Origin of the sequence: Chryseolinea sp. T2 (genome assembly GCF_037203685.1) — a bacterium.
Taxonomy (GTDB): Bacteria; Bacteroidota; Bacteroidia; order Cytophagales; family Cyclobacteriaceae; genus Chryseolinea.
The window spans coordinates 1-57,671 of record NZ_JBBCAU010000004.1; the positions used below are offsets into that span (position 1 = coordinate 1).

The window sequence follows — 57,671 nt, forward strand, 5'->3', positions numbered from 1 at the left end:
TCCTTAGACATCATTTGCCGAAGTGGCAACAAAAAAGGGCTTCAGACAATCAGCTGGCTTGAATTACCTACAACGCTGACATATGCGCCGTTGCAGTTTGCCTTCAATCTAACAAAAAACTGCGATGGCGCATATGTGGTGTTGTGCGCTGGCCCGTCTGCGCCATCAATTTCTCGTTAGTCGTCCGTTATATAACTCCAAAATTATATTTGAGTACACCAATTAAAATTGGAAATAAAATTGAAAGAATCAACAGGGTAACAATCAGCCAGCCTCTTACCTTTCGTTTATCCAATTCCTCATTCCCCCATCGTTCTTCAAGTTTCTCAAAGTCTAAGTTCCGTTCATACCTCATCCAATTAATTCCTAGTAGTATAACAATAACAGGAATCACAAAATACTTTTGAGGACTTTGGAAGTTAATGAATAATCTTATAGCAGCTAGTCCACTTAGTAGAATGAAAAACTGAATCACTGATAGGACACCTGATGCATAGATTTGGGGTGTTCCGTCTCTCTTTTGATAAAACTTAAATACTCTGAAAAAAATGTAATCAAAAAGGTCCGTCATGAATTGGTAAAAGTCAGTCAGTATCTTGTCTTATGGGTATCTACTTTTTCGAGGGCTTGCGCACAACGTTTATGTATAAGCCGTGGCGCTGAGCAAATATCAAAATGTCCTCCTTATCAGCGCCATGGATTATACATTTTGTTGGCAGCTGTGCACTTTTCTACCCTCGGTTAAATTCATTCTGTATTTCTTTCTCCGTTTCGTCCTCAATCTTCACTAATAGGTTTACAGTGTCCTGGGAAATAAAAAGTAGTGTCTTACTTAATTTTGTAATCTCAATCGTCAAAGGTTCTGTCACTTTAATTAAAGCGGGTATCTCGCCCCATAGGTCTAACTTTAATTTTAAAGGTGATTGCGTTTTTAAAACAAAGCCGTCTATTGTTTTTTCAATTTTATAGTCCTCCGTTTTAATGGTCGTTTTCCTTCCAATTCTCAAGTCAATGTATTTGAAAATGTTTTTCCATGAAACTGCTAAAAATGGGAGTGATAGTCCGCCTATGATGAATAAGCTTCGTCTCAGAAATCCGTTCGCTGTCTTTCCGAAGAAATAAAATATTAAAGGAATTATTAAAACGACTACTATTAATGCGATGCTAAAGAGAAGTCCAAGTATCAAGGTTATTTTGATGTCGTCCTTAATTCTCTTCTTGTCAGTCTCCGTCAGTTCTATTTCTGTCATGTGTAACTTGTCCAAAGTGCATTGCTGCCAACAACCAAATATACGTATTACGTATATAATCCTTTTATGAGAATTGGATGTCAACCTGCAAGCTTGCCAATCCGCTCTTATCGTGGCCATTGCCCATAGTCTCCGCATGCGAGTAAACCTGCGAATTCTCCTCACCAACGACTGCCTGCACCCGACGCCCGTTCACCGCTCCAGCGGCTGCGTTGTGAAAGAGTGCTGCGGCCCGTGTGCAGCAATGCATGATTTGGAATTCCCTCATAGTTCGAGCAGGTTAAATTTCGTTGTCGGGATGGAAGTGCATCCCTATTTGCCTTGTAGCCAACAACTGCGCCTCTAAAACTCTAAAACTCATCTGTAGCCAACCCATTTCTTACATCGCAGTCCCGCAATGGTAGAGTGGTACCAAATTCAACAATGGACAGTATTTTGAAACGTGGTTATCCGGATACATCCGGATATTCCCGGGTATTTCCGGATACTTACGCTTCAAGGATAAATTCCTCCCGCGAAATACTATTCTCAATTCCGCGATCTACTGTACTCTTGGCTGCATTGAAAGCTTCTCGAATGCAGAACTGATTTATGATAGTGCTGCGACACCTATTAACCTAACTCCTTCACCGGCTCTCTAAGTATCGTCTTCAACTTCTCCGGCTTCACCTTTCGAAAATCCGAAAGATAGATCTCATGATAAAGCCCTGCCTGCCCCAGGCGCTTCTCAGCGGTAAATGCTTCGATCTTCTTAAGCGACTCCGGCTCCGTTGAAAAAGGTCCCACATGAAGCATCTGAACACAGGTTCCCTCGTGCATTTCAAAGTATTCGATCTCTTTAGCAAGCGCCACCTTCTTCTTTTCAACAACCGTTCGGATTGCCTTTTCGACGTCCTGCTTTGTTACGAACTCAGGCATCCTTATAAGAAGTCTGTATTCCCATTCCTCACGGGGCACATCAACCGAAGAATTGCTTATCGACTTTCCCCGGAACTTATTTGTATCAAACCACCAAAGGCCCTCCAGCTTCGATACGACGAAGTCCTTTCCCTGTTCCTTGAATGCAAACTTAATGGCATAGGCAGTGGGGTACAGTGCTTCAATTCTTTCAGTGAAAGGCTTCTCAGACGGATCACCTTTCCCACAAATCGAAATAAACCGCGCCTTCTCAATGGTCACCATTTCCGGGGACGTCTTCGCATGGTAGTACGTCTTGTATTTTTTCGTCAGATCGAGTTTTTCCATAACATAGATTTTTACCCTAAGCAATGACGAACAACTGACAGCAGTATGTCAGCAGCCCGGATGATTTAGAAAAACGGCGAACTTCGCGGGCGCGCATGCCGTATAATGACTGGCGTCCAGTAGTTTGCCTTCTGTGATATATCACAATTTAATTACCTTAGCAGGAACTCCCTGAGCCCAGATGAGATTTGTCCTGCCAGTATTCCTCGCTGCGTGTGTGATATCTTGCAGCCACCGATCCGACAACATGGATGCTTCCGTGGTAGCTTCGGCCTCTCCGGAGGATACAACACTTCTTATCGTAGAGCCTGATACCCGAACGTTTACTCTCCAGAGTCCGCCACCAAGGCTACGTCGTCCGTTTCAGCGGAAGAAACTATCGGTGCTTTCCATGCATTCGATCAATTCCTTCTTTCTCGTCGATGGAGAGGAGCAGGGACTCGAATACGAGTTGGTGCAACTGTATGCCAAAGATCGCGGCCTCGAAATTGAAATTAATACGGTTGAGAATTATCGCGAAATGTACGACAGCATTGCCGGCGGCAACTTCGACCTGGTAATGGGTACGCTGTTTATCAATGCCGCAATGGATTCAGTCGTTCACTTTACAAAGCCACTGTATTATGCTGACGTGGTGATGGTATCGACCGACGAGGTTAAAGACAAAAACGGTCGCGAACCCATTCGGGTCATTCATCATTCGCCGGTGCACTTCTGGATGCGCGAGCAGGACACCATCATCAGCAAATTACGCGATTCTATTGAGCACCTGGGTACCGACTTAAGTAAAGAGCTCGCGCTGGAACGCGTTGCCAGAAACAAGCTCTCCCGCCTGGTAGTCGATCGAAACGAATTCCTCATCATGCACGCCTTTTTTCCCCAGCTTCAGGAACATGCCGTTATAAAGCGTCAGCAACCAATAGGCTTTGCGTTCAATAAATATTCAATGTCGTTGCAGAGTAATTTCAACGACTGGTACGATAAAAACCACAAGTCTAAAGACTATCAATACATCGTAAAGAAGTACCAGGATCACTCGGTGTTCATGAAAGAGAAGTTGCGTTTTGAGCTGCCCTCTATCCGGCAGGGCGTGATCTCTCACTACGATTCCATGATCAAGCGCCACGCAAAGACGCATGATTTTGACTGGAAGCTGATCGCCGCGATAATCCACCAGGAGTCACGGTTCCGGCCAACTATCGTTTCTCCGGTTGGCGCTTACGGCCTGATGCAGCTCATGCCCTCCGTTGCAAAAACGTATCACATTAACTTCACGCGGTTGTCGTCACCAACACTAAACATTGCAACAGGAACGAAGTATTTCCGGTGGATCTATAATCATTTCGATAAACCCGAATACTCCAGCGACGACAAGATAAAATTCAGTCTCGCCGCATACAATGCCGGTATCGGTCATGTCATGGATGCTAAGGCGCTGGCTACAAAATATCAGCTCAATCCCTATGTGTGGGACGGCAACGTTGAGGACATGTTACTGAAAAAAGGCATCAAACAATTCTACGACGACCCGGTTGTGAAGTTTGGCCATTGCCGGGGCTTCGAAACGCAGGTGTACGTAAGAAATATAATGCAGTACTACGAACACTACAGAAACTTCCTGCCGGTCGAGGGCCTTTGAATACAGCTTCAGGAACGAATTGGTCCTTGTCCATCTCCGATCAAACTGCCTCGGGCTACACTGCTTCAGGTTACTCTACTTCTGCTCAACTTACTTCTGGTCCAACCACGCTGACCTTCGCTTAGCCACTCCGTTGTCAGCCGTTTTTCCATCGTCTTCAAAGAGAAGAGTCCGCTTCGAAGGATCACGTTCCGTAGTCAACGCGGCTGTCCTGCGCACGCCCTGTCTCATGAACTCTACGTTTGCCTTTGTGTTCGGGACCATCTGCGATACTGCTGCAAGAAGTGCTTTCGGATCGTTATACTTCTGACCATTCACGGACATGATCTGATCCCCCTGCTCAAGTCCTGCCTTGTACGCAGGACTTCCGATAGTGGTATAGTTGCTGATGACGATCAGGCTGTCCCTCAACTCCATCGAAGCGCCAAGCCATGACGTATTTCCCACGGACGCATACGACACGCCCACCGATGCGAGAAGCTTTTCGTAATCGGGCATTTGACTTTGAAAGATATGTTTGTCAAAGAAGCTGTCGGCGAATGCAGGGGAGGCGTAGTCGGCGAGAGCTGCCCTGAGATCACGAACATTATAAGGAAGTTCAGGCTTTCCGTGACGACCCCAGACAAATTTCATAAACCCGTCAAGTGAAAGGTCACCCTTCTCATTCCGCAGTTGCAGGTCGAGAGCGAGGCCCAGCACTTCACCATACACATAGTAAGAGATAAATGTGTTCGACCTGTAGTTCGGATCAATGGAAGTGGCCGCGTCAGCAAACGGTGCCTGGTAGCTCATCTCGATTGGATTAAAGTACGCACGCGCCGGACTATTCGAAACGTAGTTTATTGTGCGGGCTAATCCTTCTACATATTCTTTTCTGCTTAGCAGCCCAGACCTGCATAAGATGAGCGAAGTGTAATAATTGGTAAATCCTTCCGCAAACCAGAGCTCGCCCGACATGTTGGCCTCTTCAAAATCGAATGGCTCCAATGCCGCGGGCCTGATGCGCTCCACATTCCAGCAGTGAAAGAACTCATGCGACACGGTGCTCAATGCACCGGTCAACGGCCTGGCGTTTAACGGTCCCGTTACAAAAGTCGAATTCCGATGCTCCATTCCATCTCCGCTCGATCGTGGTGAATAGCAGGCAAGAAAAGTATACGTGCCGTAATCGTAGTTGGGCAGCTCACCAAAAACGGCCTTTTCCTGCGCAACAATTTTCTTCACGCCATCTACATATTGAGCTATCGCTTCGGGTGTTGCATCGTGATGCAGCGCTACACGAATGCTATAAGTTTTCCCGCTCGATTCCACATCGAACGCGTGCAGTTTAAAATTGCTGATCTCCGCCGGGCTGTCCATCAGGTACTGAAGATTCGGTGCAAAGAAGGTGAAGTCGTCGATTGGTTTGAGCTGAGTTGCAACCTTCCAGTTTGATCCCGCAGGTACCTGGTAGTGTACCCTTGCCGGCCGGTAATCAAGGCCACGGGCAAATACGAATGTTGCAGGCATATTGAGGTGCGCATGCGATTCGTCCACCTGCATGTAGGTGCCATCACCGCGATCACCAAAGATGGTGTAAGTAAATACCACGGTACCATCGTGACCCGACACATTCCACTGATAGGGATCCGGGCGCGTCACGACGAGTTGTTTCCCCTTGCCGTCGAAGGCTTTTACATTGAATACATTCTTGGCAAACTCATGGATCGCGTAGCGCCCTGGCGAGGAGCGGCTCATGCGGACTTCCAGCACTTCCAGCGGAAGATTCGGAAAGGTCACCTTCACCTGGGCCTGATGGTGAACCGCGTTTTCAAATGATATTTCGTAGAGGGTGGGCGCCTGCGCTGCAGCGGTCAGTGCACCGATGAGCAGGAGAGTAGTGGCAAGTAATAAACGCATAGCCCCGAAAGATATAAAGCGAATGACGAAAAACAACCGCTTTAACCTCGTTCAGCAACTCTTCCTTCGCTACAACTTCAGGTCACTCAATAAGAATATCATATTTGGCCAGAAGCCCCGGAAGCCCATCGGTGGAGAACCGTGCCTTCTTCATCTTGTTCACCTCCGGATCAATCCTATAGTTGATGGCGTCGCGGAAGTCGGCCTTTTCGAGGTTCGCCCGGTCTATCATCGCATCAGCAAAATTGCATCTGGCGAACGATGAACCGGAAAGATCGCACGCTGTGAAGTCGACGGACTTCAATCCACAGTCGCGGAAAACTGTCTTCTTAATGTTGAGCCTGTAAAATGAACTGTGATCAAGCGTGCAATTATCGAACGTGAACGACAGGTTAAAGGTCTTGCAAAGATCGAAGCGCACGCCCAGCATCTTGCATCCTTTAAAGGACGCCTGCTGAAACGAGGTGTCGTTCGTCTTGATGAGGCTCAGATTGCACGTGATGAAGCGGCAATCAATAAACCTGAAATGCATCAGGTCGCAATCGGAAAAATCACAATCGGAGAAAGTGCAGTTTTCATATTCTCCTCTGGCGAGCGGATGTTCCCTGAATGATGTTTTGCTGAAATCTTTGTCTGTAATACTTTCCATGTCACTTGCCTGAAGATGTCAGGCCCTGTACGTCAAACTTTTTTTCTCCTGAATGAGCCTTACCATACCGGTCGACGGCTTTGATCTCTATTGTATGCGCTCCAACGGACAAACCAGAGGGAAAGGTTCCGCGCCATAAATGTGTACAGTCGACGGCATTGCTCGGCCTTCTTGGGGCAAGCAGGTTATCGGCCAGGTCCCACCGGAACAACGTCGCTACGAACGCCGGGTCTGCGTCTTTCACATAAGTCATCTTCTTCCACTCACCGTTATCTATCCTGTAGGTAACCTCATCGGTTGGAGTGCCCATAAAGAAGTTTGTGTAGATCCCTGCAGAGGTATTCCTGTATGATGGGATCGCCTTAGGGGCAAAGATTTCCATCTGATAGTTGTCGGGCTTGCCCGCAACTTTATAGCGGATAGAGTACTGGTTGCCGGCAAACTCTATAAACGCATAGCCTTTGGGAGTGCCGTCACGCATCGTTGAGGCGGGAACTCCCTGCTGATTGAATTCTCCCGAATACCAGTCGCCCGATGTAGTGCCTGCGTTGTATTCGTGCAGTGGCTTAGCTCCCTGCCAGCCATCATCTTTCGTATAGAAGTCGTTTCGCTGAAGGTGAGTGTGCGCCGACAAGATCAAAGCATTTGAAAAATCCTTTAGCAAATCGAATACTTTCTGACGGTCTTCGGTGCGGTACGAGTCTTCATATTGTTGCAAAGGAATGTGAAATGAAAGGATCACAAGTTTGTTCTTGTCGACCTGCTTTAAGTCATTCTCGAGGTATTTCAGCTGCGACTTTGTAAACCCTCCCTGGTAACCTTTGCCGTCACGGGGATCGGGATAAAGTACGTCATCGAGAATAACATAATGTACCTGTCCATAGTTGAATGAATAGTTAGCAGGTCCAAAGTGGGCCTCAAAACTTTCGTCAGCCAGCGAGTCCACAAGCGCCTCGTAGTTGATGTCATGATTGCCCATCACATTGTACCACGGCACGCCTATCCGCTTCATCGCCTCAAGATAAGGCAGGTGCAGGTCGAGGTTATCACCCACAATGTCGCCAAGACTGATCCCGAGACTTATGCCTTTGATATTCTCAACCTCAGAAATAACCGCTTTCTCAAAATAGTTAAGTTCTGTCGTATCGTAAGGCTGAGGGTCCCCGAAGATGAGAGCCGTATAGTTGTCAGGTTCAGTCACAGCGTGAAGCGCGAAGTCGACTTGCCTGGGCAGTTTCCCTGTCGCCGGCACTCCTGAATACTTAAAACTCGTCGGCGACCCGGCTGGTTTATGAATGTAATAGAACGCCGGCAGCTTTCTGTCGTTCATAGCCACCTGATATCCTGAGGGTTTGCTGACGAAAATGATGTTGTCATTCCCAACAGTAAGCGAGTATGCGCCATTCCCATCCGTTGCCACCACGTCAATGCCATTGGACACTGCAACGCCGGCGAGACCTTTCTCTTTCCGGTCCTTCTTTCCGTTCCCGTTAGTGTCGTCAAAAACAAAACCAGCGATTTTCGTCTGGGCCCAGGTAACGGTTGTTGCCAGCAGCAGCACCGCACATAGAAGTCGTTTCATGTAGATTCAGTTTAATGCTTTCAATAAAGGAAAACATTGTTAACGAATCATGAAGCTAATGAAAACAACCGATAAACCCATTCATAGACATCCGCGTCCGGAAGGTTTACAGGGAAAGATTGTCGCCAGATTATCGTCCGACAGATAGTAAAAAAGTGAATGATTACCTTCCTGAGCTTGTCGCGATCAGTAGAATAATAACAAAAAGCAACGTTGACATAACGATGACTTGTCGAAGCAAGAAACGTTTTTTTTGGGTCATATAATGGGAGGTTTCCTTAGGGGATATGTAAAATGAGTTACTTTCTCAGCCATGCCACCAATGGCCCTGTAAAACTCCAGGGCATGCGTGTCTATGTCATCTGCCTGAACAAAAACCTCTTCAGCCCCGAGCTCCCGGCCGTGTTGAATCACTGCCTGCACCAGGCGCCGGCCGAATCCAAGTCTCTGAAAACGTGGAAGGACCGCCAGGTCGAAAATATACACGTAAGGTGAGGCGGAGTAGTAAGGGGATAGAACGTAGCAGGTAACGCCACCGATTAAAACGTCCGAAACAGTGGCAGCATAGGAGAAGAATGATTCCTTTTGAAGAACAGTAATAAGATGTTCCTCCGGAGGCGGTTGAAATCCGGTCATGCCGAATACTTCAGCGAAGACCGTCAGCAATCGACTGAACGACTGTGTATCGGTCGGATCAATTTTAAAAATTTCGACTTTCATTCGGCGCTGCATGCTTAGACACACAAAGCCGTCATTTAGTTGGAGTGGCAATCAGAATGAATGCCACTAAACAACAGATGGCCGGATCTTCCGCCCGAGACTAATTTTCGTCGCGCATCACCGACTTAATTTTCTGTACGATCTCAGGGGTAATGTCCTTGACCCCATGCACAGTTTTAGCATGCTCTGCCGCCATGGCAAGCGCTTCAGTTTCTGTAGCCGCCTTGATCACGCCGTTACAGTCAAATCCGACATCCCGGCAACGTATTACTTTTGACATAGTGTTGAAATTTTGATTATGAATATCTAGTACACAAACATCCGATCACTTTCTATTGCCAGTTTTAGCAAATAGGAGGGAGGAGCAAACTCGGCGGGCTTGCCCGTGAGCTCGGTTTCCTGAATCCCGCGCGCTTTGCTTGACATACCGGATAGATAAAACTTACCTCCACCCTTAACGATAGCGTCGTAGTGATCACGGATCTTTCCAGTGCCCACGCCGGTAACGTTATCCATATTGGCATCGCGTATCAATGGCACTGCATCCCCCGCAAGGAAAATGCTCACCTGGTGGCCTTCCTCTATAGCAGTGCGTGCAACCAGCAATGCGAGAGCTGCTACCGTAGGGTTCTCAGCACCTTGCGTCAGATGGATTAGTATCTTCATTTTGTTGGGGTTTGGCGATTGAGCATGTGCAGACAACACGCAGATTAATAGTCCGCACGTGAATAAAAGTCGTGCCTTCATAATGGTGTTTGATGTCACACAATTATAAAAACAATGCAACCCAACAATGTGTATCAAAAGTTACATAAGGATGTTTTTTTCTGTCGGATAGACGCGACACAAATCATAGTCATTACTCCTTAAGTAGAGCCAGCTAACGCAAGGTGATGGATCCCCGGCTCAGCTTTACTATGTTTGTTTTCTCCATGTCCTTCAGGATCCTCGAGACAACAACGCGGGTTGTTCCAAGCTCATTGGCAAGCGTTTGATGCGACAATGGAATGGTGCGCGTTTGTTGAGACGTCGAGTAGTTTTTCAGATATTCCTGAAGGCGAGCGTTGATGGGCTTGAATACGACGTTGCCAAATGATTTCAACAGTTCGTCATACCTCAGCTTGTACGTCGAGAGGATGAAACGATTCCACGATGGATATTTTAACTGCCATTCCGATATGAGTCGCGAAGGTAAGATCAATAACTGAGTCGGCTCGACCGCGATTCCGTTTGCTGCGCTGTGGTAGTCAAAATAAGCCGACGACAAAGACATCATGCAGGTCTGACCAGGCTGAACATAATAGAGTAATACCTCGCGATCATCATCGTTGTTGCGGTAGACCCGGATCAATCCGTTGATGACCAACGGTAGAAAGTCCAGGTATTGGCCCTCTCGAATGAGCATGTCACCAGCGCCGGCAGATATTAATGTTCCGGCATTCAGCAGCTCATCCCGTAAGGATGGCTCCGTAAACTCCTGAAGAGTCGTAAAGATTTCAGAGGTGGGTTTTTGCATAACGGTAATATTTGTGCTATTGACCAGGTTTACAAAGAAGGAGCACGGTGCCGGCAGGGTCCATCACCCAATGCATTTCCTTGGGAATTTTCTCAAGTTCGTCTACAGTAGCCACCCCGTGTGTGCGCAGATAGTCGGCCGCCAACGGTACATCTGCTGTTCTCAGCTCCAGCCACGTTTCCGCGTGGGTATAATTGTCTACACAATCGAGCCAAACAACGTTGGTTCCGAACTTAACACGATGTGTCCTTGACACCGTTGCACTATCGATAGGCTGCTCTTCAACGTCGAGCTTTAATACATCGCGATAGAATTTTACGGTATCGGCGTACTTACTGCGAGGGATCTTAATGGCAATGTTCGGGCCTCCGGTAAATGAAATATTCGTCGGCATAATTCTGAATGATTGATACTGGGATCCGACTAATATAGCGAAACTTCCGGAGCAGCCGAACCGACACTTTGCCAGCGGCCCTGCATTTCATTCGGAAGCCTGTACATTCACCGCTACACACATCACATGAATTTAAAATTGTCGGTCATGTGTAGGGCCGCCGAGGAAAGAAAATGCGGGATCGGGAGGTCTGGGAGTTTTAGAGTTTTCGGGAGGTGCGTTGATTTGAAGGCTTTGCGCGTTTGCTATGGCTTGTTTTGGATGGCTTGCACTTCGTAGTCTGTTTAATTCCGAGACAGCGCGGAGCGCCGCAGGCAGGGGAGACTGCGGCTTTGCTTTCCCACATTATAAGTTCGGTTGATGTTGTCGTAGTCAAATGTGTGGGGCGCCACGCGAAAAAATGCAGGGTCGGGAGGTCTGGGAGTTTTAGAGTTTTCGGGAGGCACTTTGATTTGAACGTTCGGTACGTTTGCTATGGGTTAGTTTGGATTCGTTGGTGCTTCGTAGTCTGTTTAATTCCGAGGCAGCGCGGAGCGCCGCAGGCAGGGGAGACTGCGGCTTTGCTTTCCCACATTTTAAGTTCGGTTGATGTTGGAGTAGTCAAATGTGTGGGGCGCCACGCGAATAAAATGCAGGTTCAGGAGGTATGGGAGTTTTAGAGTTTTTGGGAGGCACTTTGATTTGAACGTTAGGCACACACATCAAACGGATTTAAAATGTGGGAAAGCAAAGCCGCAGTCTCCCCTGCCTGCGGCGCTCCGCGCTGCCTCGGAATTAAACTGACTACGAAGCACCAACGAATCCAAACTAACCATATTAACCGTACCGAATGTTCAAATCAAAGTGCCTCCCGAAAACTCTAAAACTCCCCAAACTCCCGACCCTGCATTTTATTCGCGTGGCGACCCTACCCATTCGACTACTACTACCCCGCTGCACTTTCAATTCACCCACAGACCTTCTATGAAATCATCCAATTCACTAACTTTCATTCCGAATGGGCACAACATTCAACGAAGCACATGGAACGAGTAAAGTGGTTTGAAAGGAAGTTTGATTTTTCAGCGGACCAGAACACCCTGCCAACATTAATCGAAAGGTTGGAGGGAACACCCATACGCCTCGCAGAGAAAATAAGAAAAATCGATCCGTCCCGTTACAAAGTAAAGCCCGACGGCAAATGGTCTATCCTCGAACACGTTGGACATTTATCAGACCTCGAGCCGTTGTGGCAGGGACGCCTGGAAGATATCCTTGCCGGAGCACCCGAGATGCGTCCAACAGACCTGACAAACCAGCAAACCAACGAAGCTAATCACAACGAAGAATCTCCACGTGATCTTCTCGATAACTTTGGAATGCTGAGAGAGTTAACCATCAATCAACTGAAGTCACTGAAGGGTGATGATGTCTTCCGTTCTTCGCTCCATCCCCGTCTCAAAACGCCCATGCGCGTGATTGATTTGTTTCTGTTTGTAGCCGAACACGACGATCATCACCTGGCAAGCATCACCGAATTGTCCGTCGGCTGATGACGTTTTCAATTCTTAACTTCGTCAGCTGAAAATGTATAAGTGATCTTCCAGTTTATCTCCTTGCCAGGATCGGCAACGACACGGGTATACGGCTCCGGACAAAGCGTGCGTGCCGATGACCAGTACACAAACTTTACGATCGGCTGATCGCCCACGATCCTCACAGACATCTTCGTCTTTTCATTCGATACGACAAGGTCGTAGTCATTTGCGCCAGATCCAAAACCGGTAAGAGGTGCAACGGCAAATTGTTCACCCTTGTTTATCACTTCGCGATAGCGAATGACCTTTCCGTCCAGTATGCCGGCCGTTGGCTTGCCTTTTGGTTCTCCTGATGGAGTAAAAGGAAACGTAACGGTGAAATCTGGTCCTATCGGTTGTTCGTCAAACACAAAGAAGTTATGATTGAATACACTTGTTTCAATCCTGTTTGTACCCGTGTTTCGCAAGCGATATTCAATCACCATCTCTGGCTTTCCCTCTGAAAGTGTTATGGTTTTGACATATCGATAGCTGCACAGTGGATCTTTCAGCACATGCTCATACTGAATTGAGCTCTTGCCCTTCTTTTTCGTTTGCCATTTCCCACCGTTCAACAGCTTGTACGGCTTCACAAATGCATACGGCTCATCAGCGATTTTCTCAACAGTGCCTACGCCAATCTTCACAAAGGCCTCACCCGGCTTTGCAAGGTCATATCCAATCGGGTCGTAGGCGTCCACAGGTCCCATGATCGCATCGTGCAACGTGGGCTCATAGCGGTCAAACCATTTCCCAAAGTAATGATGTCCTTTATAAGTAAGATCACTGATCACACCGGACCAGTCGAAACGCACGCCGCGATAATAGCCGTCTTTTGCATCGGGAAGTTTTAAGTCAGCCGTAATGATTCCGTTGCTTATTTGTGATTCAGGTGCGTCGACTGTTGCCGCTCCGGTCATGACAAACACCAGCATTAATGATATTGATGTAATAACAGATTGATGCTTATTGATCACCTGTCTGATAACAGACCTAATGTTTTGATGAGCCTTGTGATACGTTGCATCAATTGTATTCTTTCTGATCATTCTGCCTGATGGGTAATGGTGTAAACTCAGGATAATATAAAATTTTCCTGCAGAATCCTCGCGACTTACTACACGACCGGTTCCGCTGCTGTGATGTTTTGGTTGGTTTACTCTGTATTCGTTTGATTGGGAAGATATAACGCGGGTAGTCTATGTAAAAAAAAGTGAAGGCATTACAGGAAAAAAAGGCCGGCACGATCATCATAACATTGCTGCATAATCTTGCTGCATTCTCAAACTATGAAGACACTGTCAATGCTTTTGGTCGCGTGCTCATTACACGCCTATGGTCAATCCGATCCCTGCCAGAAAATAGGATTTGCCAACATGCAAATGATTGCCCAACAATTGCCCGAAACCAGGCAAATGGAAAAAGAGCTCAGTTCATTCGGCGGACAATTACAAAGTCAATTGAATGAGAAGTATTCATCTTATCAGAAACGTGCCGTTGATTTTGAAAGCCTGCCGCACAACACCGATGACGCCGAACTAAAGGCCAGACGTGACGAGTTATTGCGCCTGCAGCAGGAGATAGAAAAGTTCTCGTCAGATGCCGAGAATAAATTTCTGCAAAAGCAGGAAGAATTAATGCGCCCCATACTGTTAAAGATTGACCTGTCCATCAATGAGGTTGCGGCCGAAAATGACTACAGCATCATCATCAATACCGAACTGCCGGCGGGACAACGGCTCCTGCTGTTTGGTAACAAAACTTATGATATCTCCGATCTGGTATTAAAAAAGTTGGGCGTAACCGTCAATTTGCAGCAGCGATAAATTACGAAAACTTCGATATTTCCCGACCCCTGCATTTCATTCGCGGCGGCCCTACACGCTTTACTACAACAACATCAAATGAAATTAAAATGTGGGAAAGCAAAGCCGCAGTCTCCCATGCCTGCGGCGCCCCGCGCCGCCTCGGAATTAAACAGCCTACGAAGTACTAACCAATCCAAACTAACTATATTAAACGCCCCTGTACGTTCAAATCAACGTGCCTCCCGAAACCTCTAAAACTCCCAAACCTCCCGACCCTGCATTTTATTCGAAGCGACCCTACACCTTTACTACAACAACATCAAACGAATTTAAAATGTGGGAAAGCAAAGCCGCAGTCTCCCCTGTCTCGGAATTAAACAGACTACGAAGAACCAACTAATCCAAACTTACCATATTAAACGCACCGAACCTTCAAATCAACGTGCCTCCCGAAACCTCTAAAACTCCCAAACCTCCCGACCCTGCATTTTATTCGAAGCGACCCTACACCTTTACTACAACACACATCAACCGAACTTAAGATGTGGGAAAGCAAAGCCGCAGTCTCCCGTTCCTCGGAATTAAACAGACTACGAAGCACTAACCATTCAAATCAAACCATACCAAAAGCACAGAGCTTTCAAATCAACGCACCTCCCGAAACCTCTAAAACTCCCAAACCTCCCGACCCTGCATTTTATTCGCGGCAGCCCTACACCTTCGGATCAAAGCATCCACAGCCCTACACCTTCGGATCAAAACGTCCACAGCTACACCTTCAACTTAACCATACATCGCCAAAAAACTCCTTCCCAACATTGCTTATTTCCCATTCGCTTCCGTCCTTCCCACCCGCATGCAGACTTTTCTCCAGGAAATTGCCACCGACATCGTACGCCAATACAAACAGCTCGACAAGCTCACTATCGTCTTCCCCAACCGTCGCGCGGTGATTTACTTCCGAAAGCACCTCGCCGCGCATTTCAGCAAGCCGACTTTCGCGCCAAAGATGATCACGATCGAGGATTTCTTCTCCGAGTACTCTCCATGGAAAGTGCCCGACAAGTTATTACTCATCCAACGCCTCTACGACGCCTACCACGAGGCCGTTGATCATTCCGGTCGTGAACGCGAGGCATTTGACAAGTTTTATTTCTGGGGCGATATGCTGCTGCGCGACTTCGAAGAGATCGATAAGTATCTCATTCCGGCGGAGCAACTGTTCACGAATCTCAGTGTGCAGAAGGAGCTCGATGCTACTTTCGATTTCCTCACTGACGAGCAGCGCGAATTCCTTCAAAGTTTCTGGAAGGGATTTGAGAATAATGTTAGCGCGAATAAGCAGAAGTTCCTTTCAGTATGGAATGGCCTTCTTGATCTGTACACGTTATTCCACGAGCGTTTGTCTGCTGAAGGACTTGCTTACGAGGGGATGCTTCAAAGGTCGGTGGTTGAAAACCTGGCTGCACTTACGTCGTCTGAAGATCGCCAGATCGTATTTGCCGGTTTCAACGCGCTGACTAAAGCGGAAGAAGCACTGATGACCACCTTTGTGGAGCAATATAATGCGGTCGTGTATTGGGACATGGATGCTTACTATGTCAACAACAATGTGCAGGAAGCAGGAAGATTTTTCAGAGAGTATCAGAAGCACGACATCCTTGGAAAGACCTTCACTCAGCATGTTCCTTCTAATCTGCTTTCAAAGAAGCTTAAGCAGGTCGCCGACAATAATACCACCGATGAGCTGCATCCCGATTCATCCATAAAGATTTTCGGTGCACCGGACCCTGTTAGCCAGGCAAAGCTCATGTCGCAAATACTCCGCGATCAACTCACGCTGGGTCTTAATCCGGAAGAGACGCTTATCGTACTCCCTGATGAAAAACTTTTGCTGCCCGTATTACATGGACTGTCATCTGCTGTAGAGAAGCTCAACGTGACTATGGGTTTTCCGCTGTCGGCCACACCCATGTTTGCCCTTGCAGAACTGCTGATAGAGTTACAGATCTCACGTCGCCATGATCATTTCAATCACCGCCAGGTGCTGGCTTTGCTTGGACATCCATATGTTGTTGCTGCAGACTTCGCCAGCGCTAATGAGAAACGAAAGGAGATTCTTAAGCACAACTGGGTTCATATTCCGAAGTCTTTCCTGGCCACGGCTGTCGACATTCATCGTGAAATTTTTATTCCCATTGAGCCGGCCGACGTAGTCGGCTATTTGCGTAACATAACAACCGCCGTCGGAGCAATTGCTTCGATCAATGACCTTGACAAGGAATATGCATTTCATTTCCTGATGTTGCTCAATCGCATGGAGGAGATCGTTGGGGATGCACTTCCGAAAGCGACCGCACCGGACTCAAGAGGAGGCACAACGCGACGGCAATCCGCATTCAAGTCCTTTCTTCGGTTGCTCAGGCAACTGATACAGGCGCAGAAGATTCCTTTCTCCGGCGAGCCGTTGCGTGGCCTTCAGGTCATGGGTATGCTCGAGACCAGGAATCTCGATTTTAAGAACGTGTTTATGTTGTCGCTCAATGAAGGTTCATTGCCGGCTTCAGCGCAAAAGGGTTCATACATTCCCTTTAATATAAGAAAGGCTTACGGTCTTCCGACAGTCGAACATCAGGATGCGATCTACTCTTATTTGTTTTATCGTGTCTTGCAGCGTGCAGACAATATCTATTTGTTCTATAATTCCGAGACGGATGTACTGGGACAGGGCGAGATGAGCCGTTACCTGCAGCAGATCATATATGAAAGCGGCATCCCCATGTCACGCGCAGTTTTACATAACTCGATAAGGCCGTCACCGATCAATCCCATTACCATTCAAAAATCGCCGGCAATACGTGAAACGTTGTTGAAGATGAACGAAGGCAACGAGTATAGTCAGGGGATATCGCCTTCTGCATTGAATACCTACATTGAATGCCGGCTTCGGTTTTATCTCCGTTATGTCGCACGCGTACGCGAGGCCGATGAAGTGGAAGAAGACCTTGATGCGCGAATACTGGGTAACTTCCTTCATGAGGTCATGGAGCACCTGTACAATGAAATCGTTGAACAAAAAGGGAATCGTATAGTTCAACGCGAAGATATTGAGAAGGCGCATGGCAGGATTGACAAGCTGATCGATGCCGTATTCATTCGCGCTTACCGGCTGGATCCAGAGCAACGGGTCGACTATGCGGGCCAGCGCATCGTTGTACGGGAAGTAGTGCGCAGCTTTGTCGGGCGTATACTGCTAAACGATAAAGCTTATAGTCCTTTTATACTGGAGGCCACCGAACAGGGCGGGTTTCTTTACCGGGTGGAACTGAGTGGAACAAACACTACGGTCAAAGTAAGTGGAAAGATCGACCGCATCGACCGGAAGGACAATGTCGTTCGTATTATCGACTACAAGACGGGAAAAGACCAGCTCGATTTCGACAGCGTGGAATCTCTGTTCAGCCGCGACGCCAGACGAAATAAGGCGGCTTTTCAAACGTTACTGTATGCACTGTTATATCACACCAACAAACCTGGCACGGAGCGGCTACTGGCCGGCCTGATCAACCGGATAAATCTGTTCGACAGGAATTTTCAATTCGGATTCAGGATGGGCAAAGACTACGTCGAAGATGCCCGCGATCTTTTTCCCGAATTCAAGGCGCGGCTTGCAGAGACACTTCACGAGCTTTACGTATCCGACACGCCGTTCGATCAGACAACCAACACCGACACATGCAAGTTCTGTGAATTCAACGAGCTGTGTTACCGGTAAACACTGCTGGCTGATGATGAACGGTCCCGGACGGAGATGAGAGCAGTTCTCCATATCAGGTATTGACCACTGTGTGACCAGCGGCCTAAAGATCATATATGCGCAACGGTCTGGCACAGCGCACGTCCACTAGTCACATTTAATACAACTGAAGTTCATCGAGTGGGCATTTTTGCAGGACCGAACCCGGCCTTTTTTTAGTGCAGTGCGACAGCCGCAACCCTATGGCTATTGCACACGATTGTTTCTGCTGAATTCCGACAACTGTGAAAATCATTCTTCCCGGCGGATGCCTCGTCATCCTGCTGGTCCTGTCCGTCATGCCTTTATCCTGCAGCAAAGAAACGCTGCCGGTTGGTAGCCGCCACCGCCAGATGGTAAAGATCCTCCGTGATATTGACCGGCGTTATTCATCCACCTATAACATCTTCGAGCCCCGCACTAAACTGCGTCGCCTCGATTCACTGCTGGCCGATCCGAAAGCAGACCCTTATACAACAAGAATAAATCGTTACCGCAAGGCAATGACATTGCTTGAGATGGGTGAAGAAGAGAAAGCCGTCCGTCTCCTTGAACCCCTCGTCAGAGATCGCCCCGACGATCTTCGTGTGGCGAAAGGCCTCGCCTTAAGCTATCTCCGCCTTGGTGAAAGATCAAACTGCGTTATGGATCACGCTTCAGCCTCGTGTATCATGCCCATCTCCGGAGCAGGAATCCACATGGACGAACGTGGATCGAGAAAAGCTATCGCGTTGTTCGAAGATATTCTGAGCAGAGAAAGACAGGACCTGGAGTCACGCTGGCTTCTAAATCTCGCTTACATGACTGTCGGCGATTATCCCGACAAAGTACCCGCCGTTTACCTTATTCCTGAATTGAAAAATGAATCGGAAGTTAAAGTAAACCCTTTCGAGGACATCGCGGGTGACCTGGGACTTGAAGTTAACAACATGTCTGGTGGCACCATCGCCGAAGACTTCGATAACGATGGACTGATTGACCTTGTAACCTCAGGATGGGGTACGCGTGAGCGGATGCACTACTTTAAAAACCGGGGTGATGGTACCTTCGAAGATCGTTCGTCTAAAGCAGGACTCGAGGGAATTACTGGCGGCCTGAATATCATGCAAACTGATTACAACAACGATGGATGGAAAGATGTTTTTGTCCTGCGCGGTGCCTGGCGCCGCGAACAGGGATGTATACCAAACTCTTTGCTGAAGAATAATGGTGATGGCACATTCACTGACGTTACTATAGAAAGCGGATTGCTTTCGTTTCATCCTACCCAGACAGCTACATGGAACGATTTCAACAACGACGGTTGGCTGGATGTGTTCATTGGAAATGAAACTGCGGATGAAGCAGGCCCGAAACACCCGTGTGAACTGTTCCTCAGCAATCGCGATGGTACATTTCGCGACGTGGCATCTTCAGCTTCATGCGATGTAATCCAATTTGTCAAAGGCGTTTCCTCCGGCGATTTTGATAACGATGGATGGCAGGACATTTTTATTTCATCTCTTGATGGCAATAGAAAAACTTCTGAAGAACAAGGGCATTAACGGACAGGTACCCACCTTCGAAGATGTAACTCATATCTCAGGAATTGACCGCGACGAGGCCAGGACGTTTCCTGGTTGGTTCTGGGACTACGACAACGATGGGTGGCTCGACATATTCGCCTGCGACTATAGTTTCGATGAGTCGCTCGCGGCAGACGTCGCGGCCGAAAAGCTGGGCATCGACAATCCGGAGAAAAACAAAATGCTGCTTTACCATAACAATGGCGATGGCACGTTCAAGAATGTAGCACGCAAAGCTGGACTGAATACCTTTGCATTTGCAATGGGATCAAATTTCGGAGACATCAACAATGATGGTTTTCTGGATATCTACCTCGGCACTGGTAATCCTTTATACGAGTCACTGATTCCCAACAGGATGTTTCTCAATATAAAAGGTAAGTCATTTGCTGATGTTACTTCGTCCGCCCGTGTCGGGCATCTTCAAAAGGGACATGGCGTCTCGTTCGCCGATATGGACAATGATGGAGACCAGGACATCTATACGGATATGGGCGGAGCATACCCGGGTGATGCCTATCAGAATTCTTTTTTCCTCAATCCGGGGCAGGGCAACAATCATTGGATAGTGTTAACACTCGAAGGAACGGAAGCCAACCGTGCCGCTATAGGCACACGCGTAAAACTTACGTTCCGCGAAAATGGCAGTCAGCGATCTGTATATCGCGACGTAAACAGCGGAGGAAGCTTTGGGTCTTCACCCCACAGGCGGGAGATCGGCGTCGGAAAGGCAACCGTTGTAGACGAGATTGAAATCAAATGGCACGGCAGTGGTCATACACAGGTTTTAAAGAATGTGAGGACTAACCAGTTCCTTCGTCTTGTTGAAGGCAATACCGACGCAGAAACACTGACTCCAAAGCGTATTCAATGGACTTTGCCAAACAGGCTTTGCATTGAGTAAGGCGTTTAAACTCTTATTCATACGACACACTCTTCTATTTACACATCACACAACGGTATAGACACACGCCACTGTACCGGTATACGCAACACACGAAACACGGAATACAAAAACTTAATTATTCGTTAACGGCAACAGTAACATCACAAACGATGGCGTTGATTTTCATGTGAATGAAACAATCACAACAGAAATCGTATCCCGTTTCAATGTGTTCATTACGCAAACGTCGGCTATTTAAAAACATCTGAAAAGGTAAGTGCTTCGATAGCGTGACTACGGATTTATCGCGTAGTTAAAATCCTTAAACTAAACCTAATCTATGAGTAAACAGCTACACGGACTTATTGTCCTTGTTCTACTGTGTCTATTCCGCCCGGGCGATGCTGTGGGTCAGGAAAGGCGAGTAACGGGAAAAGTGTTAAACGAAGACGGATCACCTTTACCAGGTGTAAACGTAATTATCAAGAGTAATCCCTCGAATGGAACCATCACAGACGCCGACGGAAACTTCGGTGTATCCATTGCCGGTGAGGATGCCACTCTTGTTTTTTCATTTATAGGCCTTGCCACTCAGGAAGTCGCCGTGGGCACACAATCTTCTCTCAATGTAACGATGAAGGAAAACCTTCAGACGCTTAGCGAGGTCGTTGTGACGTCCTTTGGTATCGAGAAGGAAAAGAAAGCGTTGGGTTACTCAGTTACGCAGGTCGATGGTGACAAGTTCACCGAATCCAGGGCCATCAACGTTGGAACTGCACTCACCGGAAAGATCGCAGGTGTTAATGTCAGCCCTCCGGCAACCGGCGCTGCAGGATCATCGCGCGTCGTCATCCGCGGTGGCTCGTCACTGAAGGGTAACGATCAGCCCCTGTATGTGGTCAACGGTATGCCTATTGAAACAGGCAACATGGGACAGGCCGGAATGTGGGGAGGTAGCGACTCCGGCGATGGACTCGCCTCTATCAACCCTGATGACATCGAAAGCATCTCTGTGTTGAAAGGCAACGCCGCCGCCGCATTATACGGCGCCCGTGCCGCGAACGGTGTCATCCTCATCAATACGAAGACCGGAACTTCACGAAAGGGAATTGGCATCACACTTAATTCAAACATGACCATCGACAACGTGGTCGATTATACCGAATTCCAGAAGACCTATGGTCCCGGTTTCGACGGGAAGGCACCAACGAATGCGCTGGAGGCCAACGATGTCGGCGGCAGCCACTGGGGAAAAGAATACGATAACTCCTCAGTCGTTCAGTTCGATGGTGTGTCCCGTCCTTATTCTCATCTTAACGAAGGCATCAAGGACTTCTACCGGACTGGCGCCACATTAAACAATTCTGTTGCCCTCAGCGGTGGAAACGAAACTGGGTCTTATCGCTTTGCTTTCTCCGATCTGAAAAACGATGACGTGATGCCAAACGCAGGCTTCAATCGCCGCGTTGCCAACGTCAGCGTGAACAGCAAGCTGAAGAAATTTACGTTCGATCTTACGGGTCAGTACTCGTGGCAAAAAGCAAAGAACCGCCCACGCTTGTCCGACTCGCCGGGCAACGCGAACTACGCGGTGATTACAAAGCCAGCTACACTTCCCTTCGATGTAATGAAGGGCTCGACGTCAAAATACGGCGCACTTGAAGACGGCAACGAGTTGCAATACCAGGAAAGTCCTTATTTGACAAATCCGTATTGGGCAGCTTACCAGTTCAACAGGGAAGACGTAACCAACCGCATCTTTGGAAAGGCCGGCATTCGCTACGACATCACGGATTGGCTATACGTAATGGGCCGGATAGGCATCGACTATCAGAACCGCATCGACGACGGCTATGAACCTTACGGTACAGCATACAAGCCCAGAGGCAGCTACAACGAAACCAACAAGACACTCCAGGAGCTGAACACCGACGTCATGCTCGGATTTCAGAAAGACGTTGGCGAGTTCTCATTTGATGCCCTCGTCGGCGGAAACCGCATGCGGAAATACTACAAGATGCTTGGTGGGGGAGGGGATAACCTCGTCGTTCCCTTCTTCCACAGCATCACCAACGTGGCAGCTGCAGCGGTATCCTTTGAATACACCGAGCAGGGAATCAATTCTATATTCGGTTCTGCTAACATTGGCTTCCGCGACTATGCGTTCCTCAACCTGACAGCACGCCAGGATCAGTTCTCAACGTTGTCGCCTGAAAACAGTAAGCTGTTTTATCCCTCGGTGGGTACCAGCATCGTGCTGAGCGACATCGTGCAACTCCCCAGCGTGTTTACCTTCGCCAAGGTGAGGGCTTCGTGGGGTATGACGGGCGGTGGTGCCCCCAATCCTTATGCATTGGCTCTCACCTATAATCTGGTCGGCTCGGGTCACATGGGCGGAAGCCTTGGAACCATCACAAATAGCTCGATCCCATACGCCGGCCTCAAGCCTTATGAATCAAATGAATTCGAGATCGGCGCAGACGTGAGATTCTTCAACAACCGCCTGGGCGTTGACGTAGCCTACTATAATCGCAAGACTACCGACGATATTCTCGATCGCAGCATCTCAGCCTTGTCCGGATTTAACACCACCACCATCAACATTGGTGAGATGAGCAACAAAGGAGTAGAGCTGCTCATCAACGGTACGCCTATATCAAAGGCAAACTTCACCTGGGATGTTACACTGAACTTCTCACGTAACATCAGTAAGGTTCTGGACCTTGGAATTGATGCTGCCGGAGATCCAATCAAGTTCATCAACCTCGACGGCTCACGTTTACAAAGAGAGGTGATCCGTCACATCGTAGGCGAACAACTGGGCATGATTGCCGGTTACAAGCAACAGACGATCGATGGCAAGCCTGTGTATGATGAAAACGGATACCCTGTGCGCTCAAATGCTTTCGAGACGATCGCCACAGGCCGTCACCCGATATCTGCAGGTCTGACCAACACCCTTACCTATAAAGGTTTCAGACTGAACTTCCTCCTCGACATGCGTTATGGCGGCCACGTGATGTCTGCAACAAACGCTGTTGCCTACGGCAGTGGATTACATCAGGAGACAGCAGATGCCCGGACCAATGGCCTCACCGTTAGCGGCGTGGACACTGAAGGAAACGAAAAGACGTGGACCATTCCGGCTACTGCTACCGACGACAATGGCTCCTATCTCATCGACAATTACTATTCCCGCTACTCACAGATAACGGAGAACGTGGTTTACGATGCGTCATTCATAAAACTGCGTGAGCTTTCACTTGGCTACGTCTTCCCGTCCTCGTTGTTATCGAAGACCCCGTTCCAATCGGCGTCTATCTCACTGGTTGGAAGGAACCTCTGGTTACTGTGGAGCAAAGTCGACAACATCGATCCTGAGTCAGCATACACAACGGGCAACACATCGACCGGTCTGGAGTACTTCGCCATGCCGGCTACACGAAGCGCAGGTATAAACATCTCGCTGGGCTTTTAAGGATTATGACTTACGCGAATTGATCTAAAAACGATTATCATGAAAAAAACATATAAGATGCTTACGGCCGTCTTCGCCCTGCTGTTCACATTCAGCGCGTGCGACGAAGACAAGCTGCTTGAGCTTAACGTAAACAAGAACGCTGTCACCGACATGGACATGAACTACCTGTTCTCCTATGCAACGTTACGGGTAGGCGCCGAGTACGAAAACACCAGGGCATTGATGCTGTATGCGGCCACCATGATCCAGCATACTTCCTCTCTTGCCTCGTATTTCAGCGGCGACAAGTATTACTACAGCGCCCAGTACAGCGGCGCCTACATGGAAACGCAGTACACCAACGTGATCAAGCTGCTGCAACACGTCATCAACAACACAGCAGATGTTCCTGAACAGGCCAACCTGAACGCAGCAAGCGTCGTGCTTAAAGCATATGTGCTCCAGCGCATGACGGACCTTTATGGCGATGTTCCCTATTCGCAGGCGGGTAACGGACTTGAAAGCGAAGAGTATTGGTTCCCTGCATACGATGCACAGCAATCCGTTTACTACGCCATGATGGATGACGTGAAGGCAGCGCGCGATAAATTTTCAGCATCAGCCAAACCGCTCGGTGTTCAGGATTTCATCTATTCCGGCGATACTGACCTTTGGAAAAAGTTTGCCAATGCGCTCCTGATGAGGATGGCGTTGCGCATCAGCAACGTCGACGCTGCAAAAGCCAAAGATATATTTACCGAGGCCTACGCAGGTGCCTTCGATAATGTTTCTGACAATGCTATGATCCACTACGCCGAAGGCCCGCAGGGCGTGAACCGGAATGGTCTGAACGATGGCTACTGGAACACCTACAAGTACTCCAAAGATTGCAAAGTCAGCAAGACGTTTGTCGACTGGATGGTTGCCAACAACGATCCAAGGCTCATGATTATCACCGGAGGTGTAGGCGATCCGGAAAGCTCAGCATCATGGGAAACAGCTCCGGCAGAACAGCGCGGGATGCCCAACGGATACACAGCATCAACAATCAAGAATGTCCTCGACGCCGACGATGACATTACTTTCGACGCGCAGGGAAATGAAATGTTCTCCATGCTTAACATCAAGTACATGGATTGGTCTGATCCTTACCTTCTCATCACCTATGGTGAAACCGAACTCATGAAGGCGGAAGCAGTGGTTAAGGGCTGGATCTCCGGCGACGCATCCGCCTATTTTGCAAGTGGCGTTAAGGGTGCCATAGATTCATGGGCCGACTTCGATGCAGGTTTCGTAAGAACCACCGGTGAAATCGCAGGTTATATAGCAGGCCGCGGCTTTGCAGCGGCTTCAAACGATGATAAACTTCGGCTCATCGGTGAAGAGTATTGGGCGGCAACGTATCTGAACGACATCGAGTCATACGCCAACTGGAGAAGAACAGGATATCCGGTGCTTACACCAACACAGGATCCCAATCGTTATGAGTCAAACGAAATACCGCGCCGACTGAAGTACTGGGAATCAGAAATTGCCAACAACCCAACAAATTACGCTGCGGCAATAGCACGCATGGGTGGAGATAATTTCATGACCAGAGTTTGGTGGGATGGAGGCAAATGATTCTAATCGAATAAAATTCTCGATTTAGAAAGAAGACAAGTTTTGGGTAGTTGTTTATTGAGATGGGAGAGAGTTGTTTGGGACCTCTCCCTCTCTTTTTTTAGGGGCCTTCAGTCGCCATATCTGCTCACCAACGATATCACTACACGTCAGGGTTGCCGTAACGTCGTTCCTCGCCAGATCAAAAGCCATCGCTGTAATCACTGTTCCCTGCGGCTCCTGGTTTTTTACTGTAGTAAAAAAACGCCACAGCCCTTTCTTACCCCGCGGCTGAGCTTCGCCGGTTTCAATCTTCCGTCCGTCCGCCGCTGTAATCGTCACCTTCACCGACGCTACCTTAAAGTCATCTGTGGCACGTACCCGGATAATTTCACCCGGCTCGCCTGTATATCGTTCGATGTGTATTTCATGAATCTCCGGTGGATTCATATGGTCACCAATCGCCAGATTGTGCCAGTTTCTTATGGTGCCTTTCGCACGCTGCTGGTACATGGCCTTGATTTCCGGATGCTTTACCAGCCAGATATTGGCAAACCACTTCGCATCCTTGAAACGGTCGAGATGTTCTACCTGCTTTGCAGAATGTTTTTTCCTCTTAGCGGGCGTGTTGGCAAGGACCTGACTTCCGTCAACAAGCGTTTTTACAACCAAAGTCTTCCCGATGCGCCCTGAGGCACCTTTCATAAGCGGATTGTTTTGCAAGCGAGCCATATAATTTTCATTTTTCCCAGGGTGGTCAGCGGCCAGGGTTTACTATGGAGGCGTTTGATATAGTTCTCCTATAAGAGCTGGCAAAATTTTCTAGCCGAGCTCTAGCCGATCTCTATCGGCTGTCTAGCGCCGGAGGGTGATTTTTGTGAATTTGAAGCGGAAAACGGGTCGATGCCCCGGAATAATGCGAAATTGAGCTGAAAAATGGCTTTTCGCCTTTAAAAGGGCACCAAAGTCGGCCACCACTCAATCTCCAAACGCCCCTCCTAACTGCTAACTTCTAATGAGCTAGTTGCTATTTAGCAAAAATTATACCAAAAAGCAAGCGCTTGTTGATATTTTTTTCTATTCAACAAAAGAGCTCTAAAATAAAAAGCCCCAACCACTGCAAGATCAGACCCGCCAACCCCTCAAGAACGCGGAAGCCACTTCCCAAACCATAAGAGAACTACTGAGCCCCAATTCTTAATTCTTAACTCTTAATTCTTAATTCTTCTCCATCAGTTTCTGAATCGCCATCAACTCGTCTCTCAGCTTCGCCGCCTCCATAAACTCCAGCTCTTTGGCCGCCTTCTCCATCGCCTTCCGTGTCCGGTCAGCCATCTTCGTAAGTTCCTCTTTGCTCAGATACGCCATTACCGGGTCAGCAGCAAGCGATGCCTCCTCGTCCTCAACATAGTACTTCTTCAACTCGCCGCGCTTAGAATCAGCTACCTTCGTCTGGCCAAGTATTGACTCCTTCGATTTCAACACAGTCCTCGGAATAATGCCGTGCTCCTTGTTGTAGTCCATCTGGATCTTTCTCCGCCTGTTCGTTTCATCGATGGCAAGTTGCATCGACTCAGTAATGGAGTCGGCGTACATGATCACGCGGCCATTCGCATTTCGCGCTGCACGTCCTATAGTTTGAACAAGTGATCTTTGATTTCTGAGGAACCCCTCTTTATCGGCATCAAGAATGGCAACCAGTGAAACTTCAGGGAGATCCAGTCCTTCGCGCAGAAGGTTCACGCCCACAAGTACATCGTATATTCCCAGTCGCAGTTCACGGAGGATCTCCACACGGTCAAGTGTTGCTACTTCTGAGTGGATATAGCGACACTTCACACCAACGCGGTCCATATACTTCGTCAACTCTTCAGCCATACGCTTGGTGAGCGTTGTTACCAGCACGCGTTCTTTCTTCTTCACGCGCTCATCAATTTCTTCAAGCAGGTCATCGATCTGGTTCTTGCTTGGACGCACGTCGATTTCAGGATCAAGAAGACCCGTTGGTCTGATCACCTGCTCAACAACAATCCCTTCTGATTTTCTCAACTCATATTCCGAAGGCGTAGCACTTACATAGATAACCTGGTTGATCAGTGCTTCAAATTCGTTGAATGTCAATGGACGATTGTCTAACGCAGACGGCAGACGAAATCCATAGTCTACGAGATTTACTTTGCGCGAGCGATCGCCGCCCCACATGGCACGCACCTGGGGAACGGTAACGTGACTCTCATCTACCACCAACAGGTAATCATCAGGGAAGTAGTCGAGCAGACAGAAAGGACGTGCGCCTGCCGCACGCCGGTCAAAGTATCGCGAATAGTTTTCTATACCCGAGCAATAGCCGAGTTCTCTCATCATTTCAATGTCGAACTCTGTGCGCTCTTTCAGTCGCTTCGCTTCAAGATGACGTCGTTCACCTTCAAACATGCCGAGCTGTGCTACAAGATCATCCTGGATTTCGCGGATCGCCTGGTGAAGAACAGATTTGCCCGTAACGAAGAGGTTGGCGGGAAATATCGTAACGACCGATTCATCAGAGATTTTCTTCCCGCTTACGGGATCGATACGCTGAATGGATTCAATCTCATCGCCAAAGAAATAAATACGAATGGCATAGTCGGCATAGGCGAGGAACACATCGACAGTATCTCCCTTCACCCTGAACGTCCCACGCTTAAATTCAACCTCTGTACGATTGTAAAGGATATCAACTAAAGCAAACAACAGTTTATTGCGCGCAACAAACTCGCCTGTCTTTAGCTTGATAACGTTCTTTCCAAACTCTTCAGGGTTACCAATACCATAGATGCATGACACCGATGCCACAACTATGATGTCACGCCGTCCGGTGAGCAGGGAAGAGGTTGCACTTAGTCGCAGCTTCTCTATCTCTTCGTTGATCGATAGATCTTTTTCTATGTAAAGCCCCGACGAAGGAATGAACGCTTCAGGCTGATAGTAGTCGTAGTAAGAAATGAAGTATTCAACAGCATTATTCGGAAAGAACTGTTTGAATTCGCCGTATAGCTGTGCCGCTAGTGTTTTATTGTGACTGAGCACAAGTGTAGGCCGTCCGGTACGGGCAATCACGTTTGCCATTGTATACGTCTTCCCGGAACCCGTAACACCCAGTAACGTCTGGTGTGCCTCGCCTTCAGAAACACCTTTGGTCAGTTGTTCGATCGCCTTGGGCTGATCGCCTGTAGGCTGATATTCGCTTGTAATCTTGAAGTCCATCGTTGTGTGCTAATAACGTCCCGCCGCGGACATAAGTTTGAGCAAGAATGGAAAGTAGAACAAAAACGCCGAAATAGAAAAAGCCCCCGTCAGGGGGCTCCCAAAATTATCAATTGTCAATTATCAATTATCAATTGTTCCAGATTGTCCACGACTTCTCCGCCTGAATATGCAGCATCTCAAGACCATTCTTGATCGTTGCATTTCTCATCTCAGCCTTTTGAAGAAACAGCGTGCGCGCAGGATTGTAAATCAGATCATAGACATAGTGCTCGGGACCGATGAGTTCATAATCGATAGGAGGCATCGCTTCAGTTTTTGGACTCATGCCCAGAGGCGTTGTGTTGATAATCAGCAATGACTCTGTTATCAGCTTGGGATTCTTTTCAAGCTCCCCATAGGTATAATCGCTCTTGCCTGCCTCGCGCGATACAACGCTGTACTTGATCTTCAGTTTCTTCAATGCTTCCTGAACCGCTTTCGACGATCCGCCGGTACCCAGGATAAGAGCTTTTAAGGTCTTGTCTTTTGGCAACCACTTCTCAATAGTCTCGAAGAATGCATCCGAGTCGGTATTGTATCCCTTCAGTTTGCCATCCTTGATCTTGATGACATTCACTGCTCCGATTTTCTTTGCAAAACCATCCACTTCGTCGAGGTACTTGATCACCTGTTCTTTGTAGGGGATAGTAACATTAAGACCAGAGAGACCCTTGGTCTGCAGCAACGCTTCGATGTCAGTGATGTTCGAGAGCGGAAACAATTCGTAGTGATAATCTCTTAAACCTTCGCGAAAGAACTTTTCGTCAAAATATGATTTCGAGAATGAGTGGCTCACCGTAGCTCCAATGAGGCCGAATACTTTTTCCATGTTTAGGTTGTCGTTTTAAATCTAACAGCGATTTTTTCAATCACGAATACAATGAATACTCCCAGAGCCATCATCAGTATTGCCTGGAAAACATGTGGGTCTCTTCCAGTGACAGCGAGGTAATCCCAGGGCAATATACTCTTATCATGCGCAGGTACCTGTTCTCCGCGGCTGTTTGTTGTAAATTCAAATACCTGGCGCCAGGGCCAAACCTTGTTGAGGGCCCCAAGCATAAGTCCTGCCAGCATCGCCGTCGTAGTCTCCCGGTGCTTCTCAAGTGCCCATACGAGGATGCGCGAGAATCCGAATAGCCCCACCAGGCAGCCGGACACAAATATAGCAATGGCAGTGAGGTTCACATTAGCGAACGCGGTTATGAGGTATTGATACATCCCCAGCAGGAGCAGCATCAACGATCCGGAAATTCCCGGAATAAATGTGGCACAAACTACCAGGATACCCACTATAAACAGGAACCACCAGGTGATTGGCGCATTCATGGGAGCAAGTAAGGTGAGAACATACGCCAGGACAATTCCGGTTACAAGGCCTGCAATGACTGGCAGATTCCATTGTTTCTCCCTGAGCACCAGCGGTGCCGATAGCAGAATGAAACCAAAAAGAAACGACAGTACAATAATGGGATTTGTCCGTAGGAAGTAAGCCATGAGCCTGGCCAGACTAAAATAGCTCGTAACGATACCGGCGAAAACTGCAGTGAGAAAATTGCCGTTTATCTTTTGCCAGACTGCTTTGCCATCACCTCTGAGCAAGAGCTTAACAGCGTCGCGATCAATTTCATTCAGCGACCTGACGAGCTCATCATATATGCCGCTCAGGAATGCCGCTGTCCCACCTGCCACACCAGGAACGACATCGGCCGCTCCCATACTTAATCCCTTCAAAAAAAGCAGTATGTAATCTCTCTTTTTTCTCAATGCCTGCCGGGATTAGTCAACTTCAAATGGCGGGGCAGTATTGGTATTGCGTCGCTCAATTCCAAGAAAATGGAGAAAGGTGTCGCCCCGAAGACCGAGACGAATGGTTTCCAACGGTATAACTTCTTCCGGAGAAATGTTGCCGAGATTTACGTTGGCGCCCAGCAGCTTGATGAACCAAACCTGCTGTGCCTTCTGTGGAGCTTCCCAGATAATCTTCTCGAAGGGGATCTTGGTGAGAATTTCCTGTACAAGACCGGAACGAACTTCTCCGGTTGAACGGAACAATCCAACATTACCGCCTTCGCGCGCTTCACCGATAACCTTCCAGGCACCGGCGTCAAGCTCCTTCTGCATGAGCTCGATCCACATATATGGAGGAATGATCTTGTCGGCATCTTTCGAGCCCACTTCTGAAAGAACAGTTACCTGCTCTGCAAGCTTCGTAATATAATCACACTTCTTATCGTGGTCAATATCCATCGATCCGTCCGACACCTCTGCAAAGCTCATCTCGTATTTGTCAAGCAAACGGCGATAGTCGTCGAACTGATCGCGGATTACGAAGGCTTCAAACAAGGTGCCTCCGAAGTAAACCGGAAGGCCGGCATCTTTGTATACTTTGAGTTTGTCCTTCAGATTGGGAGTTACAAATGAAGTGCCCCAGCCCAGCTTGACGATATCAACGTGTTGTGCAGACAGACTCACAAAATCTTCAGCTTCACGTATGCTCAGGCCCTTATCCATGGCCATAGTAAAGCCGTATTGCCTGGGCTTGCTCGTTCGCTCAGGCAGATTTTTTAGCTCATAATTCATCAGCGATTCTCTTTTCTAAACTGCTCGATGATCTTGTACAAGGCTTTTTGAGTCTCAACTTTTGGAAAGAAATCAAACAGTGCAGTGTGACCATCAAAGTCCAAAATTAACGCTTTTTCCAAATAAGTAAAGGCTTCCTTAAAGCGTCCGGCTTCGATCAGATAGACTGCCATACGATAAAAAACCTCAGCATCATCATGAATATCGTCGAAACCCATCCTCAGCGTTTCAATCGCCTGCTCATGATTGCCTTGTTCGTAGTATATAAATGACCAGTTTAACCAAATCTCCTTGTCCTCAGGATCAAGCTTGCTCGCTTCTTCATACGCGTCGATGCTCGATACCGTATTGCCTACCTTGAATTCGGCGTGGGCCACCGATTTCCAATACTCCGCGTTCTCGGTGTTGATCTTTAACGCCTTGTTATAGAAATGCAATGCCTGATACCACTTCTCCTGTTTTTCGAGACAAGCACCTGCGCCAAACCATGCTTCGTCATAAAGAGTATCCAGTTTGGCTGCCTTCTGGAAATATTTTAAGCCGAGCTCATACTGCTCAAGGCTTTCGTATGCTGCGCCAAGGCAGCAGTATACTTCCGGACTTGGGCCCTCGATCTCCAGCGTTTTTCTGAACGTGTCCAGCGCCTTTGTGTACTGGCCCATGTTCATGTATGTATTGCCTGTATTGAAATAGGCCGAAGCAAAAGACTCGTCTATGGTAATCGCATAGTCGTATGCCTGCAATGCCTCTTCGTATTTCTCAAGCTTGTTGTAAACAATTCCAAGGTTATACCAGGCAGCAGTCGAATACGGATCTTCATCAATAAACTTCTGATAGTACTCAATACTGCTTTCAAGCTGGCCTGTCACATCGAGGCAAAATGCCAACTCGTACAAAGACCCTTCGTGATTGAGATTGATCTCAATCGACTTCTTATATGCTTCAATCGCCTGCTGATATTCCTCCATACTCTGGTAGGAGAGGCCTATGCTGTAGTAAACTTCGTCCTTGTCATCAGCGAGCAACAATGCCTGCTCATAGTTCTCTATTGCAGCAGCGTGCTTGCCTTGCAGTGAAAGTATCGAACCTTTGGTCAGGAAGATCTCAGGATCGTTTGGCTGTAACGTATGTGCATGGTCCAGTATATCCAAAGCCTGATCATACTCCTCAAGGTTTGAAAGGATCTGCGCCTTGATAGTGATTAATTCAATTGAAAATGGATATTGACTGATGGCCTGATTGACGGCCTGCAGGGCCTTGTTATGTTTGCCACGAAGCATGTAATGATCGATGATCTGCTCGTAAGCGTCTAAGTCAAAAAATTCTGCTTTCTTTTTCCTAAGGTGGTCTTCAAATCGTTTAATCAGCTCGTTTCCCTCTTCTCTTTTACGATACTCTTTCGCCATGGAATAAAAGGTTTTCCTAAAATAGGTAAATCTGGGGTAAAGCTAAGAACGTTTGTGCGTATTTTTTAATGCACCGAACGTTTCATGTAATATTGGCAACACCTTTCTAACGTTTCATCAATCGGTTGAAACTTAAAATTTAAGTGTTTTGTTATACGATCGTTCGCAAACAGGAATTTGGTACTGGCCAGTTTCGCTGTTTCGCGAGTTATTTTTGGCTCTGAACTTGTAATTGCGGAGCGAATCCCTTCAACAAAAGCAAATGGTCCCAGAATGGCATTGGGTACTCTTATATAAGGTGCTTTCTTCCTGAATTCCTTAGAGATCTTTTTCAGCAATTCGAGATAGCTGATATTGCCCGCAGACACAATGAATCTTCTTCCTTCAACATCATCGTTTAACAATCTGTAAACGATCTCCGACACATCGCACACATCTACATAATTCATCACTCCGCTGATATAAAACGGATGCTCCTGCCAGGCATACTTAAAAAACTGTGCACTGCTGATGTTCCAGTTCGCCTCTGCAAGAATGAACGAAGGATTTACTATCACAGTGCTAAGACCTTCTTCCTGTCCTCTGAATACTTCGAGCTCTGAATAGTACTTGGACTCCGCGTAAACACTGTTGAATGCTGTATCAACCCACTTATTGTCTTCGTCTATTCGCGTCTGACCCTTCTGACTTCCCAATGCTGCTACAGAGCTGATATGAACCAGTCTCCTGGTGTTATGCTCGAGGCACGCATTCACAACATTGCGGGTACCCTCTACGTTGATCTTCATGATCTCCTCAGCCCGACGCGGATTGATGGAGACAGAGGCCGCTGTATGAATAACCTCATCAACACCATTCAATGCTTCATACAATGCAACGGGATCCATAATGTCGGCGTGACGCCAGGTGATTTGCGCTGCAACATCCTGCAGCAACGACACATCGCTGTCGGTGCGACAAATGCCAATGACCTGCTCGCGTTTCTCAAGCAGCTTTCGAATCACAAAGCTTCCCAGTAAACCATTGGCACCTGTAACAGCTATCATAGTTTGGTACGCAACGAAGGCCTGATCATGAATTTAAAGCGTGTTATTGAGCAGCGGCAGCGCCAACGCTTTTTGAAAGTATTTCATCTGCTGCGCCTCGCCTACAAGCCGTGCGTGTTGCAGATGGTGACAATCACTTCCAAGCAAATGTACCCATCCGCGGTCAATAAGCTTTTGCGCAGTGGTCTGAACAATCTTTGAATAGAATCCTGTTATCGAACTGATGTTCATCTGAAACAATACCCCCCGCTCCAGGAAATCCTGGGCCTTGTCGATATTGTTCTGCAGATATAAATATCTCTCGGGATGGGCCAGCACCGGTTTATATCCCTTTGTCGTGGCCAGAAAAATGAACTCTTTCATGTTGAAAGGTTCATTCAGAAAGTTGGTTTCGAAAAGGAGATAGTTGTTGCCAAACGTGAGCATCTTCTGATTTTCATCAACCATCCTGAATACCTGTTCATCGAGATAGTATTCCGCCGCTGCCTGAATCTCCATATCGATTTCACGATCAACAAGAAAGGCTTTCAGTTTCGTCAGGCGCGCCAGAATACGTTCAGACGTATTCTTGTAAGTGTCGCTCATCACGTGTGGCGATGTGATAAGCTTCCGGTAGCCCAATTGTTGAAAATGAAGAATCACATCCTCAGATTCCTCGTACGATTGAACGCCATCGTCAAGTCCCGGAAGGAGATGTGAATGAATGTCCACCTGTAACGCGCTGACATTCTTGCTTGCGTCTTTTTTTCTTACCCAGTCGAACACTATCCCTTAAAGATTTGCAAAGACTTCTTTAACCAATTACTCTTACGCGGCGGCTCTTCATAGTAACCGTAACCATAGTTCTGATCACCCTGATTCGGCAAGGCATTTAGCAGCGTGGTAATATTAGAAAATTTATTTATGTTGATGATGCGTTGCAGATTGAAAAGAAAATCTTTTTTCGAGTAGTTGGCCCTGAAAATATAAATAGAAATATCCGAGTGTTTCATGGCCATAATACCATCTGTCACAAGTCCAACGGGCGGTGTGTCGAGAATCACATAGTCGTAATGCTCTTTCAGTTCTCCCAGCAGTTTGCTAAACTCATTGTTCATCAACAGTTCAGACGGATTTGGTGGATGAGGTCCTGACGGAAGATAGTCAAAGTTCTCGATTGTTGTTTTCGCTACACAATCTTGCCATTTTGACCTGTTAATCAGAACGGTGCTTACACCCGCGCTCCGGTCTACAGGCTGTCCTGCAAGGCTGTCTTTTGGCTTGCGCATGTCAAGATCCACAAGCAACACGCGCTTATTCGACATAGCAATTACACCGCCGAGATTTACTGCAATAAACGACTTGCCTTCACCAGATACTGTAGACGAAACCGTAATCACCTTCCTTCGCGAATGAATGTTAAAGAAGTCCAGGTTGGTTCGAAGAGTTCTTATGGATTCTGATACCATAGAGCGAGGGTGATCCAGGATATGGAACTTTGCCTTCTCCAGACTCCACGAAGTAGCGGGCACAACTCCCAGGATGGGGGTACTCACGTGCCGTTCGATCTCACTCAACGTCATGATGCGATCATTGAGCATGTACATCGTACCCAGCACAAACAACGCAAGTACGATGCTCGCAACGAACCCGATACCGGCAATCATCAGCTTGTTTGGCGACAACGGCTTCGATGGCATCATCGCAGGAGAAAGTATCTTGAAGTCCGGAATGGTTCCCGCCTGCGTGATTTCAAATTCAGATTTCGACTGCATGAGTGAGAGATAGAACTGCTCATACAGCTTATAGTATCTCAGGTTCTTCGAAAACTGTGTGGACTTGTCAGGAAGATTGGAGAACTCATACTCAAGCCTCGCTTTGTTTTGATTTAGCTGCAGGTATCGTTTTTGAAACCCCTCCTTGATCATGGCCAGCTGGCCCGTCACCTTCTCCTTGAGAATATCTATTTCGCGTTCTTTTTCACGATACGCGAAAGTGATTTCATTATAGGACAGCTTCAGCTTCTCCTGGTCCGTATACAATTTGTCAAGACGCTCAAGACTGGTTGTTAGTGATTCTGGCAGCGCAATGCGTTGAGAGATCGAAACATAGAAGTTGCCCTTCGCGATGTTTTCAATCAGGTTGTCGAGTTCGATCATGCGTTGATTCATGTCGTATCGCTGCGAATCAATTACGTTGATGGCCAGCACAGTCTTCTGAAGATCGGCGTCGAGGTTGTTGCTTTTATTCTGCAGGGTGAAGTTCTCGAAATAGTTTTCGTACCCCGTCATCTTGCCCTCAATGGTAGCAAGCTCGTTAGTGATCCATTCTATCTTCCTGCGTGTAGCCAGATTCTTTTGTTCGTTGCTGAACTGAAGATAGTTCGAGTCTACCTTGTTGAGGATCGCCCGTGCCTTAAATGGATTATGGTCTTTAAACGAAATCTGAATGGTGTTGGCATTGTAGTTCAGAGGCTCAGCCGTCAGATTGTTCAGCAGGTAAGCTACCAGGGCATCTTTTGAATTAATTACGAAGTAATACCCGATTTCATCACCCCCTACGAACAGATCGTTTTTTTCGAGTTTAAGGTCAATGCCATCCAGTGTAAACCACTTACCATAGGTTCCACGCACATCGCCTGTTCCATCGGTGAAACTCAGCAAAAACTGATCGTCGTCCTGCAGTTTGATGTTAATGCGTGTATTGACGAAATTCTCATTGTGCGCTTTGAACTCCACACGGAAGGGCGTGGTCTGATAAAGTTCGTCATCTAATACCCGTCCTACGCTGAAGTAGCTGACTTCAAGGCCAGCTGAGTCCAGTACACGGTTCAGGAACAGTCGCGACTGGATGATCTCAATTTCACCGGCAATAAGGTTCAGGCTCGGGTCCTCAACCACTGATGATTTGATACCAAATTCGGTAGCCTGTTTATTGACATCGAGTTTAAGGACGGAAGTCGACTGATAAAAATTCTTGGTGTAGCGAATCACCAGATAGGCACAGACGTTCACGGTAGCCACTATGACGATCAGCAGCAGCCAACTCGACAGGAATACGATCTTCAGTTTGTTGAAGTCGATGCTGTCAGACGTTGATGGCTGGATCTTTATGGAGCGTGGGTTATCTACCATAACGTCACTATTGTATAATTACCAATACAAGTGTAGATATGCTGGTTGCAAGGCTGACCAATATGCCATAGTCGCGAACTCCTTCGAAAAACGGACGCCGCACAGGCTCAACATATACGATGTCGCCTGGCTCAATGGCGATGTTGTTTTTCAGGTAGCCGTCGAATGTGCTCAGGTCGACCAGAAAAACTTTCTCGTTTCTAAGTACGCGAATATTCTGCGCCTTACCATCATTGTTTATCCCTTTTGCCAGGGCAAGCACTTCAACAAGGTGCATATTTTCATTCAGCAGTGGAATCACCTGGCCACCCGGAGAGCCCAGCACGATCACTCTTTTGTTTACGTATTTGAGGATGACAAAGGCACCCTGATAGTATTTGCTGTATTCCTTCTGTAAGATCTCTTCGGCTTCGCGGATTCTTAACCCCTCAATCTTGATTTGACCAACCATGGGGAATTTCGCCACGCCTGCAACGTCTACCAGGTAATCGGGAACGACACGGCTGTTGAGATTGGTTGTTCCCAGCTCTTTGGTTAACTGAAGATCAGGGTCGATGATCCGCTCCCCGTTGTTCGTATAGACTTCGAGTTGTAAGAGATCGTTCTTTTGAATTACGTAGTTCTTTTCAGCGACTGCTACCTGTTGCTGTACAACGCCTGGATCTTCGATCTTAAACATTATGTTCTGCTTGTACGTCGCGCAGGAAACTGCGCAGAAGGCAACAAGAATGAGCAACGGAATGATTGCAGTGGGTCTAGTCAATGCTTAAAAAAATTGAATCGCGCAAAATTACGGATTTATTAATAAAGTCGGTCGCCGTACCTCCCAGGCACTGCCGAACTACAAAAAATCGATAACCAACCAATCTAAAAAAATACCGCCCCGTGGTCCTACCGTTAGTTTAGGGTGAATTTCCCTAATCAGGAAGCGCGCTTAAACTCCTCAAGGGCGGCCAGATATTTCTTGATCACCAGTGCTTCATCATAATGGGCCTCTACCCGGGCCCTGCCATTAGTGCCGAACTCCTGAAGGCGCTCGTCGGTAAAGTTCGACATTGTGCGCATCTTTTCAGCCAGATCTCCCGAGTCCTTAATGCGGCACAATAGTCCGTTAACCTGGTCCACTACCACATTGTTACAGCCGGGAACATTCGTGGCAATAATTGGCTTGGCAGAGCTTGCCGCCTCCAGCAATGTCCTTGGTGTTCCTTCGCGATAGGAGGGGAGAACAATGCAGTCCGCCTTTGATATAAAGGTCCTCACATCGTCCGTTGTTCCAAGATATTCTACCGTATCACTGTCAATCCACTCCTGAATAACGTCTTCCTTTATACCTCTCTTATGCTCGGGATCTTTGGCTCCAAGGATCTGAAACTTGGCTTCAATACCATCAGCCTTCAGTTTCTTCACCGCTTCAATGTATTCCATTATTCCCTTATCGGTAATGAGGCGGGAAATAAGCAGAAACGTGAACCTCTTGTTCCTTTTAAACTTCATTGGCTGAAACCGGCCAAGGTCAATTCCTGAACCTGGCAATATGTCTACAGCGTTTTCAGCTACGAGTTTCTTCCCAAGGAACAGTTTCATATCCTCCGGGTTCTGAAAGAACACCTTATCGGCAAAACGAAAACTTACCTTGTAGAGAATGATAGCAACCAAAGAGACGAGATTCTGTTTGAGGAATGCCGTACCCAAACCACACACATTATTCACCACAGGGATGCGCAGCAATGCCGCAGCAAGGGTGCCATAAACGTTTGGCTTGATTGTGTAGTGAAGGATGATGTCTGGCCGAACACGCCTGTAAATCATGAACAACTCAACGATGAGCGCCGAATCTTTAATCGGATTCGCGCCGCGGCTGTCCATTTTTATAGGGTGATAAATGCATCCTGCTTCAACGAGATAGTGCGAGTACTCGTCGTGAGGCGCAATGGCATGTACTTCGTGGCCTTGTTTCAAAAGGGCCGTAACGAAATTCATCCTGAAATTATAGATATTCCAGGACGTGTTTAGGACGATGGCAATTCTCATCTAATCTGGGCTCTGATGTGAGAACCGGTAAATCGACCGGAGGGCGTCGAAAAATCAGGTATCTATTAAAAAAATATTCTGTTTTAGATACCCAAATATACAAGAAAGGTAACCTGTTCAAACATGCATGTATGAATTTTCGACGAATTGAATAAGTTGCAAAAAGTTATGACTCAGGGAAATAAACAACTGGCAATACTCGTCGCGATCGGCCAGCCACAACAAGCCGACGAAACCAAAGAACATCTCGATGAATTAGCGTTTTTGGCAGAAACGGCAGGGATAACAACAATCAAACGTTTTGTTCAACATCTGGCGCAACCGGATTCGCGAACATTTGTTGGTAAAGGAAAACTCGAGGAAATAAAAACCTTTGTTATTGTAGAGAAGGTTCGCAACCTGATATTCGACGATGACCTTACACCGTCGCAGCTAAGAAACCTCGAGAGGGAATTCAACACAAAGGGCGATGAATCCAATGTAAGAATTTACGATAGAAGCCTCCTCATCCTCGACATCTTCCTTTGGCGCGCTCAAACTGCACAGGCACGCACACAGGTTGAGTTGGCCCGTAATCAGTACCTCCTGCCTCGTCTTACGCGGATGTGGACTCACCTCGAACGTCAGCGCGGAGGCACGGGAACACGCGGTGGTGCTGGTGAGCGGGAGATCGAGACTGACCGACGGAACATCAGGAATCAGATCACCATCTTAAAGGAACGACTCAAGAAGATTGAGAAGCAACAACTAACCCAGCGGAAGTCGCGGGGCACCATTGTACGCGTCGCCCTGGTGGGTTACACGAACGTTGGAAAGTCAACACTGATGAACCTGTTATCAGGATCAGGAGTGCTGGCAGAAAATAAACTGTTTGCTACAGTAGATGCCACGGTTCGAAAGGTGACCTTCGGCAACATTCCGTTTCTGTTGTCTGACACAGTTGGCTTCATTCGAAAGTTGCCCCATCACCTGATCGAATCATTCAAGTCTACTCTCGATGAAGTGCGTGAAGCCGATCTCCTGCTTCATGTTGTCGACGTAGCCCATCCATTTCACGACAACCAGCTTGCTGTTGTGTCGGATACACTGCAGGAACTCGGCGCGGCCAACATCGTTACCGTTCTCGTGCTGAACAAAGTCGATCTCTATCTGAAAGCGAATCCGGACGCCAACCTCGATGAGATGAAGGGTTACTACAGGCAGGCCGGATATGAGCATGTGATCTTCGTATCCGCAGCAACGGGCTACAACATTCTTGAATTAAAGAAGTTGATATTCGAAGAGGTCAAAAAGAAACACCTGCAGATCTTTCCGAATTTTCTCAAAGACGGTTACGTGTTTTCTCCATGGCCTGAAGGCCAGTAACCTACTCCGAAAGTCCTATCATCATGAATGCTCCCCAATAGATGGGTTGCGGATAGTCAACGCGAAGTTCTTTCTTGGCATCAATAAAGCTCTGCCTCAGTTGTCCTGAATTGAGCCACTTTTGATAGAACTTCAGCATCAGCTGCTGCGTTGCTTCGTCGTCAACCTTGAACATACTCATGACAAGCACCTTTGCTCCCGCTACAAGGAATGCGCGCTGTAGTCCGTATACACCTTCGCCTGCCTCGAGATCGCCAAGTCCGGTCTCGCATGCACTCAACACCACCAGATCGGTTTTGTCGAGGTTAAGATTCATCGCCTCATATGCCGTGAGAATTCCATTCTCCATGTTGTAATTGTACGACGTCTTGTTCATCAGGTCTCCGGCGCCACGAAGCAACAGTCCCGTGCGCATCAATGGATTTTGATTTAGCGTCGCCTCACTGCTGCCCAATTCAGACTCAAGTGTTACTTGCTGGCTTGGACGATAAAACCCATGTGTAGCGATGTGAAATATCTTGGGACTGTTCACTGTCTTCACCTGCTCCTCAGTAGCGGCCTGTTCCAGGTATTCAGAAGTGATCCATCCTTTCTGCTTCAGCATGAACTGCAGTTGCTCCACTTCCTTTTCCGTTCCCGGCAGCGGTGCGATCAACTCTTTTGATGATGCAGTAAGATAAAACTGCGGATTACCAAACATCGACGCCGTGTTGTCCGGTGCCTCAGACTTCGACTTCAGTTTCTGAACATAAAGGTCCTTCGTGTTACTGACAAGAACAATGTTCGCATTGTCGATTACGTAACGTCCATCCGGACTTGGGATCGCCTCAAGATTGATTTGATTGTAAATGCCATCGGCCGACAGGTAGATGGTGGACGATTGTCCGATGCCATCAACAATAGGCTTCCAAAAGATATTGTACGATACTTCGTCGGCAACCTTTCCAATTATAGAGTTGCGATAAAATTTGAAGTATCGCGTTTCCATTTTCTTGCCATCCTGAAGCATGATTACTTTAGGCTTATTGAAGTCTTTCTTCAGGAACAAAGCAGCATAGACGACCGAATCGGTGAAGTCATGATTGAAATACCGGTAGCGCACCAGCTCGATGGCCGTTTCATTTGGCTTTAACGCTTTGCGTACATCGTCGAAAGTGATCCGCTTGTTTTCAAAACTTTGACCAAACAATTCTGATTGTTTGCTGAGTTCTTTCTCAAGTCTTTCAACTTCATTTTGCAGGGCACCCGGATCGATTTCACTCTCCTTAAGTTGTTCAGGACTCATCGAAATCGCCAGAGTCATGAGTTCCTTTTTCTGGGTCCACATGTTGAACTGCGACTTGAGATTTTCATCCGTGCTGTTCATGATTCGCTCACGGATCTTGATCGACGAGCTCAGCAACAATGCCTTGGTAAGAAGCTGATAGTTGTAAACCTTGCCTGACAGATCTTTAAAATCGTCGAGATTGCTGAAAGCAAGCGTGTTGTAGAACTCAAAATCAGAACGGATGGTGTTCCAGTACTTGGCCTTTTCACGTTCGCTCAGAGCAGGGAAAAATAGCTTTATAAAGTTCTCGTAGTTCGTCAGCGACTCCTCGATCATACGCTTTGATCGTTTGTAGTCTTTCTCCATGTAATAGACTTTGCTGAGACGCGATAACACTTTCACATATTCAGGATGTGTTGTGCTGAAGAATTTTTCATAGAGATTCTTGGCCTGGTTGTAGAATTGTTCGGCCTTCGCATATGTTTTCTGCTGATAGTAAACATCACCAGTGAGCATAAAGATGCTCGCGGCGTTGATGTTGTTCTTTGTGCCGGTCTTGGCCTTCCAGATGTTTTCAGCAACTGTCAATGAATTGAATGCTGCGTCGAAACGGCGCTCTGATATATAGAGCACCGCCATGTTTTTCATCAGATCAGCATATTGAGGATTGTCTTTGCCAAGTTTGCTTTCAATGATGCCGCGGGCCTCGAGGAAGAGGGCTTCAACAGATTTAGCTTCGTCGCCTTTGTAAAATTTGATCAGTGCAAGCTGAGACAACGATCGGGCTACCTCAATGTGATTTCTTCCGAATTGTTTCTCCTGGCTGGCAAGTGCCTTGTTCACCATCTGCCCGGCCTTGTCATAATCGCCAAGAGTGTAGTAAATGTCACTGAGAAGTTTTTGGGTCGGCGCTGTTTTCGTCGACACTTCACCATAAGTCTTCACGGCAATCTGATTAGCTCCAAGAGCAATTCTTTCGGCCTCGGTATAGTCGCCTTTGGCCAATGAGATCCGTGCCTGGTTCACCAATGGCTCAATGAGTCGTATGGAGTTTGCGCCGTATAGTTTTTCGTACTCAGGGATCTGTGTTCTTAAAAGGCGGTCAGCTTCCGAGAAGCGACCCAGTTGAATAAACAACGCCGTGAGTTCTTCCGCGGTTGAGATATCGCTGCCGATAGTTACGTTCGCGCGGGAGATGAGCTTTCTCGAGCGCTCGAGGTTCGACTCTGCTTCGTCGAACAAGCCCTTGATACCATAAAGTTTTGCCTGTGTTTCGATCGCATGAACCAGGTCACCGGTGCGGCGTTCGTCTTTACGATGCTCTTCAAGAATAGTGAGTGCCTTCGAGATATTGGCTTCTGCCCGTTCATATTGACCAAGCTTTATCTGCAATTGTGCGATCCGGTCCAGTTCAACTCCATAGTCAGGGTCCTTGTTACTGAATTTTGACCTTGCCACATCAGAGGCCCGATCCAAAGTTGCACTTGCGTCGTTATAATTGTCCGTGAACTCATAGAGCATAGCAAGATGGTTCAGGATCTCAAGATGGTCCTGATGCCATGGGCCAATCTCCTTAGCCACAATCTGTGTGTAGCTTTCGCTGAAGATCTTGGAGGCCTCGTCTACTTTATTGGTGAAATCAAGATAGAAACACGCCAGCCGGATCTTTGAGAGATGATAGGCCGGTGATTTGTCTCCATATAACTCTTTCCTGATGTCGGTTATTTGTGTGAGATAATTCTCAGCGTTTGAGTACCTGCGCTCATGCAAAGCAACTTCCAGGAGGAAGTCGAGTATTTGTTCCGTAGTGCGATAATTCTTTGGCAGGTTTTTAGACTTCAGTAATGCTGAAGCATCCTGCTCAAGGTCCTTGGTTTTATCGCGTGCCAGCTTCGAATCGAACTCAACGGCCTTGAGATTGATTTGAACGAGACTCGACTTTTCGAAAGCCTTGTCCAGCATCTTCTGATACTCAAGCTTGGTATTCATGTATCGCGCACGATTCTCTTCCACCAGAAGCTGATTTAGGTAGGCCAGATAGAGATCATTTGCCAGCGGGTTGGTAGGCTTCGCGCGTTTCTTCAGATCGGCAAGAATGTTTTCGAACTCAAGCTCCTTTTCTCTTTCTTCATTACCGTTGTCGATAAGCATCTTTGCATACAGGTAATTGTTCTCCACAAGAGAGAGGTTCGATTCGCCCATGTACTTCTGATTGCGTTTGATCCAGGTCTGGGCAGCTTTGAAAGCTGAGTCTGCTGAAATGAGAGAGCCGCGTTTGCCATAAGCATTTGCCGTCTGTGTGAGTACCTTTGCATACTCGCTGTAACGACGTGGTAACTCGCTTACAGGTACCCGTACCGTTACGATCTTGTCTCCCTCAGCCTTCGATTCCTTATCAGTCGCTCGTTTGGCAAAATAGTCAGCCACAGAATTGAATCGCTCTATCGCCTCATTGCAGAACCCCTGACCTGTCATTGCCTCGGCTTCAACCATTGCAGTCAGCGCCTGAAGATATTCGGTACCCGTTTCATTGCGGGTAAGAATCTGCTTGGATTGTTCGAGGTATTCGCGGCTCCGGCGGTAATAACCATACTGATTGTAGATGGAAGCAACGTCTACGAGAGTAGCCGCATAGTTCACACCGTTTTCACCATATATTGAACGACTGCTGGTCAGCGCGCTTTCAACGATCGACTCGAAACCCTCCAGCATCCCCGATTCTAAGTTGATTCGGGCTTCACGGATATAGAGGCCAGGCAGATATGGACTCTGCTGTCCCATCGACGATATCACCGAACTCCGGAGTTTCTTCAACCCGGACTTCGCTTTGCTATAACTGCCGGCAGCATAGCTCGCGTCTATCTTGCGAAGACTTTTGTCGATCTTTTTGTTTTGGGCGTGGGCATTAAATAAGAACAGCCACGCAAAGGCAAAAAACAGGGATACCCTGAGCGTTTTCATATTGCGAGAGGTCAATCGAAATCACTAATCTAAACAAAAGGTACTCGCTCCGCATTCCCCGGTTTCAGGTTATACGACAGCAGGTCGATTGTTAGGGTTGAAGAAGCTTCAAGAGGATATCTTTGGCTGCTGTAGTAAGCACAGTACCGGGCCCGAATACGAAAGCAGCACCCTTTTCATGCAGGAATTCGTGATCCTGTTCGGGTATTACTCCGCCAGCAACTACCAGTATATCCTGTCGACCAATTTTCTTTAGCTCCTCAATCACCTGAGGGATCAGCGTCTTGTGACCACCAGCGAGACTCGAGATTCCAATAACGTGCACATCGTTTTCCGCCGCCTGCATGGCAACTTCCTCCGGCGTTTGAAACAGTGGACCGATATCCACATCAAAACCCATATCAGCAAAACCAGTCGCGATAACTTTTGCTCCGCGATCGTGCCCGTCCTGACCGATTTTTGCAACAAGAATGCGCGGCCTTCTTCCCTCTATTTTTGCAAAGTCCGCTGTGAGCTGACGCATTTCCGTGAAGGTATTCTCTTGTTTCATCTCTGCTGAATATACGCCGGAAATAATTTTTGTCTGCGCCTGATACCGGCCAAAGACAGTTTCGAGAGAGAGAGAAATTTCTCCAAGCGTGGCACGGGCCCGCGCCGCCTCCAGCGCACATTCCAGAAGATTATCATCCGATCGTGCCGCATCGCTAAGGGCAGTGAGCGCTTTCGTTACTCTCGACTCGTCGCGGGCAGCCTTAACTTTTTTCAACCTTTCGATCTGTTCGGAGCGAACCTGATCATTATCTATTTCAAGAATCTGAAACGATGTATGCTCAACGGAGCGGAACATGTTAACACCGACAATAATATCACGGCCAGATTCAATACGCGCCTGCTTCGATGCGGCAGCCTGCTCGATTTGCATTTTGGGTAGACCGGATTCAATGGCCTTCGTCATTCCGCCGTTCGCTTCAATCTCTTCAATAATTGCCCAGGCCTTTTCTATCAGCGACTCTGTTAAATGTTCAACATGAAGACTGCCTCCCAGTGGATCAATTAGTTTTGTAATACCAGTTTCCTCTTCCAGGAACAATTGTGTGTTTCGTGCAATGCGCGCCGAGAAATCCGTTGGCAATGCTATCGCCTCATCGAGAGCATTGGTATGAAGCGATTGCGTTCCACCCAATACAGCAGCGAGCGCTTCGATACAGGTTCGTGTCACGTTGTTATAGGGATCCTGCGCAGTGAGACTCCAACCCGACGTTTGACAGTGCGTGCGCAATGCCATCGACTTCGGATTAATTGGATGAAACGATTGAACGAGCTTTGCCCACAACACACGCGCCGCCCGCATTTTGGCAACCTCCATAAACAGATTCATGCCTATGCCCCAGAAGAAGGAGAGACGTGGCGCAAAATCATCTACCGCGATCCCTGATTCTATCCCTTGCCTTAGATATTGCAAACCATCACAAAGTGTATACGCCAGCTCAAGATGTGCCGGTGCTCCGGCTTCATGCATGTGATATCCGCTAATACTAATGGAATTGAAGCGCGGCATGTTTGCCGCCGTGTATTGAATGATATCGGTTACTATCCGCATCGATGGTGCCGGTGGATAGATATAAGTGTTCCGCACCATGAATTCTTTCAAAATATCATTCTGGATGGTACCGCTTAGTTGTGCTGGTTTAACTCCCTGCTCTTCCGCAGCGACTATATAAAATGCCATGACCGGAATAACAGCCCCATTCATCGTCATCGAAACAGACATCTTATCCAGCGGAATGCTATCAAACAACACCTTCATGTCATCTACAGTATCAATAGCAACACCCGCTTTGCCAACATCTCCTGCTACGCGAACATGATCAGAATCATAACCGCGATGTGTTGGAAGATCGAAAGCAACTGATAAGCCACGCTGACCGCTTGCAAGGTTCCGTCTGTAAAATGCGTTTGATTCTTTCGCTGTTGAGAAACCTGCGTATTGGCGAATCGTCCACGGCTTCGTGATATACATCGTCGCATATGGTCCTCGCAGAAATGGGGGCACACCGGCAACGTATTGTCTTACTGTTGATGCAAGGTTATCGTGCGTGTAGTTTTTGGGTACGATTATTCCTTCGGCTGTTTGCCATGTTGCAGATACGTTGCTTTTGTCAAAGGCAGCAGCACTCGTACTCGAAAACATCTCACGTGCCACAACATCAAAGTCAATGGTTGCAAGTCCACATTTTTTCCATGCTTCATCACAATATCGTTGAATAATGGCGGATAGCGCATACGCTCCTTCGGTTGGATCATTTACTTTACCAATGTGCGACTCATCACGCAAAACATTGCCAACGTTCCGCGCAGTGCGTACCAAAAGTTCTGATTGCTCATCTTCAGGAATAACACTAATGACATCACAACCACCAAGCACAGAGCCAAGCGCGGCGATAGTATTCGACAACAGCGAGCGATGCGGTTGCAGGTTGCTGATAGTTTCGCGTGGAGTACTCGCTTGAATATACAGGTCAGCGTGTGGAGTGGCTTTTGAATGACAAAACGCTCGCCATAGCAAACGCAATGCTTTAAGACTTGCAATTTCTTCGAATATCTGCGTGCCCGAAATAACGGATACAGCCAGCTGGTTTTCAATTGCAATGCTTGCGGCGTTCAATTGATGCCATGCCTGTTGCAACATATTGAGTGCTGAAACAAGGCGGGAAAACGGTGAGCCTGATGGAGTATTAACACCCAACCATCGCAGACAGCTAAATTCTGCGAACAGATTATTTATGACAGCGACGTCGTCCGGAAGTTGCGTCCAGAATATAGAGCCATTTAATACAGACGGATCGTATGATTTTTGTTTCGCATACGCGGGCAGCGACGTAATCGCATCAGCAGATGACACAAAAAAAGTTACAGTGCAAATTGACCAGTCGATTTCGCGCAAAAGGAGATTAAAATCAATTTCTGTTTTTGCCCGGACGTCGAAAGCAACACCATCAGCACCATTCTGAAGATGATTGAGTGCTTGTATACAGGCTGTTGCCTCATCATATACAGATATTATCGGAACATTCGACCAGGTGTGCGCTGTTTTGATGCTGGTGTTCAGATAGGGAAATTTTCCGACATCTTCCCAATCGTAATAAGAAAAAAAATTATTGCCATCGCTATCACTCCATCCTGGCAAATCATCAGTATTTTTTTTTTGTGTTTCGACACTGACTGCTTGCAGCCAATCTCTGCGTGAAACGTTCGGAAACGAAACTTTAATTAGGTCGTAGATGCTGTGTTGCGACATTCGAAAAAAATACAGTCAATTTTAGCCAGATTTTCATAGGGTATTTGACTTTTCTCGCTAATTTTTTGGTAGCATTTTTTTTTCGACAAAATCAATAAAACCCCCTCTTGATTTCTTGAACTGTTTTTTTACATCTTTGTCTCCCTTTCCCAAATGGAAGTTTTAAAAGCCGATAGAATAGGACGAACAATGGAAAACAACTGCTCAACAGTGTGGAACGATTGCCTTGACGTCATTCGTGAACATGTTGAGGAGGATAAATTCAATACATGGTTCCGTCCAATCAAACCTCTGAGGGTCGATGGTGATATCCTCACCATTCAGGTGCCTTCACAGTTCTTCTATGAATGGCTTGAAGATAATTATGTTCCCGTCTTGAAACGGGCGATTCATACTGTACTGGGTCCAACAGGGCGTTTGGAGTATTCCGTTGTCGTTGATAGCGGAAACCAACAGACTCCCGCTGTTTCAGTAAACTACCCCGGGAACGGTGTCGGCACACGCCGCAGCGCGATGAATGGCACCATACCACCCGATGACTATTCGCCGTTCTCTTATAAAGCATTGAATCCGCAAACAATCAACTCACGATTGAATGCGGCATATACATTTGACAATTTTGTAGAAGGCGATTGTAACAGACTGGCGCGCTCCGCAGGAGTCGCCGTTTCGAAAAAACCTGGTGTCACATCATTCAATCCACTGATGCTCTATGGAGGCGTCGGTGTGGGAAAGACACACCTGGTTCAGGCAATCGGCAACGAGATCAAAAACAACATGCCGAGTAAAGTCGTGTTGTACGTCGATCAGAGCGATTTCACAAATCAATTCCTGAACGCGTTGCAGAATCACAAACTGCAGGAGTTTCAGAATTTCTATCAGCAGGTTGATCTCCTTATCCTCGATGATGTGCAGTTCCTTGCTGGTCGTGAGAAGACTCAGGAAATGTTCTTCCACATATTTAATCAGCTGCATCAGTCAGGCAAGCAAATCATTATGACCAGTGATTGCCCGCCGCGCGACATGAAAGGCTTCCAGGAACGACTGCTGTCACGTTTCAAATGGGGTTTGACGGCTGACTTGCAGGAACCTGATTTTGAAACTAAACTGGCCATCATCAATCGCAAGATGCTCGCAGACGGAATTAAGATTCCTACTGAGGTTTCTGAGTACTTGGCATATAGTGTCGATACGAATCTTCGTGACATGGAAGGAGTGCTCAACTCACTCATTTTCCACGCTACATTGCTGAAAAAGGAAATTGATTTGGAGCTGGCTAAGGAAGTGTTGAAGAATATCATTAAGGAAATTCAGTCCGACGTAAGTGTCGACTTTATACAGAAGACCGTTGCAGAATCTTTCAAGATCGATCCCGAAGTAATGAAGGGAAAGGTCAAAAAGCGCGAAATAGTTATTCCCCGTCAGGTAGCCATGTATTTCTGCAAGCGCTACACGCAACTCACTCTTGCTCTGATTGGTGAGAATTTCGGCGGTCGCGATCACAGTACTGTTATTCACGCACTTGAGTCTGTTGAAGACATGATGAAGACAGATCCCAACTTCAAGGCTACTGTCGATGAACTCGGCAAGAAACTAAAGCTGAGAGTATCCTGATTCGATTAAACATCAAATAGTGAGCGGACCGGAATACGGTCCGTTTCTTTTTTTGTGCTTTCCAGAAGTGGATACATTGACGTGATGCATTAAGTTATTTTAGTCAACCGCTGGCAGACAACGTTCAGCAATTAAGCGGGATCAAAGGTAGGACTAGCATTGGAAGGGACTTGGAAGCATCAGAGATGAGACCTTCTCTGCAAATGCTTCGCATAGTATTGGCAAATTCTTCGCAAAGAACTTCTGAAAACCCCGAAACTGACCTGGAAACTGAGTTGCACAATCCATAAACCTCAAAATCAGCCTGAAAACTGCCGCTCCAAAGTGGCAAAACGGAAGGTTTGAGATTTAAAGATATGCCGTTTATCTCATCACAAATGGAATTTCGACCTGCTGCCTTGAGCTATTGAAACCGTACAGTGCGCCACGTCCTTTAAACTTCCCAAAGAACTCAACGATTTCTTCAGGCTCTTTCACACGCACGCGATTAATAGCGATGATGGTGAAATTCTCAGGCACACCTATTTGCTTCAGAGGACTGTTGTCCTTGATATGAAAAACTTTAACGCCGTATTGAGTTGATTCGAGCTGAGCTCCCAATGCGTCATTTGTATAAATGTTCCGCTTGATAAGATCGTTGGTTCCGTTCAGATTAACCAGGGTAATGGACGTGTTGTTTGTCTTTCCATCTCTTACATAAACAACGGGCAGCTTGTCACCGGGATAATGGTAACTCATCTCCTCCTCAAAAGCGCTCTGCGAGTTTGTTTCGACGTTATTCAATCGGATAATGATGTCACCTGGTTTCAACCCTGCATTGGCAGCTGGTCCGCCTTTTTCAATGCTTTCCAGCAGTACGCCACTGTACAATTTTACATCAGTGTTCAGATTGTACTTCTTGGCATTCTCGTAGTTGTATTCTATGATGCCGCCTCCGATAAAGCCTTGTTGCACGATGCCGTATTTCACGAGGTCATCAAACACTTTCCGGGCGATATCAACGGGGATGGCAAATGCATAACCGGTATAACTTCCAGTTCGACTAAGGATCGCAGAGTTTATACCAACAAGCTCACCACTCTTGTTAACCAACGCTCCGCCTGAGTTTCCAGGGTTGATGGCCGCATCCGTCTGAATGAACGATTCAATAGGGAACTTGTCTTCAAGTATTCCGATCCTGCGGCCTTTGGCGCTCACGATACCAGCCGTTACCGTCGATGCGAGTGAAAAAGGATTTCCCACGGCCAAAACCCATTCTCCTACCTGAACATTCTTCGAACTTCCAAGGGCAATAGCTGGCAGGCCAGACTCAGAAATCTTGATTACGGCGAGATCAGTAGACGGATTGGTTCCAATCAATTCCGCAGGATAAACGCGCTTGTTGTATTGTACCTCGATGCGCTCCGCCGACTCGATGACGTGATTATTGGTAATAATGTATCCATCTGAAGTGAAGATCACACCGGATCCGCTGCTGACCTGAGTACGTCCACCGCTCGTGCCCTGACCAAAAAACCAGTCCCAGGTAGAATACGTTGCTCCCCTTGAAATGCTATTGATGTAAACGACGCTCGGCGTAGCCTTCGATGCGGCTTCGCTGAAATCGACAGGAGCTACGGCGGCGTCTGCACCGGAAGTTGTCTGCGACGAATAACCCTGCGCAATTTCCGATGAATGATTAACCGGCTGATCGAAGTTTACCCTTGTAAAATCAGTTGTTTCTGATGTCTGAGCCTCCATGGCGGGCTTCACCATAAGGACAAAAAGCAGATAAGCGCCCGAAACTCCGGCTGCAAAACCAATTAGAATTGTTCGAATCGTCGATTTCATAATCAAATGTAGTACTCAACGGAACTAACGCCTGAGTACTTCGCAATGTTGGCAGGTAGGGCCAAAAAATCAACCCCCTGAGGGTTTTACTGACGACTTTTAACCGGATTGCAACGTTGCGAATAAGAATATCCACTGCGGAATTGCACATGCCGCGATCGGATCTATTTGTTAGTTTTGCAGGATATGGGATTGCGTTCTAGCCTCGCCAGGCCTTTTGCTGCCTTGATTGCCTCTAAAACGAAAAAGTGGTCACTAGACCCGTACCGTTTTCAGCAGAAAATCATGAGCGATATCGTTTCGTCTGCATCATCCACAGCATTTGGTAAAGACCATGACTTCGGAGCCATCAAAAGTTACGACGACTTCAAAAAGAATATTCCGGTTCGCGATTACGAAGATCTGAGGCCTTATTTCGATCGTATTGTAAAAGGGGAGAGCGATGTGCTGTGGAGGGGTAAGCCTAAGTATCTCGCGAAAACTTCGGGAACGACTTCAGGCACAAAATACATTCCCATCACACACGAGTCTGTATCGAATCATTTCAACAGTGCACGTGATGCTTCCATGAGCTACATAAATGAGACAGGCCGTTCAGAGTTTCTGGATGGCAATCTTATTTTCCTTTCAGGAAGTCCAGAACTGACTGAAAAGGCGGGCATCAAAACGGGAAGGCTATCCGGCATTGTCAATCATGAAATCCCATCGATCATTCGCAGCAATCAAAGACCAAGCTATAAGGTCAATTGCATTGAAGACTGGGAGGAAAAACTGGAAAGGATCGTAGATGAGACGCTTTCCTCAGACATGAGAATGATTTCAGGGATTCCGCCGTGGGCACAAATGTATTTCGATCGCATTCAGGCGCGTACCGGAAAGAAGATCAAAGACGTATTTCCAAATTTTTCATTGTTCATTTACGGTGGTGTCAATTTCGAACCCTACAGGGCCAAGCTATTTGAATCCATAGGTAAGCAGCTCGACTCGATCGAGACCTACCCGGCATCGGAGGGATTCATTGCCTATCAGGACTCTCAGCGCGAGCCTGGACTGTTATTGCTGGCAAACACTGGTATCTTCTTTGAATTCGTGCCTGTTGAAGACTACTTCAATGAGAACCCGCGACGACTGACACTGGAAGAAGTTGAACTGGGAAAGAACTATGCGCTGATCATCAACAGCAATGCAGGGCTGTGGGGCTACTCAATTGGAGATACTGTAAAATTTGTTTCAAAGCTTCCTTACAGGCTTGTCGTCACAGGCCGTATCAAACATTTTATCTCTGCCTTTGGTGAACACGTGATCGGCGAAGAGGTCGAGAAGGCGATGAAGAGAACGATGGAAAAATTTAGCGAGGTAGAGCTGGTTGAGTTCACGGTAGCACCCATGGTTGCCCCCGCTGAAGGACTGCCACATCATGAGTGGTTCATCGAATTTGCGCGCGCCCCACGCGATCTGGAGGCGTTTGCGCTGGAATTGGATGACCAATTGCGAAAACTGAATGTATATTACGACGACTTAATTCGTGGAAGTATCCTGCGCACGCTGCGCATTCACGCCGTAAGGAAACTTGGTTTTATTGACTACATGCGCTCACAGGGCAAGCTTGGCGGTCAAAACAAGGTGCCCCGCCTTTCGAACGATCGGAAGATTGCAGACATGCTGGCAAAAATGTGAAAGTGAATTTAGTCGTAGCCGCGACATTGGTGAGAGCATCTAAGAAACAAAACAATCCGGATTAGACGGAATGGCGAAGAGAATAGCGATCCTTGGTTCAACGGGGTCAATTGGAACACAGGCACTGGAAGTAATTGCAGCGCATCCGGATGCATTTGAGGTGGAAGTGCTGATTGCGCACAGCAACGCCGACTTACTCGTTGCGCAAGCCAAGAAATTCAAACCTAATGCGGTCGTTATCGCCAATGAGCAACACTACCAAACGGTAGCCGAAGCGTTGCGTGGCGAACTGGTAAAAGTTTATACAGGGGAAAGCGCGGTTTGCGCTGCGGTGGCAATGTCGACCGTGGATGTTGTGTTGACGGCAACCGTCGGATATTCTGGTTTAAAGCCCACGATAAAAGCAATTGAAGCAGGAAAAACAATTGCACTTGCCAACAAGGAAACTCTTGTAGTGGCAGGAGAGATGATCACACGTCTCGCGCATGATCACGGAGTAAACATCTATCCGGTTGACTCCGAGCACTCGGCCATATTTCAGTGCCTGGCAGGTGAATTCCACAACAAAATTGAAAAGATTATCCTCACAGCATCAGGCGGCCCGTTCAGGGGAAAGAGCCGTGCAGATCTGAAGGCGATAACTAAGGCGGAAGCCCTTAAGCACCCTAATTGGAGCATGGGCGCTAAAGTTACTATCGACTCCGCCACGTTGATGAATAAAGGACTCGAGGTGATCGAGGCCAAGTGGCTGTTCGGCGTTCAGGCCAATCAGGTCGAGGTGGTGGTGCACCCGCAATCGATCATTCATTCGCTTGTGCAGTTTGAAGATGGGTCGATCAAAGCGCAACTCGGTTTGCCCGACATGCGTTTACCAATACAATACGCCTTATCGTATCCCGACCGATTGCAGTCAGATTTTCCCCGTTTTGATTTTAGGAATTACCCTTCCCTCACCTTCGAAAAGCCCGATACGGAAACTTTTCGTAATCTTGCACTGGCCTTCGATGCGTTAAACCAGGCAGGAAACATGCCCTGCATATTAAATGCCGCGAACGAGGTAGCAGTGGCCGAGTTTTTGAAGGACAACATTGGATTTCTGGATATGTCGGAAATCGTAGAGAAATGCCTGAGGAGTGTATCTTTTGTCAGGGCTCCAAGCTACGAGGATTACGTAAACACTGACAAAGAGGCACGAATCAGGGCGAACGAACTTGTGAAGAAGTTGCAGGTCTACTCCCGCTAAAAAAAAGAACAAACTAAGATGGATTGGATGATCATGTTGGCCCAACTGCTGTTGAGCCTGTCGTTTCTGGTGGCCGTTCACGAAATGGGCCACTTGCTTGCGGCGAAATACTTTGGAATGCGTGTGGAGCAATTCTCAATTGGCTTTCCACCAAAACTCTGGTCGTTCAGAAAAGGCGACACAGAATATGCTATTAGTGCAATCCCTTTAGGCGGATATGTTAAGATATCCGGGATGATCGACGAGTCGTTGGATACTGAAGCGATGAATCAACCTCCACAGCCCTGGGAATTTCGCTCCAAGCCGGCATGGCAGCGCTTGATTGTGATGCTCGGCGGTATTGTTGTCAATGTTATCGTGGGCATACTCATATTCATCGGGCTCACGTTCTTCCTTGGCGATACTTACATTCTAAAAGATGAAATCAACAAGTCCGGTGGATTTCTTGTCGGACCGATCGGAGAGCAGATTGGTTTGAAAACCGGAGACCAGATTGTAAAGATCAATGGCAAGGAATTCAAATACCTCCAGGACATATTCAACATGGAAACGTTGCTTAGCACCAACGGATCCTATACTGTTGAACGCGACGGAAAGGAACTCGATATTCCAATCCCCGCCGATTTCATCGAGAACTTCAGCAGTAGCAAGAGTAATCCTGGACAGTTTCTCAGCCTCCGGATGGCTCCGGTTATAGCTCAGGTACAACCAGGAAGCGTTGCCGAGAAAATGGGTCTTCGCGCAGGAGACAGGATTGTTGAAGCCAACGGAGCGCCTATACAATACAAAGATCAGATCGACAAGCAGGTGCAGGCAATGGTTAAAGACTCGTTGTCTGGAAACTCTGACACTGTCGCAATAAAAGTAAACAGGGCTGGTGCAGAGGTTGCCATGAAGGCCGATTTCAAAAACTTCAGGAGGCAAAAGATGCTTGGCATCCTGGTTGATTCAACGCCTTCTGAAGATTTTATTAAACGCGCCGAAGAGCGTGTTACTTATGGATTGATCGAGTCTATTCCTCTCGGAACAAAGCGGGCTTTTTCGATGCTCACAGCAAACGTCAAAGCGTTTGGTCGCGTGATAACGGGAAAGCTATCCGCTCAGAAATCAATATCTGGTCCGTTGGGCATAATGAAGGCTTTTGGTAATCAGTGGGATTGGGCCCGCTTCTGGACCTTGACGGGCGTGCTTTCACTCGTGTTGGCGTTCATGAACCTCCTCCCGATTCCAGCCCTCGATGGAGGTCACGTGATGTTCCTCAGCTATGAAATTATCTCAAGACGTAAGCCTTCTGATAAGTTCCTTGAAACCGCACAGAAAGTGGGTATGTTGTTCCTGCTCGCGTTGATGGTTTTTATCTTCGCGAATGACATCATCAAGATGGTAACGCCTGATTAAATTCGCAGAGGCTTCACCTGAATCGCCTGCTCACTAAATAAAAAAACAATAGCCCCTTCAATGGGGCTATTGTTTTAGTACAGATTGTTAGTGATTAATAGATTGTTAGCGTTAGTAACTGTTCGCGATTTATAGTTTGTTAGCTATCAAGAATATCACGTACACACCTTTCAAGTTCTTCGGGTAATCCCTTAATAGTAGTAAGATCCAATCCCCAGATCGCTTCGTTCGCCAGCAAACGGCGAACATCAGGTCTGCTTTGATCCTGCCAGCATACTTTGAACGCCTCCAAAGTCTCTGCGCTGTCACTCACCGGAAGACTTTCGCCCTTCCATTGCCCGCGATAGAAAACGATCAGGGCCGCAAAGACGTGCACTAATCGCTTCGGCAACTGTTGAGTAACCTTGTATCTATCCAATAACGTTGGAAGAAGGCGTGCGCGAAATTTTGAGACAGAATTCAAAGCAATGCTTTTCAGTTCGTGCTTGATTTCCGGATTGTGAAACCGCTCAAAAACCGCAGTGGCATATTCTTTAACCTCCGACTGCGGCAGAGGTATTGTCGGCAAGATTTCATCGGCGACAAGCTTATCAAGAAACTCCGACATCCATCTATCTTCAACAGCTTCCCGAACCGTGCGCAAGCCCCGCAGGTATCCCACCAGCGTCATTGCCGTATGCGCCCCATTCAATACTCTGACCTTACTGGTACGATAGGGGGTGAGGTCTGAAACAAATTTTACATTGAGCCCCACGCCATCCACGGGAAAAACATTATTCATTGAGGCATTGGCCTGGATTACCCAAAGGTGATATGGTTCTGCCGCGACTATCCGTTCATCCTTATAGCCTGTGCGTTCCATGATCTGCTGCGCATAGTCACCGGGATATCCTGTAACTATTCGATCAACAAGAGTATTTGAAAATGTACAGGCCTTGTTGACCCATTCTGCAAAACCTGAAGGCAAGCCCCAGTGTTTCGCGTATTGCAATACTATACTTCTCAGAACGTCTCCATTGTTTTCAATCAATTCGCAGGGTAGGAAAGTCAGTCCTTTCGAAACGTCTCCCTTGTACGTATTGAATCTCCGATAAAGCAGTTGCGTTACTTTTGCCGGGAATGAATCAGGTGGAGAGTCTTTATCAATATCACCCGGATGAAAGGTTATGCCAGCCTCCGTCGTGTTTGAAATAATCAACTGTAACGAAGGCACGTCGGTAATCGATATCAGTTTTTCATATTCACTGTATGGGTCAACGTATTGATCAAGACATGTAATAAGTCTTACATCATCAACACGTTTTCCGTTACTCAGCCCGCGCAGGACAACATGGTATCGCCCTTCCTGATCATCAGTTACAGCAGGACGGCCACGTCTGAGCGGCGCAACAGTAACAACACTTCCATGGAATGAGGCTTTCTCATTCAGGATATCGATCATCCAGTCTGCGAACCCTCTTAAGAAATTGCCATCGCCAAACTGCAAAACCTTTATTGGATAAGCGTCGGCTGGCGATGACTTCTTGTTAAGTTCTTTCACGGGTTACACATTAATGGTTGGATACAACGGAAACATCGGCGCTCTATGAATGCCAGGCTTTCCAGGAAATGAAAGATAGATGGTTTACAGAGAAACGCCTCGTTTCCAGGGGATGAAGTCATACTGCTCAAGCTCAACAGCCTTCGCTTTGACCTTTCCGCTGGCTACATCAATGATGAACTCAAGGATCTCCTCGCCAACCTGCTCAATTGATTTCTCCCCAGAGATAATTGCGCCGGTATTGAAATCAATAATATCAGGCATGCGTTGTGCGAGACGAGTGTTAGTTGACAATTTGATTACCTGCGAAACAGGATTGCCTGTCGGCGTGCCAAGTCCCGTTGTAAACAAAATGATTTGTGCTCCCGAGCCCGTTGTGCCTGTCGTGCTTTCAACATCATTGCCAGGTGTGCAAAGCAGATTAAGTCCAGGCTTTCGTATATA

The 57,671-nt window shown here is 47.4% G+C and carries 42 protein-coding genes and 1 pseudogene (1 of these 43 running past the window's edge); 14 read left to right on the top strand and 29 right to left on the bottom strand.

What is annotated here, in order from left to right; all coding sequences use genetic code 11:
- Positions 1 to 180: hypothetical protein (locus WBG78_RS14500; RefSeq protein WP_337327163.1), on the top strand; the 180-nt coding region annotated here is incomplete at its 5' end.
- Between the two features lie 551 nt (positions 181 to 731).
- On the opposite strand, the gene WBG78_RS14505 is transcribed toward WBG78_RS14500, so the two are convergent.
- The 3 genes from WBG78_RS14505 to WBG78_RS14515 all read right to left on the bottom strand — a co-directional run bounded on the left by WBG78_RS14505 (position 732) and on the right by WBG78_RS14515 (position 2,495).
- On the bottom strand, positions 732 to 1,250 hold the full coding sequence (locus WBG78_RS14505) for a hypothetical protein (RefSeq protein WP_337327164.1): 519 nt from the start codon (positions 1,248 to 1,250) through the stop codon (positions 732 to 734).
- Between the two features lie 64 nt (positions 1,251 to 1,314).
- Entirely contained in the window at positions 1,315 to 1,518 is a 204-nt protein-coding gene (locus WBG78_RS14510) for a hypothetical protein (protein WP_337327165.1), read from the bottom strand.
- A 344-nt stretch (positions 1,519 to 1,862) separates the two neighbouring features.
- Positions 1,863 to 2,495, bottom strand: a complete 633-nt coding sequence (locus WBG78_RS14515; RefSeq protein WP_337327166.1) for a GyrI-like domain-containing protein — start codon at positions 2,493 to 2,495, stop codon at positions 1,863 to 1,865.
- Between the two features lie 247 nt (positions 2,496 to 2,742).
- On the opposite strand from WBG78_RS14515, the gene WBG78_RS14520 reads away from it, so the two are divergent.
- Positions 2,743 to 4,134 carry a transglycosylase SLT domain-containing protein gene (locus tag WBG78_RS14520; protein ID WP_337327167.1) on the top strand — a complete coding sequence of 464 codons (1,392 nt, stop codon included), beginning with the start codon at positions 2,743 to 2,745 and terminating at the stop codon, positions 4,132 to 4,134.
- A gap of 90 nt (positions 4,135 to 4,224) precedes the next feature.
- Here WBG78_RS14520 and WBG78_RS14525 read toward each other — a convergent pair whose 3' ends face one another.
- From WBG78_RS14525 to WBG78_RS14560, 8 genes are all read right to left on the bottom strand, one after another.
- Positions 4,225 to 6,033 carry a M61 family metallopeptidase gene (locus tag WBG78_RS14525; protein WP_337327168.1) on the bottom strand — a complete coding sequence of 603 codons (1,809 nt, stop codon included), beginning with the start codon at positions 6,031 to 6,033 and terminating at the stop codon, positions 4,225 to 4,227.
- Between the two features lie 82 nt (positions 6,034 to 6,115).
- Positions 6,116 to 6,682 (bottom strand): pentapeptide repeat-containing protein, encoded by a 567-nt coding sequence (locus tag WBG78_RS14530; RefSeq protein ID WP_337327169.1) that lies wholly within the window; start codon positions 6,680 to 6,682, stop codon positions 6,116 to 6,118.
- A gap of 1 nt (position 6,683) precedes the next feature.
- Positions 6,684 to 8,264, bottom strand: coding sequence for a calcineurin-like phosphoesterase family protein (locus WBG78_RS14535; RefSeq protein ID WP_337327170.1), 1,581 nt, complete (start codon positions 8,262 to 8,264; stop codon positions 6,684 to 6,686).
- A gap of 258 nt (positions 8,265 to 8,522) precedes the next feature.
- A complete protein-coding gene (locus WBG78_RS14540) occupies positions 8,523 to 8,984 on the bottom strand; it encodes a GNAT family N-acetyltransferase (RefSeq protein WP_337327171.1) in 462 nt (153 codons plus the stop codon).
- A 100-nt stretch (positions 8,985 to 9,084) separates the two neighbouring features.
- On the bottom strand, positions 9,085 to 9,264 hold the full coding sequence (locus WBG78_RS14545) for a DUF1059 domain-containing protein (RefSeq protein ID WP_337327172.1): 180 nt from the start codon (positions 9,262 to 9,264) through the stop codon (positions 9,085 to 9,087).
- A gap of 26 nt (positions 9,265 to 9,290) precedes the next feature.
- A complete protein-coding gene (locus WBG78_RS14550) occupies positions 9,291 to 9,650 on the bottom strand; it encodes a DsrE family protein (protein ID WP_337327173.1) in 360 nt (119 codons plus the stop codon).
- Between the two features lie 214 nt (positions 9,651 to 9,864).
- Complete coding sequence (locus tag WBG78_RS14555; RefSeq protein WP_337327174.1) at positions 9,865 to 10,500, bottom strand: Crp/Fnr family transcriptional regulator; 636 nt, start codon at positions 10,498 to 10,500, stop codon at positions 9,865 to 9,867.
- A gap of 16 nt (positions 10,501 to 10,516) precedes the next feature.
- The gene (locus WBG78_RS14560) at positions 10,517 to 10,894 is read right to left on the bottom strand and encodes a hypothetical protein (protein WP_337327175.1); all 378 of its coding nucleotides are present in this window, start codon (positions 10,892 to 10,894) and stop codon (positions 10,517 to 10,519) included.
- A 1,022-nt stretch (positions 10,895 to 11,916) separates the two neighbouring features.
- Here WBG78_RS14560 and WBG78_RS14565 point away from each other — a divergent pair.
- Positions 11,917 to 12,426 (top strand): DinB family protein, encoded by a 510-nt coding sequence (locus tag WBG78_RS14565; protein ID WP_337327176.1) that lies wholly within the window; start codon positions 11,917 to 11,919, stop codon positions 12,424 to 12,426.
- An 8-nt stretch (positions 12,427 to 12,434) separates the two neighbouring features.
- Here the strand turns inward: WBG78_RS14565 and WBG78_RS14570 are convergent, their stop codons facing one another.
- Positions 12,435 to 13,499, bottom strand: coding sequence for a hypothetical protein (locus tag WBG78_RS14570; RefSeq protein ID WP_337327177.1), 1,065 nt, complete (start codon positions 13,497 to 13,499; stop codon positions 12,435 to 12,437).
- 240 nt (positions 13,500 to 13,739) lie between these two features.
- On the opposite strand from WBG78_RS14570, the gene WBG78_RS14575 reads away from it, so the two are divergent.
- The 6 genes from WBG78_RS14575 (at position 13,740) to WBG78_RS14600 (ending at position 25,588) form a co-directional block, all read left to right on the top strand.
- On the top strand, positions 13,740 to 14,276 hold the full coding sequence (locus WBG78_RS14575) for an OmpH family outer membrane protein (RefSeq protein ID WP_337327178.1): 537 nt from the start codon (positions 13,740 to 13,742) through the stop codon (positions 14,274 to 14,276).
- A gap of 838 nt (positions 14,277 to 15,114) precedes the next feature.
- The gene (locus WBG78_RS14580) at positions 15,115 to 18,033 is read left to right on the top strand and encodes a PD-(D/E)XK nuclease family protein (RefSeq protein WP_337327179.1); all 2,919 of its coding nucleotides are present in this window, start codon (positions 15,115 to 15,117) and stop codon (positions 18,031 to 18,033) included.
- A gap of 266 nt (positions 18,034 to 18,299) precedes the next feature.
- Positions 18,300 to 19,598 carry an FG-GAP-like repeat-containing protein gene (locus WBG78_RS14585; protein WP_337327180.1) on the top strand — a complete coding sequence of 433 codons (1,299 nt, stop codon included), beginning with the start codon at positions 18,300 to 18,302 and terminating at the stop codon, positions 19,596 to 19,598.
- The gene (locus WBG78_RS14590) at positions 19,561 to 20,523 is read left to right on the top strand and encodes a CRTAC1 family protein (RefSeq protein WP_337327181.1); all 963 of its coding nucleotides are present in this window, start codon (positions 19,561 to 19,563) and stop codon (positions 20,521 to 20,523) included. The genes WBG78_RS14585 and WBG78_RS14590 overlap by 38 nt, the downstream gene beginning before the upstream one ends.
- 322 nt (positions 20,524 to 20,845) lie before the next feature.
- The gene (locus tag WBG78_RS14595; RefSeq protein WP_337327182.1) at positions 20,846 to 23,983 is read left to right on the top strand and encodes a SusC/RagA family TonB-linked outer membrane protein; all 3,138 of its coding nucleotides are present in this window, start codon (positions 20,846 to 20,848) and stop codon (positions 23,981 to 23,983) included.
- 39 nt (positions 23,984 to 24,022) lie between these two features.
- Positions 24,023 to 25,588 carry a SusD/RagB family nutrient-binding outer membrane lipoprotein gene (locus WBG78_RS14600; RefSeq protein ID WP_337327183.1) on the top strand — a complete coding sequence of 522 codons (1,566 nt, stop codon included), beginning with the start codon at positions 24,023 to 24,025 and terminating at the stop codon, positions 25,586 to 25,588.
- Between the two features lie 54 nt (positions 25,589 to 25,642).
- Here WBG78_RS14600 and WBG78_RS14605 read toward each other — a convergent pair whose 3' ends face one another.
- The 11 genes from WBG78_RS14605 to WBG78_RS14655 form a co-directional block, all read right to left on the bottom strand.
- Entirely contained in the window at positions 25,643 to 26,299 is a 657-nt protein-coding gene (locus tag WBG78_RS14605; protein ID WP_337327184.1) for a hypothetical protein, read from the bottom strand.
- Between the two features lie 486 nt (positions 26,300 to 26,785).
- Entirely contained in the window at positions 26,786 to 28,810 is a 2,025-nt protein-coding gene (uvrB, locus tag WBG78_RS14610; RefSeq protein WP_337327185.1) for an excinuclease ABC subunit UvrB, read from the bottom strand.
- A 130-nt stretch (positions 28,811 to 28,940) separates the two neighbouring features.
- Positions 28,941 to 29,681 (bottom strand): shikimate dehydrogenase family protein, encoded by a 741-nt coding sequence (locus WBG78_RS14615; protein ID WP_337327186.1) that lies wholly within the window; start codon positions 29,679 to 29,681, stop codon positions 28,941 to 28,943.
- A 2-nt stretch (positions 29,682 to 29,683) separates the two neighbouring features.
- Positions 29,684 to 30,619, bottom strand: coding sequence for a DUF368 domain-containing protein (locus WBG78_RS14620; RefSeq protein ID WP_337327187.1), 936 nt, complete (start codon positions 30,617 to 30,619; stop codon positions 29,684 to 29,686).
- Between the two features lie 12 nt (positions 30,620 to 30,631).
- Complete coding sequence (locus WBG78_RS14625) at positions 30,632 to 31,435, bottom strand: phosphosulfolactate synthase (RefSeq protein WP_337327188.1); 804 nt, start codon at positions 31,433 to 31,435, stop codon at positions 30,632 to 30,634.
- Positions 31,435 to 32,841, bottom strand: coding sequence for a tetratricopeptide repeat protein (locus WBG78_RS14630; protein ID WP_337327189.1), 1,407 nt, complete (start codon positions 32,839 to 32,841; stop codon positions 31,435 to 31,437). The genes WBG78_RS14625 and WBG78_RS14630 overlap by 1 nt, the downstream gene beginning before the upstream one ends.
- A gap of 65 nt (positions 32,842 to 32,906) precedes the next feature.
- Entirely contained in the window at positions 32,907 to 33,887 is a 981-nt protein-coding gene (locus tag WBG78_RS14635) for an NAD-dependent epimerase/dehydratase family protein (RefSeq protein ID WP_337327190.1), read from the bottom strand.
- Positions 33,888 to 33,920: 33 nt separating this feature from the next.
- Positions 33,921 to 34,652 (bottom strand): tyrosine-protein phosphatase, encoded by a 732-nt coding sequence (locus tag WBG78_RS14640; RefSeq protein WP_337327191.1) that lies wholly within the window; start codon positions 34,650 to 34,652, stop codon positions 33,921 to 33,923.
- Positions 34,652 to 37,000 carry a polysaccharide biosynthesis tyrosine autokinase gene (locus WBG78_RS14645; protein WP_337327192.1) on the bottom strand — a complete coding sequence of 783 codons (2,349 nt, stop codon included), beginning with the start codon at positions 36,998 to 37,000 and terminating at the stop codon, positions 34,652 to 34,654. The genes WBG78_RS14640 and WBG78_RS14645 overlap by 1 nt, the downstream gene beginning before the upstream one ends.
- Positions 37,001 to 37,007: 7 nt before the next feature.
- Entirely contained in the window at positions 37,008 to 37,763 is a 756-nt protein-coding gene (locus tag WBG78_RS14650; protein WP_337327193.1) for a polysaccharide biosynthesis/export family protein, read from the bottom strand.
- A 158-nt stretch (positions 37,764 to 37,921) separates the two neighbouring features.
- Positions 37,922 to 39,034, bottom strand: coding sequence for a glycosyltransferase family 4 protein (locus tag WBG78_RS14655; protein ID WP_337327194.1), 1,113 nt, complete (start codon positions 39,032 to 39,034; stop codon positions 37,922 to 37,924).
- Between the two features lie 168 nt (positions 39,035 to 39,202).
- Between WBG78_RS14655 and hflX the strand changes: the two genes are divergently transcribed.
- Positions 39,203 to 40,399, top strand: a complete 1,197-nt coding sequence (hflX, locus tag WBG78_RS14660; protein ID WP_337327195.1) for a GTPase HflX — start codon at positions 39,203 to 39,205, stop codon at positions 40,397 to 40,399.
- A 1-nt stretch (position 40,400) separates the two neighbouring features.
- Here hflX and WBG78_RS14665 read toward each other — a convergent pair whose 3' ends face one another.
- From WBG78_RS14665 to WBG78_RS14675, 3 genes and pseudogenes are all read right to left on the bottom strand, one after another.
- The gene (locus WBG78_RS14665) at positions 40,401 to 44,627 is read right to left on the bottom strand and encodes a CHAT domain-containing protein (RefSeq protein ID WP_337327196.1); all 4,227 of its coding nucleotides are present in this window, start codon (positions 44,625 to 44,627) and stop codon (positions 40,401 to 40,403) included.
- 91 nt (positions 44,628 to 44,718) lie between these two features.
- The gene (gene scpA / locus WBG78_RS14670) at positions 44,719 to 46,830 is read right to left on the bottom strand and encodes a methylmalonyl-CoA mutase (protein WP_337327625.1); all 2,112 of its coding nucleotides are present in this window, start codon (positions 46,828 to 46,830) and stop codon (positions 44,719 to 44,721) included.
- 45 nt (positions 46,831 to 46,875) lie between these two features.
- A pseudogene (locus WBG78_RS14675) lies at positions 46,876 to 47,925 on the bottom strand (methylmalonyl-CoA mutase family protein); the annotation flags it as partial.
- A 189-nt stretch (positions 47,926 to 48,114) separates the two neighbouring features.
- On the opposite strand from WBG78_RS14675, the gene dnaA reads away from it, so the two are divergent.
- Positions 48,115 to 49,539, top strand: coding sequence for a chromosomal replication initiator protein DnaA (gene dnaA, locus WBG78_RS14680; RefSeq protein ID WP_337327197.1), 1,425 nt, complete (start codon positions 48,115 to 48,117; stop codon positions 49,537 to 49,539).
- Between the two features lie 363 nt (positions 49,540 to 49,902).
- On the opposite strand, the gene WBG78_RS14685 is transcribed toward dnaA, so the two are convergent.
- Positions 49,903 to 51,369, bottom strand: a complete 1,467-nt coding sequence (locus WBG78_RS14685) for a S1C family serine protease (protein WP_337327198.1) — start codon at positions 51,367 to 51,369, stop codon at positions 49,903 to 49,905.
- Between the two features lie 186 nt (positions 51,370 to 51,555).
- Between WBG78_RS14685 and WBG78_RS14690 the strand changes: the two genes are divergently transcribed.
- The 3 genes from WBG78_RS14690 to rseP all read left to right on the top strand — a co-directional run bounded on the left by WBG78_RS14690 (position 51,556) and on the right by rseP (position 55,687).
- The gene (locus WBG78_RS14690) at positions 51,556 to 53,046 is read left to right on the top strand and encodes a GH3 auxin-responsive promoter family protein (RefSeq protein ID WP_337327199.1); all 1,491 of its coding nucleotides are present in this window, start codon (positions 51,556 to 51,558) and stop codon (positions 53,044 to 53,046) included.
- Positions 53,047 to 53,116: 70 nt separating this feature from the next.
- The gene (locus WBG78_RS14695) at positions 53,117 to 54,289 is read left to right on the top strand and encodes a 1-deoxy-D-xylulose-5-phosphate reductoisomerase (RefSeq protein WP_337327200.1); all 1,173 of its coding nucleotides are present in this window, start codon (positions 53,117 to 53,119) and stop codon (positions 54,287 to 54,289) included.
- Between the two features lie 18 nt (positions 54,290 to 54,307).
- Positions 54,308 to 55,687, top strand: a complete 1,380-nt coding sequence (gene rseP / locus WBG78_RS14700) for an RIP metalloprotease RseP (protein WP_337327201.1) — start codon at positions 54,308 to 54,310, stop codon at positions 55,685 to 55,687.
- A gap of 139 nt (positions 55,688 to 55,826) precedes the next feature.
- Here the strand turns inward: rseP and WBG78_RS14705 are convergent, their stop codons facing one another.
- Both WBG78_RS14705 and WBG78_RS14710 read right to left on the bottom strand, forming a co-directional pair.
- Entirely contained in the window at positions 55,827 to 57,227 is a 1,401-nt protein-coding gene (locus WBG78_RS14705) for a tagaturonate reductase (protein ID WP_337327202.1), read from the bottom strand.
- Between the two features lie 84 nt (positions 57,228 to 57,311).
- Positions 57,312 to 57,671 carry the 3' end of a UxaA family hydrolase gene (locus tag WBG78_RS14710; protein ID WP_337327203.1) on the bottom strand. Its footprint extends 1,290 nt past the window's final position, so only the last 360 of its 1,650 coding nucleotides appear in the window; its start codon lies beyond the right edge, outside the window; its stop codon occupies positions 57,312 to 57,314.

Coding starts and splice junctions, on each gene's coding strand:
- WBG78_RS14505 (WP_337327164.1), bottom strand. CDS start 1,250: ATGACAGAAATAGAACTGACGGAGACTGACAAGAAGAGAATTAAGGAC.
- WBG78_RS14510 (WP_337327165.1), bottom strand. CDS start 1,518: ATGAGGGAATTCCAAATCATGCATTGCTGCACACGGGCCGCAGCACTC.
- WBG78_RS14515 (WP_337327166.1), bottom strand. CDS start 2,495: ATGGAAAAACTCGATCTGACGAAAAAATACAAGACGTACTACCATGCG.
- WBG78_RS14520 (WP_337327167.1), top strand. CDS start 2,743: ATGGATGCTTCCGTGGTAGCTTCGGCCTCTCCGGAGGATACAACACTT.
- WBG78_RS14525 (WP_337327168.1), bottom strand. CDS start 6,033: ATGCGTTTATTACTTGCCACTACTCTCCTGCTCATCGGTGCACTGACC.
- WBG78_RS14530 (WP_337327169.1), bottom strand. CDS start 6,682: ATGGAAAGTATTACAGACAAAGATTTCAGCAAAACATCATTCAGGGAA.
- WBG78_RS14535 (WP_337327170.1), bottom strand. CDS start 8,264: ATGAAACGACTTCTATGTGCGGTGCTGCTGCTGGCAACAACCGTTACC.
- WBG78_RS14540 (WP_337327171.1), bottom strand. CDS start 8,984: ATGAAAGTCGAAATTTTTAAAATTGATCCGACCGATACACAGTCGTTC.
- WBG78_RS14545 (WP_337327172.1), bottom strand. CDS start 9,264: ATGTCAAAAGTAATACGTTGCCGGGATGTCGGATTTGACTGTAACGGC.
- WBG78_RS14550 (WP_337327173.1), bottom strand. CDS start 9,650: ATGAAGATACTAATCCATCTGACGCAAGGTGCTGAGAACCCTACGGTA.
- WBG78_RS14555 (WP_337327174.1), bottom strand. CDS start 10,500: ATGCAAAAACCCACCTCTGAAATCTTTACGACTCTTCAGGAGTTTACG.
- WBG78_RS14560 (WP_337327175.1), bottom strand. CDS start 10,894: ATGCCGACGAATATTTCATTTACCGGAGGCCCGAACATTGCCATTAAG.
- WBG78_RS14565 (WP_337327176.1), top strand. CDS start 11,917: ATGGAACGAGTAAAGTGGTTTGAAAGGAAGTTTGATTTTTCAGCGGAC.
- WBG78_RS14570 (WP_337327177.1), bottom strand. CDS start 13,499: ATGATCAGAAAGAATACAATTGATGCAACGTATCACAAGGCTCATCAA.
- WBG78_RS14575 (WP_337327178.1), top strand. CDS start 13,740: ATGAAGACACTGTCAATGCTTTTGGTCGCGTGCTCATTACACGCCTAT.
- WBG78_RS14580 (WP_337327179.1), top strand. CDS start 15,115: ATGCAGACTTTTCTCCAGGAAATTGCCACCGACATCGTACGCCAATAC.
- WBG78_RS14590 (WP_337327181.1), top strand. CDS start 19,561: ATGGCAATAGAAAAACTTCTGAAGAACAAGGGCATTAACGGACAGGTA.
- WBG78_RS14595 (WP_337327182.1), top strand. CDS start 20,846: ATGAGTAAACAGCTACACGGACTTATTGTCCTTGTTCTACTGTGTCTA.
- WBG78_RS14600 (WP_337327183.1), top strand. CDS start 24,023: ATGAAAAAAACATATAAGATGCTTACGGCCGTCTTCGCCCTGCTGTTC.
- WBG78_RS14605 (WP_337327184.1), bottom strand. CDS start 26,299: ATGGCTCGCTTGCAAAACAATCCGCTTATGAAAGGTGCCTCAGGGCGC.
- uvrB (WP_337327185.1), bottom strand. CDS start 28,810: ATGGACTTCAAGATTACAAGCGAATATCAGCCTACAGGCGATCAGCCC.
- WBG78_RS14615 (WP_337327186.1), bottom strand. CDS start 29,681: ATGGAAAAAGTATTCGGCCTCATTGGAGCTACGGTGAGCCACTCATTC.
- WBG78_RS14625 (WP_337327188.1), bottom strand. CDS start 31,435: ATGAATTATGAGCTAAAAAATCTGCCTGAGCGAACGAGCAAGCCCAGG.
- WBG78_RS14630 (WP_337327189.1), bottom strand. CDS start 32,841: ATGGCGAAAGAGTATCGTAAAAGAGAAGAGGGAAACGAGCTGATTAAA.
- WBG78_RS14635 (WP_337327190.1), bottom strand. CDS start 33,887: ATGATAGCTGTTACAGGTGCCAATGGTTTACTGGGAAGCTTTGTGATT.
- WBG78_RS14645 (WP_337327192.1), bottom strand. CDS start 37,000: ATGGTAGATAACCCACGCTCCATAAAGATCCAGCCATCAACGTCTGAC.
- WBG78_RS14655 (WP_337327194.1), bottom strand. CDS start 39,034: ATGAGAATTGCCATCGTCCTAAACACGTCCTGGAATATCTATAATTTC.
- hflX (WP_337327195.1), top strand. CDS start 39,203: ATGACTCAGGGAAATAAACAACTGGCAATACTCGTCGCGATCGGCCAG.
- WBG78_RS14665 (WP_337327196.1), bottom strand. CDS start 44,627: ATGAAAACGCTCAGGGTATCCCTGTTTTTTGCCTTTGCGTGGCTGTTC.
- dnaA (WP_337327197.1), top strand. CDS start 48,115: ATGGAAAACAACTGCTCAACAGTGTGGAACGATTGCCTTGACGTCATT.
- WBG78_RS14685 (WP_337327198.1), bottom strand. CDS start 51,369: ATGAAATCGACGATTCGAACAATTCTAATTGGTTTTGCAGCCGGAGTT.
- WBG78_RS14690 (WP_337327199.1), top strand. CDS start 51,556: ATGGGATTGCGTTCTAGCCTCGCCAGGCCTTTTGCTGCCTTGATTGCC.
- WBG78_RS14695 (WP_337327200.1), top strand. CDS start 53,117: ATGGCGAAGAGAATAGCGATCCTTGGTTCAACGGGGTCAATTGGAACA.
- rseP (WP_337327201.1), top strand. CDS start 54,308: ATGGATTGGATGATCATGTTGGCCCAACTGCTGTTGAGCCTGTCGTTT.